The 57,671-nt window shown below is 57.2% G+C and carries 43 protein-coding genes (2 of these 43 only partly in view); 10 read left to right on the forward strand and 33 right to left on the reverse strand.

What is annotated here, in order from left to right; all coding sequences use genetic code 11:
• The 3 genes from uraA to ACOTYH_RS15935 form a co-directional block, all read right to left on the reverse strand.
• On the reverse strand, positions 1-269 hold the 5' portion of the coding sequence (gene uraA, locus ACOTYH_RS15925) for a uracil permease (protein ID WP_017692944.1). The gene continues 1,021 nt to the left of window position 1, outside the view; only the first 269 of its 1,290 coding nucleotides appear in the window; the start codon lies at positions 267-269; the stop codon falls past the left edge of the window.
• An 82-nt stretch (positions 270-351) separates the two neighbouring features.
• The gene (gene upp / locus ACOTYH_RS15930; RefSeq protein ID WP_003860560.1) at positions 352-978 is read right to left on the reverse strand and encodes a uracil phosphoribosyltransferase; all 627 of its coding nucleotides are present in this window, start codon (positions 976-978) and stop codon (positions 352-354) included.
• Positions 979-1,204: 226 nt separating this feature from the next.
• A complete protein-coding gene (locus ACOTYH_RS15935) occupies positions 1,205-2,635 on the reverse strand; it encodes a 6-phospho-beta-glucosidase (RefSeq protein WP_421637815.1) in 1,431 nt (476 codons plus the stop codon).
• A 266-nt stretch (positions 2,636-2,901) separates the two neighbouring features.
• Between ACOTYH_RS15935 and purM the strand changes: the two genes are divergently transcribed.
• The 4 genes from purM to ppx all read left to right on the forward strand — a co-directional run bounded on the left by purM (position 2,902) and on the right by ppx (position 8,408).
• Entirely contained in the window at positions 2,902-3,939 is a 1,038-nt protein-coding gene (purM, locus tag ACOTYH_RS15940; RefSeq protein WP_017383509.1) for a phosphoribosylformylglycinamidine cyclo-ligase, read from the forward strand.
• A complete protein-coding gene (purN, locus tag ACOTYH_RS15945) occupies positions 3,936-4,577 on the forward strand; it encodes a phosphoribosylglycinamide formyltransferase (protein WP_032654434.1) in 642 nt (213 codons plus the stop codon). The genes purM and purN overlap by 4 nt, the downstream gene beginning before the upstream one ends.
• Positions 4,578-4,805: 228 nt before the next feature.
• Positions 4,806-6,866 carry a polyphosphate kinase 1 gene (ppk1, locus tag ACOTYH_RS15950; protein WP_015572188.1) on the forward strand — a complete coding sequence of 687 codons (2,061 nt, stop codon included), beginning with the start codon at positions 4,806-4,808 and terminating at the stop codon, positions 6,864-6,866.
• A gap of 3 nt (positions 6,867-6,869) precedes the next feature.
• On the forward strand, positions 6,870-8,408 hold the full coding sequence (ppx, locus tag ACOTYH_RS15955) for an exopolyphosphatase (protein WP_032671813.1): 1,539 nt from the start codon (positions 6,870-6,872) through the stop codon (positions 8,406-8,408).
• Between the two features lie 4 nt (positions 8,409-8,412).
• Here ppx and ACOTYH_RS15960 read toward each other — a convergent pair whose 3' ends face one another.
• Positions 8,413-10,653: an EAL domain-containing protein gene (locus tag ACOTYH_RS15960; RefSeq protein ID WP_058689136.1), complete on the reverse strand. Its 2,241-nt coding sequence runs from the start codon at positions 10,651-10,653 to the stop codon at positions 8,413-8,415.
• A 349-nt stretch (positions 10,654-11,002) separates the two neighbouring features.
• Between ACOTYH_RS15960 and ACOTYH_RS15965 the strand changes: the two genes are divergently transcribed.
• Entirely contained in the window at positions 11,003-11,191 is a 189-nt protein-coding gene (locus tag ACOTYH_RS15965) for a YfgG family protein (RefSeq protein ID WP_032654440.1), read from the forward strand.
• Between the two features lie 340 nt (positions 11,192-11,531).
• Here ACOTYH_RS15965 and iolB read toward each other — a convergent pair whose 3' ends face one another.
• The 10 genes from iolB to ACOTYH_RS16015 all read right to left on the reverse strand — a co-directional run bounded on the left by iolB (position 11,532) and on the right by ACOTYH_RS16015 (position 24,652).
• Positions 11,532-12,356, reverse strand: a complete 825-nt coding sequence (iolB, locus tag ACOTYH_RS15970; protein WP_032654443.1) for a 5-deoxy-glucuronate isomerase — start codon at positions 12,354-12,356, stop codon at positions 11,532-11,534.
• A 9-nt stretch (positions 12,357-12,365) separates the two neighbouring features.
• Positions 12,366-13,256, reverse strand: coding sequence for a myo-inosose-2 dehydratase (gene iolE / locus ACOTYH_RS15975; protein WP_032654446.1), 891 nt, complete (start codon positions 13,254-13,256; stop codon positions 12,366-12,368).
• Between the two features lie 11 nt (positions 13,257-13,267).
• Positions 13,268-15,172, reverse strand: a complete 1,905-nt coding sequence (locus ACOTYH_RS15980) for a bifunctional 5-dehydro-2-deoxygluconokinase/5-dehydro-2-deoxyphosphogluconate aldolase (protein ID WP_058689137.1) — start codon at positions 15,170-15,172, stop codon at positions 13,268-13,270.
• 12 nt (positions 15,173-15,184) lie between these two features.
• A complete protein-coding gene (locus ACOTYH_RS15985; RefSeq protein ID WP_032671818.1) occupies positions 15,185-16,318 on the reverse strand; it encodes a Gfo/Idh/MocA family protein in 1,134 nt (377 codons plus the stop codon).
• Positions 16,319-16,326: 8 nt separating this feature from the next.
• On the reverse strand, positions 16,327-17,355 hold the full coding sequence (locus ACOTYH_RS15990) for an ABC transporter permease (protein WP_032669397.1): 1,029 nt from the start codon (positions 17,353-17,355) through the stop codon (positions 16,327-16,329).
• Positions 17,356-17,366: 11 nt separating this feature from the next.
• Positions 17,367-18,914 (reverse strand): sugar ABC transporter ATP-binding protein, encoded by a 1,548-nt coding sequence (locus tag ACOTYH_RS15995; RefSeq protein ID WP_163371475.1) that lies wholly within the window; start codon positions 18,912-18,914, stop codon positions 17,367-17,369.
• A 48-nt stretch (positions 18,915-18,962) separates the two neighbouring features.
• Positions 18,963-19,892: a substrate-binding domain-containing protein gene (locus ACOTYH_RS16000; protein ID WP_032654457.1), complete on the reverse strand. Its 930-nt coding sequence runs from the start codon at positions 19,890-19,892 to the stop codon at positions 18,963-18,965.
• A 31-nt stretch (positions 19,893-19,923) separates the two neighbouring features.
• Complete coding sequence (iolG, locus tag ACOTYH_RS16005; RefSeq protein ID WP_032669395.1) at positions 19,924-20,910, reverse strand: inositol 2-dehydrogenase; 987 nt, start codon at positions 20,908-20,910, stop codon at positions 19,924-19,926.
• A 299-nt stretch (positions 20,911-21,209) separates the two neighbouring features.
• On the reverse strand, positions 21,210-23,135 hold the full coding sequence (gene iolD, locus ACOTYH_RS16010; RefSeq protein ID WP_126495544.1) for a 3D-(3,5/4)-trihydroxycyclohexane-1,2-dione acylhydrolase (decyclizing): 1,926 nt from the start codon (positions 23,133-23,135) through the stop codon (positions 21,210-21,212).
• 11 nt (positions 23,136-23,146) lie between these two features.
• A complete protein-coding gene (locus tag ACOTYH_RS16015; RefSeq protein ID WP_058686518.1) occupies positions 23,147-24,652 on the reverse strand; it encodes a CoA-acylating methylmalonate-semialdehyde dehydrogenase in 1,506 nt (501 codons plus the stop codon).
• Between the two features lie 291 nt (positions 24,653-24,943).
• Here ACOTYH_RS16015 and ACOTYH_RS16020 point away from each other — a divergent pair, with 291 nt between their 5' ends.
• Positions 24,944-25,774, forward strand: a complete 831-nt coding sequence (locus tag ACOTYH_RS16020; protein ID WP_032654464.1) for a MurR/RpiR family transcriptional regulator — start codon at positions 24,944-24,946, stop codon at positions 25,772-25,774.
• A 55-nt stretch (positions 25,775-25,829) separates the two neighbouring features.
• Here the strand turns inward: ACOTYH_RS16020 and guaA are convergent, their stop codons facing one another.
• Both guaA and guaB read right to left on the reverse strand, forming a co-directional pair.
• Positions 25,830-27,407: a glutamine-hydrolyzing GMP synthase gene (gene guaA, locus ACOTYH_RS16025; protein ID WP_006811514.1), complete on the reverse strand. Its 1,578-nt coding sequence runs from the start codon at positions 27,405-27,407 to the stop codon at positions 25,830-25,832.
• Between the two features lie 67 nt (positions 27,408-27,474).
• A complete protein-coding gene (gene guaB / locus ACOTYH_RS16030; RefSeq protein WP_003860601.1) occupies positions 27,475-28,941 on the reverse strand; it encodes an IMP dehydrogenase in 1,467 nt (488 codons plus the stop codon).
• A 159-nt stretch (positions 28,942-29,100) separates the two neighbouring features.
• On the opposite strand from guaB, the gene xseA reads away from it, so the two are divergent.
• The 3 genes from xseA to ACOTYH_RS16045 are packed head-to-tail and all read left to right on the forward strand — an operon-like array spanning position 29,101 to position 31,903.
• Positions 29,101-30,474: an exodeoxyribonuclease VII large subunit gene (gene xseA / locus ACOTYH_RS16035; protein ID WP_032654466.1), complete on the forward strand. Its 1,374-nt coding sequence runs from the start codon at positions 29,101-29,103 to the stop codon at positions 30,472-30,474.
• Between the two features lie 58 nt (positions 30,475-30,532).
• On the forward strand, positions 30,533-31,552 hold the full coding sequence (locus ACOTYH_RS16040) for a M4 family metallopeptidase (RefSeq protein WP_033487446.1): 1,020 nt from the start codon (positions 30,533-30,535) through the stop codon (positions 31,550-31,552).
• Entirely contained in the window at positions 31,553-31,903 is a 351-nt protein-coding gene (locus ACOTYH_RS16045; RefSeq protein WP_006811517.1) for a protealysin inhibitor emfourin, read from the forward strand.
• Here ACOTYH_RS16045 and ACOTYH_RS16050 read toward each other — a convergent pair.
• The 17 genes from ACOTYH_RS16050 to ACOTYH_RS16130 all read right to left on the reverse strand — a co-directional run bounded on the left by ACOTYH_RS16050 (position 31,900) and on the right by ACOTYH_RS16130 (position 56,211).
• Complete coding sequence (locus tag ACOTYH_RS16050) at positions 31,900-32,121, reverse strand: zinc ribbon domain-containing protein (RefSeq protein ID WP_017692930.1); 222 nt, start codon at positions 32,119-32,121, stop codon at positions 31,900-31,902. The two genes, ACOTYH_RS16045 and ACOTYH_RS16050, sit on opposite strands and share 4 nt — an antisense overlap.
• A gap of 50 nt (positions 32,122-32,171) precedes the next feature.
• Positions 32,172-33,206: a Gfo/Idh/MocA family oxidoreductase gene (locus ACOTYH_RS16055; RefSeq protein WP_421637816.1), complete on the reverse strand. Its 1,035-nt coding sequence runs from the start codon at positions 33,204-33,206 to the stop codon at positions 32,172-32,174.
• A 61-nt stretch (positions 33,207-33,267) separates the two neighbouring features.
• Positions 33,268-34,809 (reverse strand): peptide MFS transporter, encoded by a 1,542-nt coding sequence (locus ACOTYH_RS16060; protein ID WP_048973732.1) that lies wholly within the window; start codon positions 34,807-34,809, stop codon positions 33,268-33,270.
• Positions 34,810-35,108: 299 nt separating this feature from the next.
• Entirely contained in the window at positions 35,109-36,581 is a 1,473-nt protein-coding gene (der, locus tag ACOTYH_RS16065) for a ribosome biogenesis GTPase Der (RefSeq protein WP_421637817.1), read from the reverse strand.
• A gap of 112 nt (positions 36,582-36,693) precedes the next feature.
• The gene (gene bamB, locus ACOTYH_RS16070; RefSeq protein ID WP_017383525.1) at positions 36,694-37,872 is read right to left on the reverse strand and encodes an outer membrane protein assembly factor BamB; all 1,179 of its coding nucleotides are present in this window, start codon (positions 37,870-37,872) and stop codon (positions 36,694-36,696) included.
• Between the two features lie 10 nt (positions 37,873-37,882).
• Complete coding sequence (locus ACOTYH_RS16075; RefSeq protein ID WP_017383526.1) at positions 37,883-38,503, reverse strand: YfgM family protein; 621 nt, start codon at positions 38,501-38,503, stop codon at positions 37,883-37,885.
• 13 nt (positions 38,504-38,516) lie between these two features.
• A complete protein-coding gene (gene hisS, locus ACOTYH_RS16080; RefSeq protein WP_022649001.1) occupies positions 38,517-39,791 on the reverse strand; it encodes a histidine--tRNA ligase in 1,275 nt (424 codons plus the stop codon).
• Positions 39,792-39,872: 81 nt separating this feature from the next.
• Positions 39,873-40,991, reverse strand: coding sequence for a flavodoxin-dependent (E)-4-hydroxy-3-methylbut-2-enyl-diphosphate synthase (ispG, locus tag ACOTYH_RS16085; RefSeq protein ID WP_421637818.1), 1,119 nt, complete (start codon positions 40,989-40,991; stop codon positions 39,873-39,875).
• Between the two features lie 26 nt (positions 40,992-41,017).
• Positions 41,018-42,028, reverse strand: coding sequence for a cytoskeleton protein RodZ (gene rodZ, locus ACOTYH_RS16090; RefSeq protein WP_421637819.1), 1,011 nt, complete (start codon positions 42,026-42,028; stop codon positions 41,018-41,020).
• A 291-nt stretch (positions 42,029-42,319) separates the two neighbouring features.
• Positions 42,320-43,486, reverse strand: coding sequence for a bifunctional tRNA (adenosine(37)-C2)-methyltransferase TrmG/ribosomal RNA large subunit methyltransferase RlmN (locus ACOTYH_RS16095; RefSeq protein WP_421637820.1), 1,167 nt, complete (start codon positions 43,484-43,486; stop codon positions 42,320-42,322).
• A 147-nt stretch (positions 43,487-43,633) separates the two neighbouring features.
• The gene (gene ndk, locus ACOTYH_RS16100; RefSeq protein WP_063134571.1) at positions 43,634-44,065 is read right to left on the reverse strand and encodes a nucleoside-diphosphate kinase; all 432 of its coding nucleotides are present in this window, start codon (positions 44,063-44,065) and stop codon (positions 43,634-43,636) included.
• A 124-nt stretch (positions 44,066-44,189) separates the two neighbouring features.
• Positions 44,190-45,065 carry a 4Fe-4S binding protein gene (locus tag ACOTYH_RS16105; RefSeq protein ID WP_047732768.1) on the reverse strand — a complete coding sequence of 292 codons (876 nt, stop codon included), beginning with the start codon at positions 45,063-45,065 and terminating at the stop codon, positions 44,190-44,192.
• Positions 45,065-45,844, reverse strand: a complete 780-nt coding sequence (locus ACOTYH_RS16110) for a dimethyl sulfoxide reductase anchor subunit family protein (protein WP_193360989.1) — start codon at positions 45,842-45,844, stop codon at positions 45,065-45,067. Before ACOTYH_RS16110 ends, ACOTYH_RS16105 begins: the two co-directional genes overlap by 1 nt.
• Positions 45,837-46,466, reverse strand: a complete 630-nt coding sequence (locus ACOTYH_RS16115; RefSeq protein WP_163278596.1) for a DMSO/selenate family reductase complex B subunit — start codon at positions 46,464-46,466, stop codon at positions 45,837-45,839. The genes ACOTYH_RS16110 and ACOTYH_RS16115 overlap by 8 nt, the downstream gene beginning before the upstream one ends.
• Complete coding sequence (locus ACOTYH_RS16120; RefSeq protein ID WP_421637821.1) at positions 46,463-48,841, reverse strand: DMSO/selenate family reductase complex A subunit; 2,379 nt, start codon at positions 48,839-48,841, stop codon at positions 46,463-46,465. Before ACOTYH_RS16120 ends, ACOTYH_RS16115 begins: the two co-directional genes overlap by 4 nt.
• A gap of 88 nt (positions 48,842-48,929) precedes the next feature.
• Complete coding sequence (gene pbpC / locus ACOTYH_RS16125; RefSeq protein WP_421637822.1) at positions 48,930-51,257, reverse strand: peptidoglycan glycosyltransferase PbpC; 2,328 nt, start codon at positions 51,255-51,257, stop codon at positions 48,930-48,932.
• Position 51,258: 1 nt separating this feature from the next.
• Positions 51,259-56,211, reverse strand: coding sequence for an alpha-2-macroglobulin family protein (locus tag ACOTYH_RS16130; RefSeq protein ID WP_421637823.1), 4,953 nt, complete (start codon positions 56,209-56,211; stop codon positions 51,259-51,261).
• Positions 56,212-56,497: 286 nt separating this feature from the next.
• Here ACOTYH_RS16130 and ACOTYH_RS16135 point away from each other — a divergent pair, with 286 nt between their 5' ends.
• Positions 56,498-57,671: the 5' portion of a PTS transporter subunit EIIC gene (locus ACOTYH_RS16135; RefSeq protein WP_017692920.1), read on the forward strand. 371 nt of this gene lie beyond the right edge of the window; only the first 1,174 of its 1,545 coding nucleotides appear in the window; it begins with the start codon at positions 56,498-56,500; the stop codon falls past the right edge of the window.

Raw genomic sequence — 57,671 nt, forward strand, 5'->3', positions numbered from 1 at the left:
GCGACCTCATAACCCAGCGGCAGCAACAGCAGAACCGGGGAGATAAACGCGAAGCTCGACCCGAGATAGGCCGGGATTTTGCCTTTACAGATGAAGAGGTAAAGTAGCGTACCGATGCCGTTAAACAGCAGCACGGTAGCCGGGTTAATGTGAAACAGGATTGGCACCAGCACGGTTGCGCCAAACATGGCGAACAGGTGCTGCAAACTAAGCGGGATTGTCTGTAAAAGCGGCGGTCTTTCACTCACCCCGATAGCACGGCGCGTCATAGTGTTTTCCTCTGAGTGTCATTGTTGGTTTTTATTCAAAAAAAAGCCGACTATCAAAGTCGGCTTCTTTATCGTTATTCGATTATTTAGTACCAAAAATCTTATCGCCGGCATCGCCGAGCCCCGGGATGATGTACCCGTGCTCGTTCAGTCCCTGGTCGACAGACGCGGTATAGAGTTCAACGTCCGGGTGCGCTTTTTCCAGCGCCGCGATACCTTCCGGCGCCGCAACCAGCACCAGCACTTTGATGCTGCTGCATCCCGCTTTTTTCAGCAGGTCGATGGTAGCGATCATCGAACCGCCGGTCGCCAGCATCGGGTCAACCACCAGCGCCATACGCTCGTCGATGTTAGAGACCAGCTTCTGGAAGTACGGGACCGGCTCAAGCGTCTCTTCGTTACGGTAGATACCCACCACGCTGATACGCGCGCTTGGGACGTGCTCCAGCACGCCTTCCATCATGCCCAGACCCGCACGCAGGATTGGCACCACGGTAATTTTTTTACCTTTGATCTGCTCAACCTGTACCGGACCGTTCCAGCCTTCGATGGTCACTTTTTCCGTTTCCAGATCAGAGGTCGCTTCGTAGGTCAGCAGGCTACCCACTTCAGAAGCCAGTTCGCGAAAACGCTTCGTGCTGATGTCATGCTCACGCATCAGGCCCAACTTGTGTTTAACGAGTGGGTGTTTCACTTCCACAATCTTCATTCTCTTTCTCCTCTGAGGCGGCATCCGCAAAAAAATCGCGGGATTATACCGCTTTTTTCGGATTGCGCCATACCCATCTTGCTTGACGTATATCAATCAAAGTGATTTAGAGACAAAAAAACCGGAGGCGAAGCTCCGGCTTGGGTGCGGGTTCTGCCCGGTGGCGCTGCGCTTACGCGGGCCTACGTGTAGTGTAGGTCGGGTAAGCGTTAGCGCCACCCGACAATTACAGGTTATCGCCGTTGCTGGCAATCACCTGCTTATACCAGTCGAACGATTTCTTCTTGCTGCGGTTCAGCGTGCCGTTACCTTCGTTATCTTTATCGACAAAGATAAAGCCGTAGCGTTTTTTCATCTCGCCGGTGCCGGCAGAGACCAGGTCGATACAGCCCCACGGCGTGTAGCCCATCAGATCTACGCCGTCTTCCACCACCGCTTTTTTCATCTCGCGGATGTGCGCGGAAAGGTAGTCGATGCGGTACTGGTCGTTCACCGTGCCGTCGCTCTCCTGCACGTCGATCGCGCCAAAGCCGTTCTCAACGATAAACAATGGCAGCTGATAGTGATCCCAGAACCAGTTCAGAGAGTAGCGCAGCCCGACAGGATCGATCTGCCAGCCCCAGTCCGATTTCTGCACGTACGGGTTAGAGACCAGGCTCTTGCTCTCGTCGTAGTCCAGCAGCGGGTTGTCCGCGGTCGCTTTGGTGGCAAAAGACATGTAGTAGCTGAACCCGATGTAATCCACGCAGCCCTGCGTCAGCGCCACTTTATCTTCTTCGGTGATATCCAGCGCGAAGCCGCGACGTTCAAAGTAGTTGAGCAGATGCTGCGGATACTTGCCGCGCACGTGAACGTCGGTGAACCAGTAGCGACGATGCATGGCGTTCATCGCCATCATCATATCGTCCGGGGCACAGGTCAGCGGATAGATGGGGCACATGGCAATCATGCAGCCGATTTGCAGCGACGGGTTGATCTCGCGCCCCGCCTTCACCGCCAGGGCACTGGCCACCAGCTCATAGTGCGCCGCCTGGAACATCACCGGCTCGCGATCTTCTCCCGGCGCATATTTCAGCCCGGAGTTGGTAAACGGCGCAAAGTCTTCGTGGAAGTTGGCCTGGTTGTTGATCTCGTTAAAGGTCATCCAGTACTTCACTTTATGCTGGTAGCGCTCAAAAACGACCTTCGCGAAGCGAACAAAGAAGTCGATCAGCTTACGGTTGCGCCAGCCGCCGTATTCCGTCACCAGGTGGAAAGGCATCTCGAAGTGGGAAAGCGTGATCACCGGCTCGATGCCGTGCTTCAGGCACTCGTCAAAAAGATCGTCATAGAATTTGAGTCCCGCTTCGTTCGGCTCCAGCTCGTCGCCTTTCGGGAAGATACGCGTCCAGGCGATGGAGGTGCGGAAGCATTTGAACCCCATCTCGGCAAAGAGTTTGATGTCTTCTTTATAGCGGTGATAGAAGTCGATGGCTTCGTGGTTTGGGTAATTTTTCCCCTCCAGCACGCCGTTGGTGATTTCACGCGGTACCCCGTGGGCGCCTGCCGTCATGACATCGGCAACGCTCACGCCCTTGCCGTCCTCTTTCCAGCCGCCTTCGAGCTGGTGCGCCGCAACGGCCCCACCCCACAGAAAACCTGCTTTAAATCCTGACATTCGCTATCCCTCATTCTGCGTTATTTTCTGCAAAAACAGTTACAGAAACCGGTTTCAGTTTGATGATGTGCAAAGGGGATAGCCGTTGCAAGCAGATCGCCGAAACCGGTTTCATTTTCGTGAACAGAGTCAAGTTTGTTGCCCTGGACAGCCCGCACAGAAAAAAAGATCCCCGCGCCGAGAATAGGCTCGCAAACGTTTGCCTGGACTGTTAGAATTGCGCCGATTTTTCTTACTAGCTATGCAATCGCGTGGGGATTTAAGCCGTGACCAACAAAACTTCTCTCAGCTACAAAGATGCCGGTGTTGATATTGACGCAGGTAATGCGCTGGTTGACCGAATCAAAGGTGTGGTGAAAAAAACCCGCCGCCCGGAAGTGATGGGTGGCTTGGGTGGATTCGGCGCACTGTGCGCGCTGCCGCAAAAATATCGTGAACCTGTGCTGGTCTCGGGTACGGATGGTGTCGGTACAAAACTGCGCCTGGCGATGGATCTTAAGCGTCACGATACGATTGGTATCGATCTGGTGGCGATGTGCGTCAACGACCTGGTGGTACAGGGCGCCGAGCCGCTGTTCTTCCTCGATTACTACGCGACCGGCAAGCTGGACGTGGATACCGCAGCCAGCGTCATTAACGGTATCGCCGAAGGCTGCCTGCAATCCGGCTGTGCGCTGGTCGGCGGTGAAACCGCGGAAATGCCTGGCATGTATCACGGTGAAGATTATGACGTCGCAGGCTTCTGCGTCGGCGTGGTAGAAAAATCAGAAATTATCGACGGCAGCAAAGTGGCTGACGGCGATGTGCTGGTTGCGCTGGCTTCCAGCGGTCCGCACTCCAACGGCTACTCTCTGGTGCGTAAAATCCTCGAAGTGAGCGGTTGCGACCCGCTGACCACCGAGCTGGACGGCAAACCGCTGGCCGATCACCTGCTGGCCCCGACCCGCATCTACGTGAAAAACGTGCTGGAGCTGATTGAGAACGTTGACGTGCACGCCATCGCTCACCTCACCGGCGGCGGCTTCTGGGAAAACATTCCGCGCGTGCTGCCGGACAATACCCAGGCGGTGATCGACGCATCCTCATGGCAGTGGCCGTCCGTCTTCAACTGGCTGCAAACCGCAGGCAACGTGAGCTCTCACGAAATGTACCGCACCTTTAACTGCGGCGTGGGCATGGTTATCGCCCTGCCCGCCAGCGAAGCGGATAAAGCGGTTAAGCTGCTGACAGAAAAAGGTGAAAACGCGTGGAAAATCGGTACGATTAAAGCTTCCGATTCCGAACAGCGTGTGGTCATTGAATGAAAAACATCGTGGTGCTCATTTCCGGCAACGGAAGCAATTTGCAGGCAATCATAGACGCCTGCAAACAGAAGAAAATCAATGGCACCATTCGGGCAGTATTCAGCAACAAGGCCGATGCATTCGGCCTTGAGCGCGCGCGGGTAGCGAACATTCCTGCGCACGCGCTGGAAGCCAGCCAGTTCGCCGGGCGTGAAGCCTTTGACCGTGAGCTGGTGCAGGAGATTGACGCCTACGCACCTGACGTGGTGGTGCTGGCAGGCTACATGCGCATACTGAGCCCGGCTTTTGTTGCACACTACGCCGGAAGACTGCTCAATATCCACCCTTCCCTGCTGCCAAAATACCCCGGTCTGCACACCCATCGTCAGGTGCTGGAGAACGGCGATGAGGAGCATGGTACCTCCGTGCATTTCGTCACCGACGAGCTGGACGGCGGTCCGGTCATTTTGCAGGCAAAAGTACCGGTCTTTGACGGCGACAACGAAGACGACGTGACCGAACGTGTGCAGACGCAGGAACACGCCATTTATCCGCTGGTGGTAAGCTGGTTTGTCGATGGACGTCTGGAGATGCGCAACGGCGCAGCCTGGCTGGACGGCGTGAAGTTGCCCCCGCAGGGTTATGCGGCTGAAGAGTAGTCTGTTTGAATTGCCCGGCGGCGCTTCGCTTGCACGGGCCTACGGTCCCGTAGGTCGTGGTAAGCGCAGCGCCACCCGACACCCCCTCCCCCAACCCTCTAAATTCCCCAACAAAAAAATAACTGTCATACTTTTCTGGCACTGTTGGACATATCGTGGAAATGCTCGCCATAATAAGGACGAGACGGATTTACCACGTCCTGTGATTGAACTGGAGTGTGAGCTGTAATGGGTCAGGAAAAGTTATACATCGAGAAAGAGCTAAGCTGGTTAGCATTCAACGAACGTGTACTTCAGGAAGCGGCCGATAAAAGCAACCCGCTGATTGAACGTATGCGTTTTTTAGGCATCTATTCCAACAATCTGGATGAGTTCTACAAGGTTCGCTTCGCCGAACTGAAACGCCGAATCATCATCAGCGAAGAACAGGGCTTAAACTCCCACTCGCGGCATCTGCTTGGAAAAATCCAGTCTCGCGTCATGAAAGCCGATCAGGAATTTGATGGCCTCTATAACGAGCTGCTGCTGGAAATGGCACGCAACCAAATCTTCCTGATCAACGAACGCCAGCTCTCCGCGAATCAGCAAAACTGGCTGCGCCACTATTTCAAACATTATCTGCGCCAGCACATTACCCCGATTCTGATCAACCGTGAAACCGATCTGGTGCAGTTCCTGAAAGATGATTACACCTATCTGGCGGTAGAAATCATTCGGGGTGAGACCATTAACTACGCGCTGCTGGAAATACCGTCTGATAAAGTCCCACGCTTTGTAAACCTGCCGCCGGAAACCCCGCGCCGACGTAAGCCGATGATCTTGCTGGATAACATCCTGCGCTACTGCCTGGACGATATCTTCAAAGGCTTCTTCGATTACGACGCGCTCAACGCCTACTCGATGAAGATGACCCGTGACGCCGAGTACGATCTGGTGCATGAGATGGAAGCCAGCATGATGGAGCTGATGTCTTCCAGCCTCAAGCAGCGCCTGACGGCGGAGCCGGTGCGGTTTGTCTATCAACGCGATATGCCGGACGCGATGGTGGAGATGCTGCGCGATAAGCTGACCATCTCCCGCTACGACTCCATTATCCCCGGTGGGCGTTACCACAACTTTAAAGATTTCATTGGCTTCCCGAACGTCGGCAAGGCCAATCTGGTGAACAAACCGCTGCCGCGCCTGCGCCATATCTGGTTCGATAAGTTCCGCAACGGGTTCGACGCCATCCGCGAACGGGATGTGCTGCTCTACTATCCGTATCACACCTTTGAACACGTGCTGGAATTGCTGCGTCAGGCCTCGTTCGATCCGAACGTGCTGGCGATCAAAATCAACATTTATCGCGTGGCGAAAGATTCCCGTATCATCGATGCGATGATCCACGCGGCGCACAACGGCAAGAAAGTGACCGTGGTGGTTGAGCTCCAGGCTCGCTTCGACGAGGAGGCCAACATCCACTGGGCGCGCCGACTGACGGAAGCGGGCGTACACGTCATCTTCTCCGCGCCAGGGCTGAAAATTCACGCCAAGCTGTTCCTGATCTCCCGTAAAGAGGGCGACGACGTGGTGCGCTACGCCCATATCGGTACCGGGAACTTTAACGAGAAAACCGCGAGAATCTACACCGACTATTCGCTGCTGACTGCCGATGCCCGCATCACCAACGAAGTGCGTCGGGTGTTCAACTTCATTGAGAACCCGTACCGCCCGGTGAGCTTCGATTATCTGCTGGTGTCACCGCAGAACTCACGGCGCCTGCTGTACGATATGATCGATAAAGAGATTGCTAATGCGCAGAACGGCTTGTCGTCCGGCATCACGCTGAAGCTCAACAATCTGGTGGACAAAGGGCTGGTGGACCGCCTGTACGCGGCCTCCAGTTCCGGCGTTCCGGTAAATCTGCTCATTCGCGGCATGTGCTCGCTCATTCCGGAACTGGAAGGCATCAGCGACAATATCCGCGTGATCAGCATTGTGGATCGCTATCTTGAACACGATCGCGTCTATATTTTCGATAACGCCGGTGATAAGCGCGTATACCTCTCGTCCGCCGACTGGATGACGCGTAACATTGATTACCGTATTGAAGTGGCGGCACCGCTGCTGGATCCTCGCCTTAAGCAGCGTATCCTGGACATTATCGAGATCCTGTTCAGCGATACGGTGAAAGCACGTTATATCGACAAAGAACTCAGTAATCGCTATGTACCGCGCGGCAATCGCCGTAAAGTGCGCTCGCAGCTGGCGATTTACGATTACATTAAATCACTTGAGCAATCCGATTAACCTATGCCAATAAACGATAATACCCCACGCCCGCAGGAGTTCGCCGCGGTCGATCTTGGCTCAAACAGTTTCCATATGGTCATCGCCCGCGAGGTGGATGGCGCGATGCAGATCATCGGTCGTCTGAAGCAGCGTGTGCATCTGGCCGATGGACTCGACGCGCGTAACATGCTGAGCGAAGAGGCCATGGAGCGCGGGCTGAACTGTCTGTCGCTGTTCGCAGAACGTCTGCAAGGCTTTTCGCCTTCCAGCGTCTGCATCGTCGGGACGCATACGCTACGCCAGGCGCTGAACGCGCCGGAGTTTCTTAAGCGCGCGGAAAAGGTTATCCCCTACCCGATTGAGATCATCTCCGGTAACGAAGAAGCGCGCCTGATTTTTATGGGCGTGGAGCATACGCAGCCGGAAAAAGGCCGCAAGCTGGTGATTGATATCGGCGGTGGTTCCACGGAACTGGTGATTGGCGAAGACTTCGAGCCGCGTCTGGTGGAAAGCCGCCGTATGGGCTGCGTCAGCTTCGCGCAGATGTATTTCCCTGGCGGCGTCATCACCCGCGAAAACTTCCAGCGCGCGCGCATGGCCGCCGTACAAAAACTGGAAAATCTGGCCTGGCAATACCGTATTCAGGGCTGGAACGTGGCGCTGGGCGCATCGGGTTCGATTAAAGCGGCCCATGAAGTGCTGCTGGCAATGGGTGAAAAAGACGGGTTTATTACGCCTGAGCGCCTGGTGAAACTCACCGAAGAGGTGCTTAAGCATAAGAGCTTCGACGCCCTGAGTCTGCCGGGTCTGTCCGACGAACGTAAAGCCGTGTTCGTACCGGGGCTGGCGATCCTCTGCGGCGTGTTTGACGCGCTGGCGATCAAAGAGCTGCGCCTCTCTGACGGCGCCCTGCGTGAAGGCGTGCTGTATGAGATGGAAGGCCGTTTCCGTCATCAGGATATTCGCAGCCGCACCGCGCAGAGCCTGGCCAACCAGTACAACATCGACCGCGAACAGGCGAAACGGGTGCTCGAAACCACGGTTCAGATGTACGAGCAGTGGGAGGAGCAGAATCCGAAGCTGGCGCATCCGCAGCTGGCCGCGCTGTTGAAATGGGCCGCCATGTTGCACGAGGTGGGGCTGAACATTAACCACAGCGGAATGCATCGCCATTCAGCCTATATTCTGCAAAACAGCGATCTGCCTGGTTTCAACCAGGAGCAGCAAACCATGATGGCGACGCTGGTGCGCTATCACCGCAAAGCCATCAAGCTCGACGATCTGCCGCGCTTTACGTTATTTAAGAAAAAGCAGTTCCTGCCGCTCATTCAGCTGTTGCGCCTGGGCGTGTTGCTCAATAATCAGCGACAGGCAACCACCACGCCGCCGACGCTGAAGCTAAAAACGGATGACTATCACTGGACGCTGAGCTTCCCGAACGACTGGTTTAGCCAGAACGCGCTGGTGCTGCTGGATCTGGAAAAAGAGCAGCAGTACTGGGAAGCGGTCACCGGCTGGCTGTTGAAGATTGAAGAAGAGAGTTCTGAGGCGGCAGCGTAACGGCTCAGGCGGTCTCCTGAGAAGGCTGCGTGTTGAGCAACGTATCAAGCTCAGCCGGCAACCCAATCAAATAGCCCTGCACATAATCGATACCTAGCGCGTGCACCGCGCTACGTATCTCTTCCGTTTCCACATATTCCGCCACCACCAGCATTTTCTTCATCCGGGCCAGATGGCAAATGGAAGCCACAATCTGGTAATCCAGGCTGTTGCTGACAATATTGCGAATAAAGCCGCCGTCGATTTTGAGAATGTCTGCGTCCACGCTTTTTAACCGCGCATAGCTGGCGTAGCCCGTGCCAAAATCATCAATGGCGATCCGGATGCCCATTTTTTGTAATTTCCTGAGGGTCGACGCCGCCAGATCCGCATGACCAAAGGCGCTGCTTTCGGTCACTTCAAAGATCAGCTGCCACGCTTCAACGGCGTATTTGGCTAACAGGCGGCTCACTTCAAGCGGGAACTGCGCCCGGTAGGCGGTAGAAGGTGCGAGGTTGATCGCAAAGCGCTGGCCCGGCAAACGCTGGCGGTGCTGTGCCAGAAAACTCAACGTATGCTCCAGTACCCATAAATCAACACGCGACGATAAACCAAACTCCTGTGCAATGGGCAGGAACTGCTCGGGAAAGATCAGCGCCCCGTTATCATCACGCATTCGCAGCAGCACCTCGTGATAACAATCACCGCGCAGCCCGCGAACAGGCTGAACCAGCAGGGTAAAAGCGTCCTGCTCCAGCGCGGCCTGCAAACGACTCATCATCGCGACCTTATCTTTCAGGCTACGCTGCAAATGAACAGCCCCGCGCTGCTGAAGATTTTCCGGGTGGTTGGTAGAAAGGGAGAGATCGGCCACGATACCCAGTTCCCCCAGCACCAGATAGAGATGATTGACGGGTGAGCGTACATAGCAATAGCTCACGCCGACCTGAGGCTGTACCGGCATACCATCCCAGATAAAAACAAACTGCTTGATATGCTCGTCCAGCGTTTCAATGCGCTGTTGATGCGACTCCGCCTCCAGACGCACCGCCATGTCATACCCGGTGAGGTGATAGACTCGCTCATTGGGCTGAAGGGTACCGTTTATCCATTGCGCCAGCTGCTGTTTATACTGGATCCGCAGCATCACGCCGTAATTGCGTCCCAGCACCTCCAGCTCGGGCACGCGCAGTAAACAGAGCGCTGACCACGGATGACTGGCCAGCTCGCGCGACAGCGCCCGCAGGTTGGGCATATGCACCACCGGATCGAGAAAAGCCTGACTGCGGGAGCGAATATTGATGGCCCGCTGGCGTGTCGCCAGCATCGACATGTACGTCACAACGAAGGAAAAGACCAGATAGCTGGATGAGGTGATCGCCAGCTGAATGCCATAACCCTCTTGCACCGGAATGTAGTGATAAAAAAAGTGAATCGACACCAGCAGGACCGGCGTCCAGATGAGTGACATCAGCTTGTAGCCAAAGCGCATCGCCCCCCAGAGCATCACGGGCATCAGCAGGGACAAGGTGTAGTTGGTACTGAAAATGGAACTGTTTGCATTCATGGGCAGCAGCAGCATGACCAGCAACCCGCCCAGGGCTAAAAACCACACCACAAACTCAAAGGCCGTCACCTTTTTGTCTATTTGCGCGCGGAGCTGGGACACCAGTCCCTTGATATAGCGCGGATGACGTATCAGACGGATCAGCAGGTAGCTTAGCGGCACGCCCGTCAGCCCGCTCACCAGCAGCCCCTGATAGTTAATAAGGGTCCGAATATTGAGGGGATTCAGTCCTGCGAGGCTCTGGCGGCTCTCATAGACGCCGAGATAGACCGCAAACTGAAACAGCAGCAGAAATAGCGTTGCCGGGCAAAACACCTGCCAGAAAATACGCTGCCCCATCAGGCGTATGTCACCGTAAGCGGTCATATTGCGCCGGGGCGCAAATACGCGATAACCGCCCCAGCTGAGCACCAGAGGAACGATAAAATGCAGAATGCCGGCCATGGCTTCAAATAACCCAACGGAGGGGTAATAACGTAAAAACAGCGACACCACCACCCCGGGGAGGGCTTCCAGGCCAAAGAATAACATCAGCGTCAGCAAAAAGGAGAGCGGGAGATAATAGAGCGCAACGATACCGTCGCCCAACTGCGTTAAGGTATTAGCCACACTAAGCACCGGGAGTAACACGACGGGTAAAATAAGAGGAAGTGCCCACCAGCGGTCTTTATTTTGCTTCAGGATGTGGTGAATATTCATAGATGCTCGTTTACAACCCTTGCGCTCCAGAGGGTAAATGAAGACAGGCATCCAACCTGACGTACACGTTGCCTGGAAATTCCTGGCAAGCACAGTGGAGGAGGGATTTTAAATAGCAACGACGGGATGCGGTTGACCTAAATCAAATTAATTTATCTGAATAAACCCTTTTCACGTTTTTTTTGAATATTTTTCCTGTAATTATCAATGCGATAAATAAAAGCGTTGTTTTTAATAACATAAATTAATGTAAGCATTGACGCTATTTTACATTTCGCCGAATTGACCCTGACTTGCGGCTGTGCCTTAATAGCCGTATCGCCCAAAAGGGTATACTCAGGAAAAGAAAGTGAGTCAGGCTACGCGTATGCGAAAACGACATCGATTTAACACCCGGATGACCCGCATCATACTGCTTATCAGTTTCCTGTTTTTCTTTGGCCGCTTTGTTTATTCCTCCATTGGCGCCTGGTATCACCATCAGGACAAAATTCAGTCGCAGCAAACCAGTCTTAGCGTTGAAACGCCCGAGCGCTAACGTACCGGGTGTTTTTGCACTATTCGAATAATGCCTGCAATCCTTTTGTACGAGCGATTTCATCCGACCGGGTATGGTCATCACCGCAGATTTACCTCGGGTTGACGCGGGTCTTTTCCGGACTGGCGATAGCCGCCAAATATCTCCGATACCTAAAAATGATTATCTGTCAGATGGCGGGTCGGGTCGGGAAAAAGTGACTTACGTGGCGTGGGATAACAAACCAGGATGGCTCGTGGTTAGTAAGAGTGAGCGGATGAATGATCCTGAACCTGAGCGCGCGATGGCAAAGTTTCGCAGGTCGGGTAGGCTCAGCGCCACCCGACAAGAAAAGCCGATTTCAGCGCCTGTTATCTACAGGATAACTCCTGTTAATCCATGCGTGGTCCTTCTCCCACGTAAACATCCATTTGCGCACCGGGCCGGCCATCACGTTGAGGTAATAACTGTCATACCCGGCCATCGTTGCCACAGGATGGTACCCCCTGGGCACCATCACCACGTCACGGTTATAGACCGCCATACACTCATCCAGCGTTCTGTCGTCGGTGTAGACGCGCTGCATGCAGAAACCCTGCGCAGGGTTAAGACGATGGTAGTAGGTTTCTTCCAGGTACGTCTCCTGCGACGGGTTATCGGTGTCGTGCTTATGACTGGGATACGAGCTGGTGCAGCCCTCACTGGTCCACACTTCCACCACCAGCAGGCTGTCGGCAGGTTTGTCTTCTGGCAGGATGTTGTGCACGTAGCGCTGGTTGTGGCCCATACCGCGCGCTTCGCCGTCGATATCCTGTGGGGCAATCAGCCGCGTCGGATACGCTCCTGTGCCCGGCGCAGCGCAGACGGCCAGCTCCAGCTTAGTCAGCGCTTTCACTTCTACAGTCTCCTGTGGGGTCACGTAAACCGCCCAGGGCTTAATGCGCTCGAACGGACTCATCCGCTCGCCGATGTCGTTAAACCGGGCGGAAGGGGTGCTGATGGAAGCGCGACCGGCAACCAGCACCAGACAGCGCTCTTCGCTGACAGCAGGCAGCGTCAGCTGCTGCCCCTCCTGCAACTCATAAGCTTCAAAGCCGACATACCCCCAGTCAGCGCTTTCTGGCGTAACGGACTGCGTGCGCCCCTCCGCGTTCGGCTGTTGCCAGCGTGATAACAGACGTGACATGTCACCTCCTCAAATAAGTCCGGCATTGCGCGCCAGGCGGTGCAGGTTGTTATACCCCAGTCGGGCATAGGTAAGCGGATGGGCGATTGCCGGGTCCTGCTCGGCCTCCACCACCAGCCAGCCGTGATAATTCTGCGCTTTCAGCAGCCGCATGATGGGCGAGTAATTCACACAGCCGTCGCCCGGCACGGTAAACACGCCGCTCAGCACCGCATCAAGGAAGCTGGTTTTGCGGTTTTTGACCTCCGCCAGCACGTCGGCGCGCACGTCTTTGCAGTGAACGTGGTTGATGCGCGACGCCCAGCGCTGCGCCACCGCCAGCGGATCGGCCCCGGCAAAGGTCAGATGTCCGGTATCCAGCAGCAAACCGACCGCCTCCCCGGTGTGGATCATCAGGTTGTCCACGTCCTCAGCGGACTCAATTACCGTGCCCATATGGTGATGGTAGGCAATCTGCACGCCCTGCTGCTGGGTGTAGCGGGCAAATTCGGTGAGCTTCTCGCCATACTCTTTCCAGCGTTCCTGCGGGAAGCGCGGGCGCAGATGCACCGGGGTCTGCTGCTCGCCATGAATGCAGCCGCTCACCTCCGCAAAGACCAGCACCTTCGCCCCCAGCTCGCGCAGCAGCGTCAGGTGCGGCTGCACGGCGGCGATCTCCTCCTCCACGCTGCGCTCCAGCAGGCGGCCGGAGTACCAGCCGGAGACCAGTTGCAGGTCGTGGCGCTGTAGAACAGGGCCGAGCAGGTGCGCTTCGCGCGGGAATTTGTTCCCCAGCTCGAAACCGGCAAAGCCTGCCGCTTTGCCTTCGCTCAGACAGGTCTCCAGCGAGGTTTCCGCCCCGAGAGAAGGCAGATCGTCGTTCGTCCACGTCAGCGGGTTAATGCCTAATTGCACACTCATTGTCGTCTCCATTATGCGTGTCCGCGCTCGCGCCACCAGGCGATAAGCTGTAGGTAGTTGTCCCGGATGCGCGCCACCAGCTGCGCATCGTCAATATCATGTTTCAGCCACGCGCGGGAAGCATCGCCAAACAGCGTGCGTCCCACGGCGAAACCTTTCACCAGCGGCTGCCCCGCCGCGGCTCTGAAGTCGGCCCGGAGCTGTTCTGCCGGAGCATCCAGCCCGAGGATCACCACCCCACGGCAGTACGGGTCCCGGCGTTCGATAATCTCGCTCAACGCCGTCCAGCCCTCTGCGGAGAGCGGTGGCAGTTTCCACCAGTCGGGGTAAATCCCCAGGTTGTAGAAGCGAGAAATGGCCCGCAGGTAAAGTTCGTCGCTGCGCGGCATGCTGGCGGGCAAAATCACTTCCAGCAGCAGCTCGTGCCCGGACTGGCAGCAGGCGTGGTAGACCTCGGCGATTTTCTGCTCCTGCTCCAGGCGCAGGCCGTGGGCATCTTCCGGGTGGAAGAAGACCAGGCACTTCACCACGTGCTCCTGCGGCCAGCTGATAAGCTGGGTGCCGATGTTGCCGTGCTCCATCTCCAGAGGCCGGGAGCCAGGCAGCTCGATGGGGCGGCCAATCCACCACCCTTCCCCGGTGATGGCGTTCAGCGCGTCCTGACCAAAGGTGCCGTCGCACAGCAGACCAGCTTTACCTTCCAGCCCGGCGCGGCTCGCCGCCTCGCGGCTGGCCTGCAGGATCAGTTGCTTCAGCGCCGGAATGCGCTTAAGCGACGCGCCGCACTGCATCGCCATATCCTCAAGCTGGCTGCGGTGATCGAACGCCATCACGCACAGCTCCGGCCACTCGCGGCGACGGGTGGTCACCCGGTGGAGATGGTTAAGACGCGGGTCGAGATCCGGGCGCGGCACATCCGCAGCGCGGGAGAGATAGTCATCCAGCTCGATTTTGCTCGGCATCGCCGGGGCGCAGCCGTGGCGCGACACCACCAGCGCGCCGCAGGCGTTGGCATAGCGGCACGCCTGCTCCCAGCCCTCGTCGTTCAGGTAGCCGCGCAGCAGGCCGGACATAAATGCGTCCCCCGCGCCGAGGACGTTTAGCACCTCCACGCGCACGCCGGTCACCGTCAGGCCGTCGTCCAGACGAGGCGGAATAGCGTCTGTATAGACCGAGCAGCCCAGCGCGCCGCGCTTGCAGACCAGCGTCGCCTGACTCACGCCACGCACCTGAGCCAGCGCCTGTAGCGTATCCGTACTGCCACCCGCAATGTGAAACTCCTCTTCGGTGCCGACAATGACGTCGAAGAGGTGCAGCACCTCCTGTAGCTCACGGGTGACCTTGTCGGCGGCGATAAATCGCGTTTCACCGTCGCCTAAGGAGGTCAGCCCCCACAGCACCGGACGGAAGTCGATGTCCAGCACCGTGCGCACGCCGTGACGGCGGGCATAGCCCAGCGCCGTCAGCACCGCCTCGCGGGTCTTCGGATGAGAAAGATGCGTCCCGGTGATGGCAAGACAACGGGCGGAGGCAATGTAGCTTTCGTCCACATCGCTGGCCGTAATAGCCATATCCGCGCAGTTATCGCGATAAAAAATCAGAGGAAAAGTGTCCCGGTCTTTAATGCCGAGTAGCACCAGCGCCGTGAGGCGTTCTTTATCAATAATCAGATGGCGGGTATCGCAGCCAACCTGGTTGAGCTCTTCGCGCAGGAAGCGGCCCATATGTTCATCGCCAACGCGCGCCAGCATCGACGAGCGTAAACCCTGGCGCGCGGTGCCGTACGCCACGTTGCCGGAAGACCCGCCGAGATATTTGGCGAAGCTCGACGCGTCCTCCAGACGGGCACCAACCTGCTGGCTGTAGAGGTCTACCGCCACGCGGCCCATGCATATCACATCAAACTGCTTTTCCACGTTGATACCTCATCAGACAATATCGTTCACGTTCAGCCAGCGGCCTTCCAGGTGTGAGAGCGCGATCGCGTCCAGCACGCGCGACACCTTCCAGCCCTCTTCGAAGTCCGGCCACATTGGCGCGTCGGCGGCAATCCCGTCCACCAGGTCGCGCACCTCCACCGTTTTTTGATCGTTAAAGCCAATACCATGGCCCGCGCCCATGCAGAACGCGGCGTAGTCCGGGTGCGCCGGGCCAACGAGCAGCGTGCGGAACCCCTGACGGTTCACCGGATCGTCATGCAGATAGAGCTTCAGCTCCGCCATGCGCTCCTGGGTGAAGCTGATGGCGCCTTTCGTCCCGGTGATGACGTACGACAGCCCCATCTTGCGGCCGCAGGCGACGCGGGAGGTTTCAATGACGCCCTGCGCCCCGCTCGCGAAGCGCACCATCGCGTGGGCCTGATCCTCGTTTTCGACGGCAATCATCTCCGACGATCCGGCCTTCGCCGGGCGCTCCGGGACCACGATCTTCAGGTCGCCGCAGACCTGCTCGATATCCCCCACCAGGTACTGGGCCATATTGACGATGTGAGCCGCAAGGTCGCCCAGCGCGCCCAGCCCGGCGGTCTCTTTAAAGCAGTGCCAGTGAATGGGCGACAGCGGGTCGGCCATGTAGTCTTCGTTGTGGGTGCCGTAGAAGTGGATCACCTCGCCAATCTCGCCGCGGGCGATAATATCCTTCGCCAGCTGCGCGGTCGGGTTCTTCATGTAGTTGAACCCCACCAGCGTTTTCACCCCGGCCCGCTTCGCGGCATCGACCATCGCGCGCGCGTCGTGGGCGTTAAGCGCCAGCGGCTTCTCCGAGTAGACGTGCTTGCCGTGGCGGATCGCCTCCAGCGCCATCTCTTTATGCAGATGGTTGGGTGAGCAAATATCCACTACATCAATGGCCGGGTCGGCCACCAGCGCCCGCCAGTCGCCAGTGGAGCGGTTGAAGCCAAACGCCTGCGCACGTGCTGCCGCCAGCTCCGGCGTCACTTCCGCCACCATCTCGCGCACCAGCCTACCGCGCAGGTTGAACACCGTCGGGGCCTGGGCATAGGCGATGGCGTGCGCCTTGCCGATATACCCGGTGCCAATCAATCCAATACGAATCTCTTTCATCACGATCCTCACAGTGCGCCGCGACGGCTCTTGGCATAGGTATCGAATGCCACCGCCAGAACGATAATTAATCCGGTAATAATTTGCTGGTAGTAGGCCGAGACGTTCATCAGCACCAGGCCGTTAATCAGAATGCCCATGATGATGGAGCCGATAACGGTGCCGCCGATGCGCCCGTAGCCGCCCATCAGCGAGGTGCCGCCAATCACCACCGAGGCGATAACGCGCAGCTCAAAGGAAATTCCGGCCACCGCCTCAGCACTGCCCAGACGCGCGCTCAGGATGAAGCCTGCCAGCCCCGCCAGACAGCCAATCAGCACGTAGACGCTGACCAGCACGCGCTTGACGTTGACGCCCGCCAGGCGCGCCGCCTCCGGGTTGCCGCCGATGGCGTAGACGAAGCGGCCCCAGCGGGTTTTATGCAGCGCCAGATAGCCGCCGACGGCGACGATGGCGAAGATCCAGATCGGAATGGATATGCCGAGCAACTCCCCGCGCCCCCACCAGCGGTAGCCTGGGTCGAAACCGGCGATCGGCGCGCCATCGTTAATCACCAGCGTCAGGCCGCGCCAGATGGTCATCCCGCCGAGGGTGACGATAAACGGCGGCAGGCGCAGGCGGGTGACGCCCAGGCCATGGAGAAATCCAATCGCCGTGCCCATCGCCAGACAAATCCCCAGGCCGATCAGCCAGCTCATGCCGCCCCAGGCGTTCGGGTCAACGGTGGTAAAGTTGTCGCCCTTAATCACGTACGCCGCGGTCATGGCGCACACCGCCAGAATGGAGCCGACGGAGAGGTCGATCCCGGCGGTGAGAATAACGAAGGTCATCCCCACGGCCATGATCCCGTAGATGGAGACTTCGGTCAGAATGTTGAAAATATTGCGTTCAGAGAAAAAGTTGCTGTTCTGCGACTGGAAGAAGATCAGCAGCAGGATCATGAAAATCAGCACCCCAAAGCGCTCGAAGAAGGCGATGGGATCGATGCGTCCGGCGCGTTTGACCGGGGCCTGCGTTTTAGAAATCATCTGCGTCATGAGAAACTCCGTTATGCCGCGTTCAGGGCGTTGTGGTTGATGGCCATCATCGTCATCAGCCGCTCTTCGTTGGCATCATCGCCGTGGATCTCGCCGGTTACCCGGCCTTCGCTCAGGGTGATGATCCGGTCGGACACCGCCATCACTTCAGGCAGATCGGAGGAGATCACAATCACCGCCACGCCCTTTTTCGCCATGTCAAACAGCACCTGGTGCACTTCTGATTTGGTCCCCACGTCGATGCCACGCGTTGGCTCATCGACAATCAGCACCCGTGGGTTGAGCGCCATGCATCGCGCGAGGATGACTTTTTGCTGGTTACCGCCGGAGAGCTTGCGCACCTCCTGCGCACTGTTGACCATTTTGATCTGCAGCGCCTGGCGGTAGGACTCAATCAGATCGTCCTCTTTGCGGGTATTGACGAACCAGCGCCAGTGCAGCAGTGACGAAAGGCAGGAGAGCGACAGGTTGTCGCGAATCGACAGCCCCAGCACCGCCCCCTCTTTTTTGCGATCTTCCGGCACCAGCGCCACGCCCTGATCGAGGGCATACAGCGGGTCGCGCGGCTGGTACGGCACGCCGTCAAGCTCAAAGCTGCCAGAGGTAAACGCGTCTGCGCCAAACAGGCAGCGGGCCACTTCGGTGCGTCCTGCACCCACCAGTCCGGCGATGCCCAGCACCTCCCCGGCGTGGACGTGGAAGCTGATGTCGTGCAGGGCAATACCGTGCGGATCCAGCGGCGGCTTCTCGCGGCTCAGCCCCTTCACTGCCAGGCGGACGGGTTTGTCTTCATGATGCGTTTCGCTGGCAGGACGACGGTTAAAGGCTACGTCGCGCCCGACCATCAGGCGGATCAGCTGCTCTACGTTGGTCTCCACCACCGCGCCGGTGCCGGTGAAGCGGCCGTCCTGGAAAACGGTGAAGCGATCGCAGAGCTGGAAAACTTCGTGCAGGCGGTGAGTTACATAGATAATACTCACGCCACGGTTTTTAAGCTCCCGCACCACGCGGTGCAGGCTTTCTACTTCGCTGTCGCTCAGCGCGGCGGAAGGTTCATCCATGATGATCAGCCGAGCGTTAAGGGTCAGCGCTCTCGCGATCTCCACCATCTGCTGCTGGGCCACGCTCAGGCGGGCAACCGGTGTGGTCGGCGCAATATTCAGTTGCAGGTAATCCAGAATGACCTGCGCCTCCTGGTTTACTGCTTTTTCGTCAACGATCAGGTTGCGCCTGCGCGGTTCGCGCCCGAGAAACATGTTTTCCGCAACGGTCATGTTGGGCAGCAGGTTGAACTCCTGATAGATGGTGATAATGCCCTTGTTCTGGCGTTCCACTGGAGAGTCATCTACCGGCAGCGTTTCGTCGTTAAACCAGATATCCCCGCGGGTTTGCGGCTGCGCGCCCGCGAGCGCTTTCAGCAATGTAGATTTTCCCGCCCCGTTTTCCCCCAGCAGGGCGTGGATTTCTCCGCTACCGACGGTCAGCTGAGCGCTGCTCAGCGCCCAGACGCCGGAAAAGCTTTTTGCCAGGTCGGTCACTTTCAGTAAGGGTTGCGACATCGGTCTGCTCCTCCTCATGTTGAGCCGCCAGAGGCGGCTCGGGACATATCAGTTACCGGCCTCACCGATACGCTCGGCCTGCTGTAGGTTCTCTTTGGTGATCAGCGTCGGCGGGTAGTCGGCTCCGGTGATGGCTTTCTTCTCGCGCACGTTGGCCACCAGCTGGCTCATCGCCGTCTGCACCGCAAAGCCCGGACGCTGATCAGCCGTCACCGCCAGCCAGCCGTCGCGCACGCGAGCCAGCGCTTCCGGTACCGCATCAAAGCCGGTGACCAGAATTTCTCCCGGCTTTACGCCCTGGCCTTGCAGCGCTTCAATAGCCCCCAGCGCCATATCGTCGTTGGCGGAGAGGATCACCTGCGGGCGTTTCGGCAGCGAAGGCAGAACGCTTTCCACAATGCGCATCCCTTCGGAACGCATCCAGTTGCCGGTCTGATCGGCGACGATCTTGTACTTATCCCCGCCCGCCTTCAGACTGTCGCGGATCCCTTTGGTGCGTTCGATATTGGAGGAAGAGCCCGGCTGACCGGTGAGGAGAATGATGTCCGCGCCGTTGGGGAATTTGGTTTTGACGAAATCGCCAATCGCCTGGCCGCCCTTATAGTTGTTGGCACCGAAGTGCGGCACTTTCTTCTGGCTGTCGACGGAGCGGTCGAGCGTGACCACCGGCAGCTTCGCATCCTGAATTTCATCCACCGCGCTGGAGACCGCGTTTACGTCGTTCGGGGAGACGATAAAGCCCTGCGCCCCGCGGGTGATGGCGTTTTCCAGGTCAGCTACCTGTTTCGGTGAACTGCCCTGCCCGTCCAGCACCTGAAGCTTCACGCCCATCTCTTTTGCGGCTTTCACCGCCGTGCGCTGCATGTGAACTTCAAACGGCATGGCCAGGTTTGGCGTACTGAAAACTATTTGCTCGTTTTCGGCGAGGGCGGCCCCGGACGTCATGGCGATGAGGGCGGCTACGATCAGTTTTTTCATTATTATGTCTCTCTGTGTAGGGTTGTGGTGTTTAGAGGACGATCTCGCGCTGGCTACGCAGCGACTCCAGCGCTTTATCCGCAAGGTACAGCGCACGTTCACCATCATCGCCGCTGCAGTCAGGTACCGCTTCGCCACGCAGGACCGCAACAAAGTGTTCCCATTCCGCGGCGTAAGCGGATTTGTAGCGCTGCAGGAAGAAATGTTCCGGCAGCGCGCTGGTGCAGCCCTGTTTACCGTAGTGTTGCACCTGGTTTTCAAGGATGTTGCCCGCGCACAGCAGCCCTTCGGAGCCGTGCAACTCCAGGCGCTGGTCGTAGCCGTAAGATGAACGGCGGCTGTTAACGATGGTCGCCATCGCGCCGGAGGCGTATTTCAGAACGATAAACGCGGTATCGATATCCCCCGCCTCGCCAATCGCCGGATCCACCAGGTTGCTGCCCTGGGCATACACCGACACCGGCTCTTCGCCCATGATGAAGCGTGCCATGTCAAAATCGTGGATAGTCATATCGCGGAACATGCCGCCGGAGACGCGCACGTATTCCACAGGCGGCGGAGATGGATCGCGGGAGATAATCAGCAGCGATTCCGGCTTGCCGATGCACCCGGCCTGCACGTCGGTTTTAACGCGACGGAACTGCGGGTCAAAGCGGCGGTTAAAGCCGATAAACAGCGGCACATCGTACTCTTTGACCACTTTCAGGCAGTCGCGCACGCGGGCGAGGTCGAGGTGTACCGGCTTTTCACAAAAGATGGCTTTGCCGTGGCGGGCGGCCATTTCAATCAGGTCCGCGTGGGTATCAGTCGCGGAGGCGATCAGCACGGCGTGCACGTTAGGGTCGGTCATCGCATCAATCAAGCTCTGCTGGCGGGCCTGATACTGCGCGGCGAGACGGGTTGCAAATTCCTGATTCGGGTCAACCACGGACCAGAGCGTGGTCGCGCCGTGGCTGGCGATGTTAGCTGCATGAACCTGGCCAATTCGGCCAGCGCCCAGTAAAGCAATGTTAAACATAACGGCTCCCGGTGTTGGTGAATGCTGTGAACTAACGACCCTATAAATAAAACATTTATTTCATTTTTATAAATAGTGAAAATTATGTTTTTGAGTGTGAGTTAACACTTTTGAGATGAATGAGATAAATTTTGTTATCAATCTCACAACATGGAAGGACGTGCGGCAACTCCCCTCACCCCGGCCCTCTCCCCAAAGGGGCGAGGGAGAAAAGAGCGCACCAAACTATCCCCTCTCCCTTTGGGGAGAGGGTAGGGTAAGGAGAAAATGAAATGAAAATTTCGTTAAGGCGAAAAAACTTAATACTGCCGGGCTTTTTTCAGCTGCGCCTGCGTTTGCTCCGCGGCTTTGCGCACGGCAGACGACGCCGCCACCTGCGCGTCACCGGTACGCCACCACGACGCATAGTCATGGGTCATGGTCTTCGGCAGCACTTTAATGTCCAGCAGCGTCGGGCCAGGGTGCGCGCGTGACGCCTCAAGCGCCGCCAGCAGGCTTTGCTCATCGTTCACACGCCACGCACGGCAGCCGTAGCTTTCCGCATTTTGCGCAAAGTCGACCTTCACCAGCGGCCCGTCAAGCCGCCCGGTTTCCGGGTTGCGCCTGCGGTTTTCCGTGCCAAAACTGCCCATTCCGTGCCCCATCTGTAGGTTGTTAATGCAGCCAAAGCCGGCGTTATCAAATAACAGAATGGTGACTTTGATCCCCTCCTGTACGGCGGTTTGCAGCTCGGAATGGAGCATCATGTACGAACCATCCCCCACCATGGCATAAACCGGTAGCTGCGGTTTCGCGAGCTTCGCGCCAATAGCTGCCGCGATCTCATAGCCCATGCACGAGTAGCCGTACTCCAGATGATAACTGTCCGGCGTTTTGACCTGCCAGAGACGCTGTAAATCGCCCGGCAGCGAACCGGCCGCGCCCACCATGATGGCGTTATCCTCAATATGCTGGTTGATCAGCCCCAGCACCCGCGTCTGGGTCAGCCGGGTGTTGAGCGTCTCGCCGTATTCCGCCAGCTGCGCATCCAGGTGTCCAGCCACTTCGGGTGCGTCATCAGGACGCCACTGGCGATCCCACAGGCGGCAGCACTCGTCGCGCCAGGCGGACTTCGCCCCGGCAATCGCTTCTCCCCAGGCGCTGCGATACCCGGCGAGCGCGTGGGTCAAGCCTCTCAGCCCGGTTTGGGCATCGGCAATCAGCGCGGTGGCGTCCAGCTTCAGGGCATCAAACTCGGCCACGTTCAGCAGCAGGAACTCAACGTCAGGGTGGGAAAAGAGCGCCTTGGAGCCGGTGGTAAAGTCGGTAAGACGCGTGCCGATGCCAATCACTAAGTCAGCCTGTGGCGCAAGCTGGTTGGCGGCCATACCACCGGTTACCCCCACGCCGCCCAGGTTAAGTGGGTGGTCACTTACCAGCGCCCCCTTTCCGGCCTGGGTTTCGGCAAACGGCAGCCGCAGCGTCTCGACAAATTCGCGAAACGCTTCATGCGCGCCGGAATAGCGCACGCCGCCGCCGCAAACCACCAGCGGACGGAGCTTGCGGGCGATCAGCGCCCGCGCCTGCTCCAGGCGCTCCGGATCTGGCGGGCGGCGCTCGATGTGGTGCACGCGACGCGCGAAGAAGCTCAGCGGGTAGTCCCAGGCTTCTCCCTGCACGTCCTGCGGCAGGCAAATGGTCACCGCGCCGGTATCGGCGGGGTCAGTGAGCGTTCGCATCGCGCTTAGCATCGCGCTCATCAGCTGTTCCGGCCGGTTGATGCGGTCCCAGTAGCGGGAGACCGGACGGAAGCAGTCATTAGTGCTGATGCTAAGATCGTGATACTGCTCGATCTGCTGCAGTACGGGGTCCGGCTGGCGGCTGGCGTAGATATCTCCCGGCAGTAGTAGCAGCGGGATGCGGTTCGCCGTCGCCGTTGCCGCTGCGGTAATCATATTGGCAGCGCCTGGCCCGACGGAGGAAGTGACGGCAAAAATGCGCTGACGGCGATGCTGTTTGGCGAACCCCGTCGCCATGTGGGCAATCCCCTGCTCGTTGCACCCCTGCATGATTTTCAGATGACCGGGATCCTGCTCCAGCGCCTGGCCGATACCGAGCACGTTGCCGTGACCAAAGATGGTGGCGACGCCCTCCACGAAGGGCGTTTCAATGCCATCAATGCTGACGTACTGTTGATTAAGGAACCGGACCAGCGCCTGGGCCATGGTCATACGTTCGGTTTGCATAAAACCTCCTGTCAGCCCAGCGTCGGCATGGAGAACGCAGCGCCTGTCTCCTGCTGCATTTCCGGCCAGCGTGCGGTGACGGTTTTCATTCGGGTGTAGAAACGCACGCCGTCGTTACCATGGACGTTGAGCGCACCGAAGATGGAACGCTTCCAGCCACCGAAACTGTGAAATGCCATCGGCACCGGAATCGGCACGTTGACGCCCACCATGCCCGCCTGCACCTCCTCGCAGAAGCGGCGGGCGCAGCCGCCATCACGGGTGAAAATCGCCGTACCATTACCATATTCGTGGCGATTAATCAGGTCCACCGCGCTGCTGTAATCTGCTACGCGAACCACAGAAAGCACCGGGCCAAAAATTTCTTCTTTATAGATGGTCATCTCCGGGGTGACGGTATCGAACAGCGTCGGCCCGACGAAGTAGCCCTGCTCGTGGCCCTTCACGCTGAAGCCGCGACCGTCCACGCGAAGTTTCGCTCCCTGCGCTTCCCCGCTGTCGATGTAGCCCAGCACCTTGCTGCGGTGCGCGGAGGAGATGAGCGGCCCCATTTCGTTTTCTGGCGTCTGGTCCAGCCCTGGCCCAACGCGCAGCGCGGCAATCTGTTTTTCCAGACGGGCGCAGAGGTCATCGGCGGTTTTATCGCCCACCGCCAGTACCACTGAAAGCGCCATACAGCGTTCCCCCGCCGCGCCGTAGGCCGCGCCCATAATGGCGTTGGTTGCCATCTCCATGTCGGCATCCGGCATTAAAATGCAGTGGTTTTTCGCCCCACCCAGCGCCTGACAGCGTTTGCCGTGGGCGGACGCGGTCTGGTAAATGTATTCCGCAATCGGCGTAGAGCCAACAAAGCTCACCGCCTGCACGCGCGGATCGGTCAGTAGCACGTCAACGGACTCTTTATCACCCTGCACCACGTTGAAGACGCCATCCGGCAGGCCGGCCTCTTTCAGGAGCTGCGCCAGCGCGAGCGCGAGAGAAGGATCTTTTTCCGAGGGTTTCAGCACGAAGGTATTCCCTGTCGCCAGCGCAATCGGGAACATCCACATCGGCACCATCGCCGGGAAGTTAAACGGTGTGATCCCAACGCAGACCCCGAGCGGCTGCATCAGCGAGTGGCTGTCGACGCCGGTGCCGACGTTCGCAGAGTGCTCACCCTTTTGCAAATGCGGAATACCGCAGGCAAATTCCACCACTTCCAGGCCACGGGTCAATTCGCCCACCGCGTCGGAGAAGACCTTGCCGTGCTCTTCGCTGATGATGCGGGCCAGGCGCGTCATGTTCTCCTCCAGCAGCGACTTGAAGCGGAACATCACGCGCGCGCGCTTAAGCGGAGCCTGGCGCGCCCACGCAGGAAACGCCTGCTGCGCGGCGGCAATCGCCTGCCCGGTTTCCTGCGCCGTACTCATTACCACCTGGCGGATCTGCTCGCCCGTGGCTGGGTTGAAGATCGCCTGAACGCGCTGGCCTGAACCGGTGACACATTCGCCGTGAATAAAATTCGCTACCGTCTCCATCCTTAACCTCTCGCTGTTGATACGTGACTGTTGACTGAACACTGTGTACAAACACTATATATGAAACAAACGTTCCATTTTAAGTTGAAATAAAATAAATGATGATTATTGTGATCAAGGATGGATTTTTATGTTTACAGCCAGTAACACTGGCTCAGCGTGCGCTATTAAGAAATTTCGGGCGAGGAAATGACTGAAGTTTCTGTTTCATTTTTGCTGCCAGATGGATGGCCGACATTTAAAAGACGCGGTTTTGCGTTTAGAATCATGAGACTGTATTTGGGGGATAAGATGACGACAGCAACCAGCCTGAACGAACTGCAGCAGCAAATCCGCGAGCGATACGATAACCTGAGTAAGAGGTTGCAGCAGGTCTCCCGCTATGTACTGGATAACACCAACAGCGTGGCCTTTGATACGGTTGCCGTTATTGCCGAGCGCGCCGACGTGCCGCCCTCGACGCTGATCCGCTTCGCCAACGCCTTTGACTTCACCGGCTTTAACGAAATGAAACAGCTGTTTCGCATGAACCTGGTGGAAGAGACCGCCAGCTACAGCGACCGCGCGCGGCTGTTCCGTGAAATGGAGAGCGAGGCCGTGCCGGAGACGCCGCTCGATATTCTGCACGAGTTCGCCCGCTCGAACGCGCAGGCGCTCCAGCAGCTGGCCGCCCGCGCGGAACCGGAAATGCTGGAGCGCGCAGTGCAGCTGCTGGCTGACGCCGACACCATCTACATCGCCGGACTGCGCCGCTCCTTTAGCGTCGCGGCTTACCTGACCTATGCCCTGAGTCATCTGGAGTGCCGCCCTATTCTGCTCGACGGCATGGGCGGAATGCTGCGCGAACAGATCAGCCGCATTAAAGCGCGCGACATTGTGGTGTCGATCAGCTTCTCGCCGTACGCCGAAGAGACAGTGATGGTCAGTGAAACTGCCGCCAGCGTCGGCGCGCGGCAGATCGTGATTACGGACAGCCAGATAAGCCCCCTGGCGACGTTTAGCGATCTTTGCTTTGTGGTGAAAGAGGCGCAGGTGGATGCGTTTCGGTCTCAGTCGGCAACGCTGTGCCTGGTGCAGTCGCTGGTAGTGGCCCTGGCGTATAGGTTGGGTGAAGGGAAGTGAGGAAATAAAAACCCCCTGCACAGGCAGAGGGTTTGGGTGTTAATTCAGAGGGAGATTATTCCCACTCAATCGTAGCCGGTGGCTTACCGCTGATGTCATACACGACGCGGGAAATACCGTTAACTTCGTTGATGATGCGGTTAGACACGCGGCCTAAGAAGTCATACGGCAGGTGCGCCCAGTGCGCGGTCATGAAGTCGATGGTTTCCACCGCACGCAGGGAAACAACCCAGTCGTACTTGCGGCCATCGCCCATGACGCCAACGGAGCGAACCGGCAGGAACACGGTGAACGCCTGGCTCACTTTGTTGTACAGGTCAGCTTTGTGCAGCTCTTCGATGAAGATAGCGTCCGCGCGACGCAGCAGGTCGCAGTACTCTTTCTTCACTTCGCCCAGCACGCGCACGCCCAGACCCGGGCCCGGGAACGGATGACGGTAGAGCATGTCGTACGGCAGACCCAGCTCCAGGCCGATCTTACGCACTTCGTCTTTGAACAGCTCACGCAGCGGTTCAACCAGGCCCATCTTCATCTCTTTCGGCAGGCCGCCCACGTTGTGGTGAGATTTGATGACGTGCGCTTTACCGGTGGCGGAGGCCGCAGACTCGATCACGTCAGGGTAGATGGTGCCCTGCGCCAGCCATTTCACATCTTCCAGCTTCAGCGCTTCTTCGTCGAACACTTCCACGAACACGCGACCGATGATTTTACGTTTCGCTTCCGGATCGTTCTCGCCTTTCAGCGCGTCCAGGAAGCGCTGCTCGCCTTCCACGTGAACGATGTTCAGACCGAAGTGGTCGCCAAACATGTCCATAACCTGCTGGGCTTCGTTCAGACGCAGCAGACCGTTGTCCACGAAGACGCAGGTCAGGTTTTTACCGATGGCGCGGTGCAGCAGCATCGCGGTCACGGAGGAGTCCACGCCGCCGGAGAGGCCGAGGATCACTTTGTCATCGCCAACCTGCTGGCGGATACGCTCCACGGCGTCGTCGATGATTTTTGCCGGGGTCCACAGGGCTTCGCACTGGCAGATGTCACGCACGAAGCGCTCCAGCATGCGCATACCCTGACGGGTGTGGGTCACTTCCGGGTGGAACTGCACGCCGTAGAAACGTTTTTCTTCGTTCGCCATGATGGCGAACGGGCAGCTTTCAGTGCTGGCAACGGTCACGAAGTCAGACGGGATAGCGGTGACTTTGTCGCCGTGGCTCATCCACACGTCCAGCAGCGGTTTGCCGTCTGCGGTCAGGGAGTCTTCGATACCGCGCACCAGCGCGCTGTCGGTGACGACTTCAACCTGTGCGTAGCCGAACTCACGCTCGTTAGAGCCTTCTACGTGGCCGCCCAGCTGCATCGCCATGGTCTGCATGCCGTAGCAAACGCCGAACACCGGTACGCCCGCTTCGAACACGTACTGCGGCGCACGCGGGCTGTTCTCTTCGGTGGTGCTTTCCGGGCCGCCGGACAGGATGATGCCGCTTGGATTGAACTCGCGAATCTGTGCTTCCGTGACATCCCACGCCCACAGCTCACAGTAAACGCCCAGTTCACGCACGCGGCGCGCCACCAGCTGAGTGTACTGAGAACCAAAGTCCAGGATGAGAATGCGATGTTTATGAATGTTTTCCGTCATTGACGCTAATTCCGAGGCAAGTGAAACAAAACAAAGCGCCCGGCATTGAGCCGGGCGCGGAAATTTATCAGGAGCCCAGACGGTAGTTCGGGGACTCTTTGGTGATCGTCACGTCGTGAACGTGGCTCTCCTGGATACCCGCACCGCTGATGCGTACGAATTCCGCTTTGGTACGCAGCAGGTCAATGGTACCACAGCCGGTCAGACCCATACAGGAGCGCAGGCCGCCCATCTGCTGGTGAATGATCTCTTTCAGGCGGCCTTTATACGCCACACGGCCTTCAATACCTTCCGGCACCAGTTTGTCTGCGGCGTTATCGGTCTGGAAGTAACGGTCGGAGGAACCTTTGGACATCGCGCCCAGGGAGCCCATACCGCGGTAGGATTTATAAGAACGCCCCTGGTAGAGTTCGATTTCACCCGGGGATTCTTCGGTACCGGCCAGCATGGAGCCCACCATCACGGCTGCGGCACCTGCGGCGATCGCTTTGGCGATGTCGCCAGAGAAACGGATACCGCCGTCCGCGATGACCGGAATACCGGTACCTTCCAGCGCTTCGACCGCGTCAGAAACCGCCGTGATCTGCGGCACGCCTACGCCGGTGACGATACGGGTGGTACAGATAGAGCCAGGACCGATACCCACTTTCACCGCGCTGCAACCCGCTTCCGCCAGCGCGCGAGCGCCTGCGCCGGTTGCCACGTTACCGCCGATGATCTGGAGATCCGGGTATTTAGCACGGGTTTCACGAATACGTTGCAGAACGCCTTCGGAGTGGCCGTGGGAGGAGTCAATCAGCAGCACGTCAACGCCCGCAGCAACCAGCGCGTCAACGCGCTCTTCGTTACCCGCACCTGCGCCAACCGCAGCGCCGACGCGCAGACGGCCATGCTCGTCTTTACAGGCGTTCGGTTTACGTTCTGCTTTCTGGAAATCTTTAACGGTGATCATGCCGCGCAGGTGGAAGTTCGCGTCCACTACCAGCGCTTTCTCAACGCGTTTTTCGTGCATTTTCGCCAGCACCACGTCGCGGGTTTCGCCTTCACGCACGGTCACCAGACGCTCTTTTGGCGTCATGTAGACGCTGACAGGCTGGTTCAGGTCAGTCACGAAACGCACGTCACGACCGGTAATGATACCCACCAGTTCGTTGTCTTCAGTGACTACCGGATAGCCTGCAAAGCCGTTACGCTCGGTCAGGGCTTTCACTTCGTGCAGCGTGGTGGTTGGCAGAACGGTCTGAGGATCGGACACGATACCGGATTCATGCTTCTTCACGCGGCGAACTTCTTCCGCCTGACGCTCGATAGACATGTTTTTGTGGATAAAGCCAATGCCGCCTTCCTGTGCCAGGGCGATAGCCAGACGCGCTTCAGTCACGGTGTCCATTGCTGCGGAGAGCATAGGAATGTTCAGACGAATGGTTTTCGTCAACTGCGTGCTGAGGTCGGCAGTATTCGGCAGAACGGTGGAGTGAGCGGGAACGAGGAGGACGTCGTCAAACGTCAGTGCTTCTTTAGCGATACGTAGCATGGGCAATATCTCTGACCTGGGTGGTTAAATATTGCCGTGGCATTATACAGAGCGTAACCGATTGCATCCACACTTTTTTGAAAAAAATGCTTGCGCTCACCTCTCAGCAGGTTACTATCGACTGAATAACTTGCTGATTTAGAATTTGATCCCGCTCACATGTTATCCTCTCAATCCCCCTCAATTTATACTGTCAGCCGCCTTAATCAGACGGTACGTTTGCTGCTTGAGCAGGAAATGGGACAGGTCTGGATCAGCGGTGAAATCTCTAACTTCACGCAGCCTGCTTCCGGTCACTGGTACTTTACGCTGAAAGACGACACCGCTCAGGTGCGCTGCGCGATGTTCCGCAACAGCAACCGTCGCGTGACGTTCCGTCCTCAGCATGGCCAGCAGGTTCTGGTTCGCGCCAACATTACCCTGTATGAGCCGCGCGGCGATTATCAGATTATCGTCGAGAGCATGCAGCCCGCCGGTGAAGGCTTGCTGCAACAGAAGTACGAGCAGCTCAAAGCCATGCTTTCGGCTGAGGGATTGTTCGACCAGCAGTTTAAAAAGCCCCTGCCCTCACCCGCTCACTGCGTTGGGGTCATTACCTCGAAAACCGGTGCGGCCCTGCACGATATTTTGCACGTTCTGAAGCGCCGTGACCCTTCCCTGCCCGTCATTATTTACCCAACTGCCGTTCAGGGTGACGATGCGCCGGGGCAGATCGTGCGCGCGATTGAACTGGCAAATGCCCGTCAGGAGTGTGATGTATTAATCGTTGGGCGCGGCGGCGGCTCGCTGGAAGACCTTTGGAGCTTTAACGACGAGCGCGTGGCGCGGGCAATCTTTGCCAGCCTTATCCCGGTGGTAAGCGCCGTCGGTCACGAAACGGATGTGACGATAGCCGATTTTGTCGCGGATTTACGCGCGCCCACGCCGTCCGCGGCGGCAGAGGTAGTCAGCCGTAACCAGCTGGAGCTGCTGCGTCAGATCCAGAACGGGCAGCAGCGCCTGGAGATGGCGATGGATTACTTCCTCGCCAACCGTACCCGCCGCTTTACCCAGCTTCACCATCGTCTGCAACAGCAGCATCCGCAATTGCGTCTGGCGCGTCAGCAAACCGTGCTGGAACGTCTGCGTCAGCGGATGAACTTCGCGCTGGATAACCAGCTTAAGCGGGCGGTATCTCGCCAGCAGCGCGTCACGCAGCGTCTGAACCAGCAAAACCCGCAGCCGAAGATTTATCGCGCACAAACGCGTATCCAGCAGCTTGAGTTCCGCCTCGCGGAAAATATCCGCTCACGCCTGAGCACCACGCGCGAGCGTTTCGGCAATGCGGTCACCCATCTGGAAGCCGTCAGCCCGCTCTCCACGCTGGCTCGCGGCTATAGTGTGACCACCGCGACGGACGGCAAAGTGCTGAAACAAACGAAACAGGTTAAAGCCGGGGATGTGCTCACCACCCGGCTTTCTGACGGCTGGGTCGAGAGTGAGGTGAAAGAGATCAAACCGGTGAAAAAAACGCGCCAGCGTAAAAGCGGATAAATCTTCGCCGGTTACAAACTATACTGCTGCTATTGCCTTTTTTAATAAGGAGAGCAGCATGCCCCATCTTCATAGCGTCATCCCTCCGTATATTCTTCGCCGTATTATCGAAAGCGGTTCTGAGCCGCAGCAGCGCTGCGCCCGTCAGACATTAACCCACGTCCAGACGCTGATGGCCCATATGCCGGGCAAACCCGCCGCCCCGCATGTGAATAAAGCCGGTCAGCTTGAGCGTGACATCTACGATGCGAAACAGACCCAGGAGCTGCCGGGTACCCAGGTGCGCTATGAAGGCCAGCCCTCCAACGGCGATGTGGCGGTGGATGAAGCGTACGATTATCTGGGTATCACCCATGATTTCTTCTGGAAAGAATATCAGCGCGATTCACTCGATAACAAAGGACTGATCCTCACCGGCACCGTGCATTATGGTCGGGAATATCAGAACGCCTTCTGGAACGGCCAGCAGATGGTCTTTGGCGACGGTGACGGAGAAATCTTCAACCGCTTCACCATTGCCATCGACGTGGTGGCGCATGAGCTGAGCCACGGCGTGACCGAGACCGAAGCCGGGCTGATTTATTTTGAACAGTCGGGCGCGCTAAACGAGTCGCTGTCAGACGTGTTTGGCTCGCTGGTGAAGCAATATCATCTGAAGCAAACCGCCGATAAAGCAGACTGGCTGATTGGTGAAGGGCTGCTGGCAGCGGGGATTAACGGCAAAGGGCTACGTTCCATGTCTGAACCCGGTACCGCCTACGACGATCCGCTGCTCGGCAAAGACCCGCAGCCCGCGCACATGAAAGACTTCATCAAAACGCGCGAGGATAACGGCGGCGTGCATCTTAACTCCGGCATCCCCAACCGCGCGTTTTACCTGGCCGCAACGGCGATCGGTGGCTACGCCTGGGAAAAAGCGGGTTATGCCTGGTACGACACGGTTTGCGATCGCAACCTGGCGCAGGATGCGGATTTTGACGCCTTTGCAAAACTGACGATCGCGCACGGCGAGAAACGATCCGGTAGCGACGTTGGGGCGGCCATTAAACAAGCCTGGGAACAGGTAGGGGTGCTGTAAATGCAGGTTCCGGAACTGACGGATGACGCCGTGGTTGAGCTGGCCCGGGAAGGCGGCGTCGCCTTTATCCCTAAGCTGAGCGGCCAGCGCACCATTGCGCTCTCCTCGCTTAATGAGGCCCAGCGCCAGCGCCTGGTGAGCATTCTTGAGCAGGCTTTCCCGCGCGGCCAGCCGCCCGGGCAAGCCTCTTCCCCCGGCAGCGGTGACCAGCGCTATTTCCGCATCCAGATTATCTGGACCGGCCAAAATCAGGCGCACTACGCCGATATCATCGTGCTGGTACCCGAGCAGGAAGCACCTGAGTCGCTGGTGGAACTGTGGCAGAAAGGTGAAGGCTGCGTGTGCGATTAACCTTCAGCCCGAACAAACTCCACGCGTTTTTTAGAGATAAGACCGTGGCCGTTCTGGCAAAAATAGTCCACCGCACCACAGGCTTTTAGTACCTGGAGTGGCTGATGACACTCCGGGCAGCGGGCTTCGAGCGCGATATCTTTATTACAATTTTCGCAGTGCGCTACCCCGTTCAGGGGCTCCAGCGGTGTCTGGCAATCCGGGCAGGTAATCGTCATGGTGACTCCTTCAAAGCGTTCAGGTCTGCGATAATTTTACCACGTCGCGTTCAGTGCGGGCCACGCAACTGTTGCTGTAAGGTCAGCAGCAGCGTCACCTCCTCGACCCTGCGGCGCGTCGTGCGGCTCACCTGGTGCGGATCCCGTTCAAAGAGACTTTTTGCTCCCAGAATATGCTCCGCAAGGCAATGCTCGTAGATCGTACCGGGAATATGCCAGCGCTGAATTTCTTTACCCTTAATCAGCTCCAGCACATCTTCTGCGCCGCGTCGGTCGTGGCTGACGATGCGCCCGTCGCGCAAATAGAAGCGTAATCCCTTTTGCCCGCCCGCAGGCCCCGCGTATTTGTTAAGCCAGATGTCCACCGGCACGCCGCTGATGCTTCCCTGCAAATGCGCCTCGCCTTCCGCCGTGGTCAGATCGCCCATTGCGATTTCGCGGCCCAGGCGGTCTTTTGCTGTCACCACCTGCAACGTCATATCGTCACTGCCGTCCAGGTAACGCACCGTTTCACGCAGCATCGCCAGCACGTGCGTACCGATATCCAGAATCACACCATCTGGATGGCGAAGCGTTCGCGCGTCTGGCTCGCCGGTGGCGAAGTTGAGCGCAATGGGCTCTCCTTCGGCGTTATACCCGCTTGGCTCCTGCAAAAAACCTTCGATTTTGACGATGTCAGAAACATGAGCGACCAGTGATTGCTTTACGCTATCGAGACGCGCCATCCAGTGATCGAGCGCCAGCACGCGATCGGCGGCTCCCGGTTGAGCCAGCAGCGCTTTCAGTTTTTCAATTTGGGGCAGCGTGGCGACAATCGGTTTTTCTACCACAATACGCGACGCGGGTGAGGCCAGCGCCTGCTCAAGCACCTCGAGATGGTACAGGGAGGAAGTGGTGATAAACAGGGTATCCAGCGGGTGGGAAAGAAGTTCACCGAGCGACGCGCAACGTGTGACCCCTACAGGCTGCTTCTCGGGATGAATATCAAAACCTAAACAGCGCGGAGTATCAGGAAAAAGATTTCGTATTGCCGGTAAGTAAGCCGTTTCAACCACAGCACCAAGCCCAACAAACCCTAACAGCATGTTCTTACCTCGTTAAGTCAATTGCCGGGGCATAACGCCACCCCGGCAAGGTCGAGGTTTATCAGGCGTTAGCGGCCGGTTTAGTCTGCGCATTTTCCAGCATGCGGCGCACCGGAACAATGAGGACGATCAGCACCGCAGCACAAATCAGCAGCGCAATGGAGCAACGGGCAAAGAGGTCTGGCAGCATATCCAGCTGGTCGGCCTTCACGTGACCACCAATCAGCCCCGCAGCCAGGTTACCCAGCGCACTGGCGCAGAACCACAGGCCCATCATCTGGCCGCGCATTCTCTCCGGCGCCAGCAGGGTCATGGTCGCCAGACCAATCGGACTCAGGCACAGTTCCCCGAGCGTCAGCATCAGGATACTGCCCACCAGCCAGAACGGAGAAACCCCTGCCCCACCGTTGCTCAGCACGTTCTGCGCCGCCAGCATCATCAGGCCAAAGCCCGCCGCCGCGCACAGAATGCCGATCACGAACTTGGTGATGCTGCTCGGACGAATGTTTTTGCTCGCCAGCTTCGGCCATGCCCAGCTAAATACCGGGGCCAGCAGAATGATGAACAGGGCATTGATCGACTGGAACCACACCGCCGGGATCTCAAAATCACCGAACATGCGGTTAGTGTAGTCGTTGGCGAACAGGTTGAAGGAGGTTGGCTTCTGCTCGAACGCGGACCAGAAGAACGCGGCGGAGACCAGCAGAATAAAGCACACCAGCAGCCTTGCGCGCTCTTTGCGATTCAGCCCGGCGAAGATGAACAGATAGATGAAGTAGAGCGCGACGGAGGCGGCAATCACATACACCAGCACGCTGGCGACCGCGACCGGATTAATCACAATCACGCCCTGGGCAATCAACGTTACGATGATTGCAACACCCACAGCCAGCGCCAGCAGCCAGGCACCCACGCCGTTACGTTTCACTACCGGACTGTTCCAGGTGGAGTCCAGACCGACTTCACTGTCGTAGCGCTTCATGGCCGGAACGGCAAACACGCGGAAGATAATCAGGGCGACCAGCATCCCGATACCACCGATACCAAAGCCCCAGTGCCAGCCGTGGGTTTTAATCAGCCAGCCGGAAATCAGAGGGGCAATGAACGAGCCCATGTTGATGCCCATATAGAACAGCGAGAAACCGCCGTCACGACGCGCATCGCCTTTTTTATACAGGGTGCCGACCATGACCGAGATACAGGTCTTGAACAGGCCGGAGCCGAGCACGATAAACATCAGGCCGATGAAGAACAGGTTGTCGCCCATGATGGCCGACAGGGCGATCGACAGGTGCCCGAGCGCAATCAAAATCGAACCGTACCAGACGGCCCGCTGCTGGCCGAGCCAGTTATCCGCCAGCCAGCCGCCCGGCAGCGCAGCGAGGTACATGGTGCCGGCAAAGATGCCGACAATCGCCGAGGCGTTTTCACGCGCCAGGCCCATCCCGCCGTCATAGACGGTGGCGGCCATAAACAGAATCAGTAGCGGGCGAATACCGTAAAACGAAAAACGCTCCCACATCTCGGTGAAGAACAGCGAACCGAGCGGATAAGGATGGCCGAAGAAGGTTCGGCTCTCTTTTTGATTAACAGAGGATTGCATAATTCTCCCGAAAAGGTATGTGTCGTGCTTGTAAACACCAGCATGTACGCCGAACGGTTACGTATCCGATCGATTTTTTACATGCGGCGAAATGTTGGTTAACCATTTGATAACCAGGCGCTAGTTTTGTCTAGTACCGAACCCTGGACTTTAAGACGAAAATTCGATGATTGTCTACTTTCTTAGATATAAACATGGTTAAAAGCGAATAGTGATTGACATCACACAGGGAAGGCAGGCCTTTTGAATGGGCGAAAAAAACCCGCGACAGGCGCGGGTTTTAGTGAGTTCGGTAAGAATTATTTGCTATTCTTAATGTGCTTAATCAAACGCTTACGCTTACGCATCTGGTTCGGCGTCAGGGTGTTGCGTTTATTCGCAAACGGGTTCTCCCCTTCCTTGAACTGAATACGGATAGGCGTACCCATCACGTCCAGCGACTTGCGGAAGTAGTTCATCAGGTAGCGTTTGTAGGAGTCCGGCAGATCCTTCACCTGGTTACCGTGGATCACCACGATAGGCGGGTTATACCCCCCGGCGTGAGCATATTTCAGCTTCACGCGACGACCGCGCACCAGCGGCGGCTGGTGGTCTTCAGCAGCCATGTTCATGATACGGGTCAGCATCGCCGTGCTCTGACGGCGGGTAGAGCTGTCATAGGCTTCACGAACGGATTCGAACAGGTTGCCAACACCACTCCCGTGCAGGGCAGAGATGAAGTGAACGCGGGCAAAGTCGATAAAGCCCAGACGGAAGTCCAGCGTCTCTTTCACCTGCTCGCGCACTTCATTGCTCAGGCCGTCCCACTTGTTGACGACGATAACCAGTGAGCGCCCACTATTGAGGATAAAGCCAAGCAGAGAGAGATCCTGATCGGAGATACCTTCACGTGCGTCAATGACCAGCAGCACCACGTTGGCGTCTTCAATCGCCTGAAGGGTTTTGATCACCGAGAATTTTTCTACCACATCGGTGATTTTCCCACGCTTACGCACCCCTGCGGTGTCGATAAGTACGTACTCACGTTCATCGCGCTGCATTGGAATGTAAATGCTGTCACGCGTTGTGCCTGGCATGTCGTAAACCACCACGCGCTCTTCACCGAGAATACGGTTAGTAAGCGTAGACTTACCTACGTTTGGGCGACCAACGATAGCCAGCTTGATAGGCAGATCCTGCGGGTTGAAGTCGTCTTCCGGCTCTTCCTCGCCTTCCTCTCCGGCTTCAAACTGCGCCCAGTATTCAGCGTCCTCGTCCACCTCTTCCGGCGGGTTCACTTCATCTACCCACGGCAGCAAAACGGTTTCCAGCAGGCTGGTGACGCCACGACCATGCGAGGCCGCGATAGGATAAATATCGCCCAGGCCTAAAGACCAGAAATCCGCAACAGCCTGATCGGCATCGATGCCGTCAGTTTTGTTCGCCACCAGGAAGGTAGGCTTTTCGCGTGAACGCAGATGTTTAGCAATAGCAGAATCCGCGGGCATCAGGCCAGCGCGAGCATCCACCATAAACAGAACCACATCCGCTTCTTCGATAGCCAGCAGAGATTGCTCTGCCATGCGGGTTTCTACGCCGTCTTCCGTACCGTCAATACCCCCGGTATCGATACAGATGAACTCGCGTCCTTCCACCTCTGCACGACCGTACTTACGGTCACGCGTCAGCCCCGGGAAATCCGCAACCAGCGCATCACGGGTGCGTGTTAAACGGTTAAAAAGAGTGGATTTTCCAACGTTAGGGCGCCCGACAAGCGCGACCACAGGTACCATGTTTGAAGCCTCATAAAATTCAAAATAACGTCGCTTTCGCAGCGTTTTTAAAAATGTCAAAACGGCTCCTGAGTGAACAGGAGCCGTTTAGTATACTACAACCGCCGTGTAATTAACGCGTGATCGCGTACAGCGTGCCGTCTTTTGCCTGAATCAGCAGTTTGCCGTCAGCCACAACGGGCTCCGTCAGGAAGCCTGAGCTATCCACTTTCTGCTGTGCCACGAAGCGACCATTCTCTGGATCGATCCAGTGCATATAGCCTTCGCTGTCGCCCACCACCAGGCTGCCGTTATACAGTGCCGGTGCGGTCAGCAGACGGTGCAGCAGATCGCTCTGCGTCCACAGCGTCACGCCACCTTCGGTGCTCAGCGCCAGCAGACGGTCGTTCTGATCCACCATATAAATACGGTTGCCGTCGACGATGAAATCGTTCACGGAACCCAGCTCACGTTTCCACATGATCTGGCCGCTACGCAGGTCCAGCGCCGTCAGGTTGCCGTTGTATGCCAGCGCGTAAACCACACCGTCGACGATAACTGGCGTGGTGTCCACGTCACTCAGACGGTCAATTTCAGTTGAACCGGTCGCCTGGGAAATACGCTGCTGCCAGATCATCTGGCCCTGCTGCATCAGTACTGCGCTGACACGGCCGTTGTCACCGCCCACAATGGCGGCGCCAAAGGCGGTCGCCGGAGCAGATTCGCCACGCAGAGACAGCGCTGGCATATCCAGGTTAACCGTCCATTTTACCAGACCATCGGCTTCGTTCAGCGCCTGCAACTGGCCGTTGCTGGTATGGATCAGCACCAGGCCGTCGCTGACAACCGGACGCGACAAGGATTCACCGGCAACGGTGGTCTGCCATGCAACCGAACCGTCGCTGGCATTCAGCGCGTAAACCTGCGCTTTTTCGCTGCCCACATACACGTGACCGCCAGCAACGGTCAGGCCGCCAGAAAGCAGTGCAGGTTTACGGGAGAACCAGCCGTCTTTTTCCGCCAGGTTAATGGACCACACTTCTTTTCCGTCATCAGCGTTCAGCGCTTTAACGGTGCCTTTGCGATCGGCCGCATAGACAACGCCGTCAGCAAATGCCGGGTGCAGGTTGGAATAAAAATCGCCAATACCATCACCCACGGAGGTGTCCCAGGCGGTGGATGGGGTGAACTGGTTTTCAACCGTCGGCAGCGGGGACATTTTAACAACGTCTTCTTCGCCACTGAACAGTGAACAACCACTCAATAACGTAACAGAAAGCAGTCCTGGCAGAAGTAATTTACGCAATTGCATTGGGTCCCTCTCAGACGGACAAATTATTTATTTTCATCTGCATCATTTCGCTCAGCGCAGGTGAAGCTTTACTATCCACGCCAGCTTGCCACGCTTTACGCGCGCCCGCTTTATCACCTTTACTCAGCAGTGCTTCACCGCGAAGATCGGCAACAATAGCGGCAAAGCCTTCGCCTTTGATGGTATCAAGCGTTTTCAGCGCGTCGTCGGCTTTTTTCTGCTGAACCTGAATACGCGCCAGACGCAGATTGATCACCGCTTTCAGATTTTCGTCACTGGCAGCAGCAAGCCCCTGAGACAGTTGCGCAGCGGCTTTGTCCAGTTCGTTTTTATCAACATACTGCTGAGCCACTTCCAGCGCAGCCAGCGCGCCGTAGGTGTTTTTGTTGTCAGCGGCAAATTTCTCCGCAGCCGTCAGCGTTTGCGGCTGATCGGCACGGATTGCGCTAACGGTATTTTCGTAGTTCAGGGACGAACCGCGAGCAGAGTCAGCCTGATGATTGTTCCAGTAACGCCAGCCTACCAGCGCACCAACACCTAAAATAACCCCTACAACCAGTGCCTTGCCGTTTTCAGCAAAGAAGCGCTTAACCGCATCAACCTGGTCGTGTTCGTTCTCGTAAATTTCCACGCAGTCCTTCTCCTTAGCCCAATAGAGTGCGCAAGTGCGCCGCAACGCCATCCTGCGTTACCGTAGTTTGCTCACCAGAGCGCAGGTCTTTGACTACCACTTCGCCGTTGGCCACTTCGGACTCACCCAGCACCAGTGCGATACTTGCGCCCCACTTATCGGCACGAGCAAACTGTTTTTTAAAGTTGCCGCCGCCGTGGTTGGTCATCAGCTTAACGTCCGGCAGCGCATCGCGCACGCGTTCGGCAAGCTGCATCGCCGCAGACTGCGTATCCGCACCTGAGGCCACCAGGTATATATCGACAACAGGATCGGCTTTAAATTCCGGATTAACTGCCTGAACCAGCAAAACAAGTCGCTCAAGGCCCATCGCGAAGCCTACAGCCGGTGCTGCGCGACCACCCAGTTGTTCGACCAGACCGTCATAACGACCGCCGGCACAGACGGTGCCCTGCGAACCGAGGCTGGTGGTGACCCACTCAAATACGGTGCGGTTGTAGTAGTCCAGACCGCGCACCAGACGCTGGTTAACGGTATAAGCAATGCCCGCCGCTTCAAGCAGCTTGCACAGGCCGGCAAAGTGTTCGCGGGAATCCTCATCCAGGTAGTCACCCAGCGCTGGCGCATCGTTCAGCAGCGCCTGTACGTCAGGATTTTTGGAATCGAGTACGCGCAGCGGGTTGCTGTACATACGACGCTTACAGTCTTCGTCGAGCTTCTCTTTGTGCTGTTCCAGGAACGCCACCAGCGCATCGCGATAGTTCGCACGCGCTTCCAGAGAACCGATAGAGTTCAGCTCCAGGGAAACGTGCTCAGAAATACCGAGCGCACGCCACCAGCGGGCAGTAAGCATAATCAGCTCAGCATCGATATCTGGTCCTTGCAGACCAAACACTTCCACGCCAAGCTGGTTGAACTGACGGTAGCGGCCTTTTTGCGGACGTTCGTGGCGGAACATCGGGCCGATATACCACAGGCGCTGCTCCTGATTGTACAGGAGACCATGTTCGATGCCGGCGCGTACGCAACCCGCCGTCCCCTCAGGACGCAGGGTCAGGCTGTCGCCGTTGCGATCCTCAAAGGTGTACATCTCTTTTTCAACCACGTCGGTTACTTCGCCGATCGCGCGTTTGAATAACGGGGTCTGCTCTACAATCGGCAAACGAATTTCGCTGTAACCGTAGCTGCCGAGCACCTGCTTCAGTGTGCCTTCAATGCGCTGCCAGATGGCGGTTTCGCCAGGCAGATAATCGTTCATGCCGCGGATGGCTTGAATGTTTTTTGCCACGTTTATTCTCTTTCTATATACAAAAAAGAACCCAAAGAATGGGTTCAATCATACATGGGAAGCAGCCTGCTTCCCATCACGTTATTTTTCAACCTGCTGAACGCTGATGCGCTTCGCTTCGTCCATCATCGTCGCTTTCGCGCGAATCCGGGCTTCGAGCTGGTCGATCATATCACTATTATCCAGACGATCTTTACGAACGCCATCTTCATAGAGACCACTTTTCTTGTTACCGCCGGTCACGCCCAGCGTGGACACCAGCGCTTCACCCGGACCGTTCACCACGCAGCCGATGATGGAAACGTCCATCGGGGTAATGATGTCTTCCAGGCGCTGCTCCAGAGCATTCACGGTGCCGATCACGTCAAACTCCTGACGTGAACAGGTTGGGCAGGCAATGAAGTTGATCCCACGCGCGCGGATACGCAGTGATTTCAGGATGTCGAAACCGACTTTGATCTCTTCCACCGGAGCGGCGGCCAGGGAGACGCGTAACGTGTCGCCGATGCCTTCAGAGAGCAGCAGGCCGAGACCAATCGCCGATTTTACCGAACCGCTGCGCAGACCGCCCGCCTCGGTGATCCCAAGGTGGAGCGGCTGATCGATCTGTTTTGCCAGCAGACGATACGATTCAACGGCCAGGAAGACGTCAGACGCTTTCACGCTCACTTTAAACTGATCGAAGTTAAGGCGATCCAGATGATCGACGTGACGCATTGCGGATTCGAGCAGCGCCTGCGGCGTCGGCTCACCGTACTTTTCCTGGAGATCTTTTTCCAGAGAGCCAGCGTTCACGCCGATACGGATTGGAATGTTTTTGTCGCGGGCGCAGTCAACCACCATGCGAATGCGCTCTTCGTTGCCGATGTTGCCTGGGTTAATACGCAGGCAATCGACACCATATTCAGCGACTTTCAGCGCGATACGGTAATCGAAGTGAATATCGGCAACCAGCGGAACGCTCACCTGCTGCTTGATCAGTTTGAACGCCTCGGCGGCATCCATGGTCGGTACAGAGACGCGAACAATGTCCGCGCCTACGCGTTCTAATGCTTTGATTTGATTGACCGTCGCTTCTACATCCGTAGTACGCGTATTGGTCATCGACTGGACGGCGATAGGCGCCCCATCGCCGACTGGCACGTTCCCAACGTAAATCCGTTTCGATTTTCTACGTTGAATAGGAGCCTGGTTATGCATGTAAAATCTCCCGCATTGCCCGTCTGTTACTGTGCTGCTGATTGTTCGGCATTAACGGTAAGACGCGCAACCTGGTTAGTTCTGATAAAGCGGCTCAGATCGACAGGTTTTCCTTGATACTGGATCTGTACCGCTGCCGGTGCGCCGATTTTAAGCTTGTAAGGTGCCTGGCCCGTTAGATTTAACGTGCCATCTTTACGTTGCAGGCCGCTGAACAGCTTTTTACCTGTCGCATCAGTCACTTCCAGCCAGCAATCCGCCGTGAAATTCATCACCAGCGCATTCGGGTCAACGGCAGGTGCCGCCGTACCCGCCGGGTCAGTTGGCAGTGACGCCGCGGTGTTATCTGCCGGTGCCGTTGCCGCAGGGGCGGTATCAACATTGGCCTGTGAAGGTGATACGACCGCGTTTTGATCCTGGGCCTGGGTGGCTGGTGCGTTATTCGCCGTCGCTTCTGGCGTCGTCGCTGGCTCGGTTGCAGGCGTGCTGCTTGCTGCCGGCTGAGGTTCGCTGGAGGTCGCAGCTCCTTCGGTGCTCAGCGGCACGCTTTGCGCGCCGTTATTACCAGACTGATTGAGCTCAGCGGAGGACTGATCGGCCATCGTCGTGATCTCTTCCTGCTGCGCTTTGTGGTTTTGCCACCACCATGCGCCCGTCAGGCCGACAACCACGAACAGGACCAGCCAGGTAAAGCTCATCAGCCAGCCATCGCGTTTTTTACGACGTTTACCCAGAGAGAAGCTCTGCATCGGCGCAACTTTTGCCGCACGCACAGGCGCCTGCTTCTCCATCATCGGCAGTAATTCGTCTTCAGGGATATGAACCAGTTTGGCGTAAGAACGGATATAACCGCGCAGAAATGTTGAAGCCAGATCGGCGGGTGCCTTATCTTCTTCAATATCGCGAACGGTGGAAACCTTCAGGCACAGGCGTTCTGCAACGGCTTGCTGGCTGAGTCCGAGTTGTTCACGGGCGTTGCGAAGACGAACGCCAGTGGAGAGTGCTGCATTTTGATCGTGAGTGGCTTCAGTATTCATTCGCTACAACTACTGGTACGTGAAAATAAGGGTTCAGGTGCCGGTGAGTCACAATGCCACCCGCACCGCGAAACTTTAGGTCAGTTAACCTGGAACAAACAGTATAAGACTGTCGGGCCGCAGATGACAGCGCTGGCAGGCCTTCACGCTAAACTGTTGTTACGTCGTTACATACTGCCCGAAAGTCGTATGAAACGCACCGTAATTATTAATCAGTCATAATGATTGTGACTGAATATTCAGTAAATTAATGCTTCACGGCGCAAAAAATGCGCCGTGTCTGCATAATAATCAAACGGTTTTAACCGCGATTGACTCACCCTGCATACGCTTACGCAGCGTACGTTTGGTACGGTCAATAACGTCACCCGCCAGCTGACCACAGGCTGCGTCGATATCGTCACCACGCGTTTTACGGACGATGGTGGTGAAACCATACTCCATCAGCACTTTTGAGAAGCGATCGATACGGCTGTTCGAGCTACGGCCATACGGCGCGCCCGGGAACGGGTTCCATGGGATCAGGTTGATCTTACATGGCGTATCTTTCAGCAGTTCAGCCAGCTCATGTGCATGTTCGGTACTGTCGTTAACATGATCCAGCATCACGTATTCAATGGTCACGCGGCCCTGGTTCGCGTTAGATTTCTCCAGGTAACGGCGCACGCCAGCCAGGAAGGTTTCGATATTGTACTTTTTGTTGATCGGCACAATTTCGTCACGGATGGCGTCGTTTGGCGCGTGAAGGGAGATGGCCAGCGCAACGTCAATCATGTCGCCCAGTTTGTCCAGCGCAGGCACAACGCCGGAAGTAGAGAGCGTAACGCGGCGCTTGGACAGACCAAAACCGAAATCGTCTAGCATGATTTCCATCGCCGGAACGACGTTGGTCAGGTTGAGCAGCGGTTCACCCATCCCCATCATCACCACGTTGGTGATTGGACGTGTACCGGTGACTTTCGCCGCGCCCACGATTTTCGCGGCACGCCAGACCTGGCCGATGATTTCCGACACGCGCAGGTTACGGTTAAAGCCCTGCTGCGCCGTAGAGCAGAATTTGCACTCCAGCGCACAGCCCACCTGAGAAGAGACGCACAGCGTGGCGCGATCGTCTTCCGGGATATACACGGTTTCAACGCGCTGATCGCCAACGGCAATGGCCCACTTGATGGTTCCATCTGAAGAGCGCTGCTCTTCCACCACTTCCGGTGCGCGGATTTCCGCCACTTCTTTAAGCTTATTGCGCAGCACTTTGTTGATGTCCGTCATGTCATCAAAGTTGTCGCTGCAATAGTGGTACATCCATTTCATGACCTGATCGGCACGAAATGGCTTCTCGCCCATCTCTTTAAAGAACTCGCGCATCTGCTGACGGTTCAGGTCCAGCAGGTTAATTTTTCCATTTTTATTGGGAACCGCAGGAATGGCGACTTCGGAGGTATTCACTAATTCAGACATAATTTTTTCCGGCCTCGTTGTTACACGTTGTGGCCCTTGGTGGGTTGAAAAGAAACGCCCCGGTAAGCAGTCTGCTCGTCCGGGGCGTTGCATTGTACAAAGTCTGGCGCAGGGATGCCACGTTTGCACGCGGCATTTACGAAATTATTAGCGAGTGCGCGGGCACACTTCGCCTTCAGCGAAGAAGAACGCGATTTCGCGCGCAGCAGATTCAACAGAGTCGGAACCGTGGGTGCCGTTCTCGGTGAAGCTGTCTGCATAGTCGGCGCGCAGAGTACCTGCCAGCGCGTTGTCCGGGTTGGTTGCACCCAGCAGATCGCGGTGACGCTGTACCGCGTTTTCGCCTTCCAGTACGGATACCACGATTGGGCCAGAGGTCATGAACTCGACCAGACCATCAAAGAATGGGCGACCTTCGTGCTCAGCGTAGAAACCGCGAGCCTGCTCAACGGTCAGGTGCAGCATTTTGGTGCCAACGATCTTAAACCCTGCTGATTCAAAGCGAGCGAAGATGTTGCCAATAACGTTTTTTGCCACCGCGTTTGGTTTGATGATGGAAAAAGTACGTTCAATAGCCATTGATAACCTCTGTAAAATGTTCTGTTGTTTTTGCATACCTGAGTATGGTGTGGCGCGGATTATAAAGAGCAATAGCGCCATTGCCTATGGTTATGCATAACATTTTTTTAAAATGAGACGAAGATTAGCAACAGCTCGTATTTCGCATACCGTGTTGATGATGAAAACAGAGCGGACACTGCTTTTCATCAGACGTAAATGACCAGAAATGACGGTGGCACGTCAGGCAAACGGCTTCATATGCCGGTATGGTCACGCTTTTCCCTACCCCGTCTGTTTGCGTCACGTTTATCGCCGCATGCTGGCATACCGCTTCGCAGCCGCCGCACCCCGTACAGCGTCCGGTTTCCACGACCAGTTCAGCGTTCTCAAACCGAATCGCGTTTTCCGTACAACTCCGCCAGCACGCGCCGCACAGTACGCAGGATTCGGTATCGAGAGTTATCTCTGCCTCGCTAAACGCAGAAAACGCCCTGCGCAGTTCACGCTGACCGGGCACGACGCTACAGGCCTGGACATCCTCTCGGGGAACGTGCATCAGCACACGCCGGGCGGTATTAACCTCGTTGACGGGTATATATTTAAACGCCCACGCCGCTTCACCGCGTCGGCGAAGCGCCAGATTCAGCCGGGCAATCGCCAGCAACCAGTCAGGATTCTGCTCCGCATCGATACTGATAAAACGAACGTGGTACTGCGCGTGCCACAGCAGAAGCTCATTCACCCCTGGCGCACGGTCAGTAAACGGCCCAACAAGCGTATCGCCACACAGAAAGCGTTTTCGCGGCGTGATGCCGGTGATGGCCTCAGCGGGGCAGACGAACAGGCAGTCACCGCATTCAATACAGCGGCTGTCATCAACCGAGACGCTTGAGTCGGTAAAAGTAAAAGCCTGCACAGGACAGACGTCCGCGCAGGCGAGGCAGGAAGCGTGGCGAAAACGGCGACGGACGCACGCATGCGTCACGTCCATCGCCGGGGCAAAGGTCAATCCGCCCATCAGCCAATACTGAAGAAAACGAAGCGCAGCATCAGCTCACCGACAATCAGCAACGCGCTTCCCAGCAGCATGGGAGATCGCGCCGCTTTCAGACCGCCCGCAGCAAAGCACAGCATACCCGCAACGGATACGCACCAGCTCAGCAGATGCACGGTTCGCAGTTGCCCCAGCATCTGTAGCGGTGCGTGAGGGAACGTCACCACGGTGTTGTCCATAGCCGTAATATCTGCCAGCCAGACGGGCTGCATCACCAGACGCACAAGCACCAGCAGCGTGATAATGACAACCGCCGCACGCACGTTGATGCGGGCATGCGGCGCACAGGCCATGCAGGCTGAGCCGATTATTCCTACCGAGCCGATAAACAGCACCAGCGTGTTAACGTGCTGCCATGTCACCACGGATGCGTGCATGTAGATCTGCGCCATGCAGAACACGTCGACTAAACCAACCAGACCTGCCACAAACAACAGTGGCTTCCAGCCTGGCTTTTTGACAAACATCAGCAGCGTTGCGAAGCCAAGCGCCGCAAGATAAAGACTGGCAAAGATAATCTCACGACTCAGCCAGGAGCTGGACACGTGGCGCAGCGCGTTAAGAGCATTAAGCGGATAGCCCATGTGCAGCGCGGAGGTGAGCAGCCCCAGACTCGCCAGCACAAACGCTCCGGCTGCCGGCAGCAGCGCGCTGCGTTGCGTGCTTCCGAACGCCAGCCACAGCGTAACGCCAACCGATCCTTGCAGGAACAGCGTAAAAATCAGCAATGGTAACTCATGCATGACGTTTCCCCTCTTTCTCTGCGCCCTGATGCGCTTTGATCACCAGGTTTGGTTTGGTGATGGAGGAATCAGGCAAGCCTTTCACATCACAGACCGCACCATACTTCGCCCGCAGTTCATCAATCGGCCCGAATTTAATCGCTTCGAGTGGACAGGTTGCCACACAGACGGGCTGCTCTCCCTTCGCCTGGAGATCCACGCAGAAATCACATTTGGACATCTGCCCGGTCTGCTCGTTGAGCTGTGGCGCGCCGTAAGGGCAAGACCATGCGCAGTAGCCGCAGCCGACACACTTATCAGTATCAACGCGCACAATGCCGTCCCCCGGACGCTTATGCATCGCGGTGGTTGGACAGTTTTTGGTGCAGACAGGGTCTGCGCAGTGGTTACAGGAAATAGAGAGCGTGTAGGCAAAAACGTTGTTGCTGACGCCGCCCTGCCCGGTCGGGATAAAACTCCCGCCGTTGACTTCATAAACGCGACGGAAACGACGTCCGACCTCAAGGTTGTTTTTATCTTTGCACGCCACCTGGCATGCCTTGCAGCCCGAGCACCGAGAAGAGTCGATATAAAAACCCAGATGTTTGTCGCTCACCGGTGCGTAATGTTTAAACTGACTCATGCTTTAGCTACCTCCACCAGCATGGTTTGATGGGAATTCCCTTTCGCAAGCGCGGTAATACGCGCGGAACTAAGCACGTTCGCGCAGCCGCCTTTATCGATACCCTGCGCGTCCGGCTGCCACCAGGCGCCTGCCTGCATGGCCACCACGCCTGGAATGATGCGCGGCGTGACCTCCGCCGGGATCTCACAAATGCCGCGCGCGTTATGAATACGCACGGTATCCCCCTGCGCAATGCCGCGCTTTTGCGCATCCTGCGGGTTGATCCACAGCTTTTGCTGCTGCGCCTCAATTAACCACGGGTTGGCGTACTGGGTGGAGTTAGCGCGGTTTTTCCCTTTCCAGGTGATCAGCTGGAGCGGGAAGGTTTTCGCCAGCTCGTCTTCCGGCCCTTCATGGGCTGGCACGTAGTGCGACAGCGCCGGAATTTCCGGGTGATGCATGTCATACAGACGCTTCGAGAAGATCTCAATTTTTCCGGACGGCGTCGGGAACGGATGATTCTGCGGATCGCAAATGTTGTCTTCAAAGGCAACGTACGGCGCGCTTTTGAAAAGATGCTGACGCGTCTTCTGTAGCGTCGCGAAGTCCGGCAGGTTTTCATCCGGCATGGACAGCCGCGTCTGCTCCCAGATGTGCTCAATCCACGCTTTTTCGTCACGGCCCTCGCTGAACGCTGGCTCGACGCCAAGCTTAGCAGCGACTTCCCGCAGCCAGTCGTAGTCTGAACGGCGTTCAAATTCAGGTTCAATCAGCTTTTCTGACAGGATCAGATAGCTTGCCGTACCCCAGGTTTCGCCGATATTCCAGCGTTCCATGAAGCTGGTTTCCGGCAAAAGCAGGTCGGCGTATCTGGCGCTCGGCGTCATAAACAGATCGCTTGCGACGATAAACTCGATTTTCGACTCGTCTTCCAGGACACGGGTTGCCTGATGAAGATCCGGGTTCTGGTTAGCCAGATAATTGCTCGCCAGCGAGAACAGGATGCGGATATTGCTGTCCAGCTTCTCAGCATCCTTCAGGCCATCTTCCGCGGTTACCTTAGAAGCATCATCCGCGGCCTGCACCCAGTTCATGACCGAAATTTTGGCGTTGACCGGGTTGTCCGGCATCTCTGGCCCGGCCGCAAATTTGCGGTTTGCGCAGCCGCCATAGCCTGCTGCCCAGCCGCCTTTCACCCCGACGTTACCCGTTAGCGTGGCCAGTATCGTCGAGCCGCGCGCGGTGCGCTCGCCGCAGTTGTGACGCTGCGGTCCCCAGCCCTGGATCAGCGCGGCGGGTTTGGTGGTTGCGTAGTCACGCGCCAGCTGACGAATAGTTTGTGCAGGCACGTGGGTGATTTTCTCTGCCCACTCAGGCGTTTTCGCCACGCCATCCTTTGCACCGCTCAGGTAAGCCATCAGGGATTCATTGGCCGGAACGCCCTCTGGCATGGCGTCTTCGTCAAAGCCCAGGGTGTAGCGTTGAATAAAGTCGCGATCGTGCAGATTCTCCGTGACGATCACATACATCATCGCGTCCATCAGGGCGTTGTCCGTGGCAGGAAGCAATGGGATCCACTGATCGGCAAGGGAGGAAACCGTATCGGAATAGCGTGGGTCGACAACAATGAAGCGCGTGCCGTTTTGCTTCATCTTCTGGTAGAAGTGGTTTCTGTGCCCGAAGATGGTTTCCGTCGGGTTATGCCCCCAGAGAATGACCAGTTTGGTATCCAGCAGCGTGTCCAGAGAGCTGCCGCTGGCGGCGGTGCCATAGGTATACGGCGTTGCCGCCGCCGTGTTACCCATACTGACCGAGTGATAGCTTTCGAGATAGCCGCCGGTTAAGTTGAGCAGACGACGAACCATTTTATCGCCGGAAAAGGTCCCGCCGGACACCGCGGTGCCCACATGAACATAGCGTGACGCAGCACCGTATTTTTGCGTAATAGTTTTTAATTGATTCGCAATGAGGGTGGTGGCTTCATCCCAGGTAATACGCTCGAATTTTCCTTCGCCACGTTTACCTACACGTTTCATTGGATATTTCAGTCGATCGGGGTGATAAACAAATTTCCGATAAGCCCGACCACGAACGCAGGCGCGCATTACTGGCATCTGCGGACCCAGCGCGTTATCCGGACGCGTTGAAATTCGGGTCACAACGCCATCACTGACGTGAGCACGAATATCACATTTGCCGCCGCAGTCAAACGTACTACAGGTTTGCACCACTTTTTCTTCAGGCGTAGCGTCTGAAACCGCCGCGCCCTGTGCCTGTACTTTGCCGGTTTTGACGACAAACGGCAGGGCGGCGAGCGCCGACCCTGCCTGAATAAACTGACGCCGGGATATGGCGGGAATAAGCCTTTCTCCCTGATGTTTATTTTTTTTCATTGCTCGTTCCTTCAAATAAAAACGCATTCTCGTTTTTTTTCAGGAACGAATATTGATAATTATCAAGCTAACTCTTGAGGGGTAATACTTAGCGATCTAATTCAAAATTCACTGTCGCCGTTTGTCCTGTTTCATCTAATACAATTAATTGATATTTACCCGGCAAATATAATTGCAGTGAATAATTCTTCTGATGCCCGTCCAGCGGTTCGCCATTCAAAAACCACCATCGTTGTCCCTCCCCGCCGCTGGTTGAAACGTTGAGGGTCATATTTTTCTCACCCGGAAGACGTTTAATTACCGCCCCTTCTCTGACGCCTGACAACATCATCGGCGCCGCACTATGATTATCCAGCGGAGGGCAAATAGCTGAACGGGCGGGAAGACGAGCAGCCCGTTTTTCAGCAGCAGGCAGCCAGGGCTCCAGCGGTAGCGGCCAGACATCCAGCACTTTCTCTGTCGCATCAGGACAATCCGCCGCAACGCGTTTGCCTTCTTTATCCAGCCAGACCGGGAAACGGATCCCGCGAATACCTTCCTGTTCCGGCAGCAACAGCGTAGGCGGTTCACTGCCTTCCAGCAGCCAGGTTGACAGCCGACGCCGACAGTTTTCGCTCCCTTCAGGCAGGGACTGGCCCCCCGGCCAGCAAATCACGCCCCGTCCTACGCTTGCAGGACGCGGATCGCGCGGCAGGCGCGCTTCATCCACCATCGAGCGGGACTGAAGCATGTTATTGACCTGATTCAGGAGCGGTACCGCGCTGGCGAAACCAAACTGCCCGGCAACGGGCGTGCCGTCCGGGCGTCCGGTCCAGATTCCAATGACATACCGGGCGTTCAGGCCGATGGCCCAGGCATCCCGGTAGCCATAGCTGGTGCCCGTTTTCCACGCCAGCGGCGCAACCTGGGGCAACGCACTGTCCGGCAGGGGCTGTGCTTCATTAGCGAGAATGCGACGAATGATCCACGCCGCCCCCTGCGACAGCAGCGGACGTTCGATCAGCGGATCGCCCGGCTGTAAACGCAGCCGGCCCGCCTTACCCTGACGCGCAAAGGCGCTATAGGCGGCAGCGATATCAGCCAGGCGTGCGCCTGCGCCCCCCAGGATCAGAGAGAGGTTGGGCTGTGCCCCCGCAGGCAGAATGAGCGGTAATCCCGCGTTGCTCAGCATTCCGGCAAAACGTTTTGGGCCGTACGCTTCCAGAACCTGCACCGCAGGCAGGTTGAGGGAACGCACCAGGGCTTCGCTCATACTGACCGGCCCATGGAAGCCGCTGTCAAAGTTGCCGGGACGATAATCCCCCGTTTTTCTTGGCACATCCTGTAATAACGAAGCGGGATGGATCAGACCATCGTCCAGCGCCATGCCATAGATGAATGGCTTGAGGACCGATCCCGGCGATCGGATCGCATTGACCATATCCACGTGGCTGAAACGGCTGTCATCATTGATATCTACCGAGCCTACCCAGCCACGCACTTTCATGGATGTATGATCCACGACGATCATCGCCAGCGAACTGCGGGCGGGCAGGCGTGATTTCCAGTTCATTGCCAGCTCTTCAAGCTGTCGTTGCAAAGCTGCATCCAGCGTGGTGACTATTTTTGTGTCACGACTTTTACTCAGCATCATGCGGGAAAAGAGCGGCGCCAGCTGCGGCATCTGCCGGGGAGCCAGCCAGACCGGCTCTTCACGGGACTCTTTCACCTGCTTCTCAGACCAGACGCCCTGAGTCAGCATGCGGTCGAGCACTTTGTTCCGCGCCGCTTCGGCACGTTCCGGCCAGCGGTCCGGGCGCAGACGGCTGGGTGCCTGCGGCAGAACTGCCAGCAGCGCCGCGTCGGAATAGCTCAGCTGAGACGGCGGTTTGCCAAGGTAAGTCCAGCTTGCCGCGCCCACGCCCTGCAACGTGCCGCCAAACGGGGCACGGTTAAGATACAGCGTCAGGATTTCACGCTTGGAGAGATGCCACTCCAGCTGCATCGCCCGCCACAGCTGACGAATTTTACCGCCAAAGGTACGCGGATGCGGATCCAGCAGGCGCGCCACCTGCATGGTAAGCGTGCTCCCGCCGGAAACCACTCTCCCGGAGGTGAGATCCTGCCAGGCGGCACGCAGTACAGAAAGCGGATTGACGCCCGGGTGATCCCAGAACCAGCGATCTTCATACTGGATCAGCGCCTCAAGATAGCGTGGGGAAACCTCTTCAATGGTAACCGGATAGCGCCAGATGCCTTCGCTGTCGGCAAAACGCCACAGCGGAACACCCTGCTCATCCACCACCACTCGCGCTGGGTTGACCTCTTTCAGGGGCAACGGCCACACGCGGTCAGCGACGACAATCAGCCCCCCTGAAACGAGAAGCGCTCCCGCCAGCCACAGCCAGCGGGAGCGAATCAGGCGTGCTATCCGCATCTTACGGAACAACGATCAGCGGGCCACTGGCCGCCCCCGTTGCCCGCCACTGCGGAACGTACATGGACTCGACCATCGGAACAGGCACCTGGTAGGTTCCCGGCGTAACGGCACGGGCCAGGTAAACCAGCGTGACCGGCTGACCTTCATTGACCGGCACCGCGGCCACAAAGCGATCGTCGCGGAATTCCATGTGCTGAATATCAGACTGTTGCATCTGATTCAGCAGGTTTTGCACTTCACTGCCACTGTCCTGCAAGCTGGCGCTGCTGCTCGCCAGATTCTGGTTTTCCAGCTCCAGACCTGCCGGGAGCAGATCCACCACCAGCGCATCCGGTACGTTCTGGCTGGCCTTCACCTCCAGCCATACCAGAACCAGTTCACCGCTCTTCAGAGAAGAGAGCGACTTGCTGCTGCCGTCTGTCGCCAGAATATGACGTTCAATCTGCAAGACATTAGAGGATGGCTGAGGCGCATACTCCGGATAGCCAGTCGTGTCCAGTCGTACCCACAGCGGCGTAGTGCCGGTATTCGCCACCTGCAAGGCATCAAGCTGGTCGCCGTTCAGGTTTTCTACCTGCGCTTTATCACTGCTCTGGGTCTGTTCAGAGAGGCTGGTCGTTGCCTGCCACGCGCCTGACAAGGTTTGCAGTGAACGTCCAGCCAGGAACAGCGCATTGCTCTCCTGGGTAGACAGCCAGCGCTGGCTGAACGCGTCTTCAGATAACGCGTTCAGCAGCCTGTTTTGCGCATCCGGCAGCAGCTTGTACTCTTCCAGCAGGGAGAGCATCAGGGCATTATCACGCAGCTGGCTGCCGTAATCCGCCATCCAGTTTCGGCTGTCGTTACGGGGAGTTTTGAGAGCCAGATCCAGCGCCTGCTGGCTGCGCGGTGCATCCCCCATCAGTTTGAGTGCCATGCCCAGCTGCATCAACGGAAGCCCGGAAGCAGCCTGAGCGTGGCGCTCCCAGATTTCACGCAGCGCACCAAGCGGCGCTTTTTGCTGACGAGCCAGCACCAGCGAAGCGTACGCCTGAACAGCAAATTTGCTGGCCTGGGTGTCGTCGCTGTAGCGGATGGACATCATCCCCGGATCCTGTAAATAGCGCAACAGTCGGCTGTTGGCGTTATTCACTGCCTCGGCAGGCACGCTGTAACCCTGCTCCCCTGCCCGCACCAGGAAGTCCGTGACATAGGCGGTCAGCCAGTACTCTTCCGGGCCGTTTTTATCCCACAAGGCAAAACCGCCATCGTCACGCTGCATTTGCAGCAGACGGGAGATCCCGATATCAATGGCCGCACGGCGTTTATCGTCGGTATCGCCTTTAATACCCAGTGCCTTAAGTTGTGCCGCGTTGGTGTAAAGCGACGGGAACAGGCCGCTGGTGGTCTGCTCAAGACATCCGTATGGATAGGCCTGAAGTTCACGAATGTAGCGCGCCAGATTTAAAGGTGGTTTACCGCTGAGCAACAGCTGCCCCTGTAGCGTGGCAGGCGAGAAACCGTTGATATGCTGTGCTGGTGCACTCCAGGATTCGCCAGGGTTCAGCATCGTGCCCGTATTCACCGTTTGCGCCGGGAATGCGGGACGCACGCCAATTTTCCAGCTTTTCTGCTGCGGCGCAAACGTCTCACCTGGGAGCTGAAGCCCCGTCACCTGAGCAGTCACTTCACCATCACCATAGCCTTCCAGGGCGCGCACCGGAATAAACAGGGTGCTACGTGCGCCAGGCGGCAGCTTAACCGGCTCTGGCTGAGCACCTTCGAGCGACAACTTACCGGTTGCGGTTAACGCAATGTTCAGCGTTTGCGGCTGGTCCGTCAGGTTAGTCAGGTCCAGCGTCAGGCGGGAGGTATCGCCACTGGCGAGGAATCGCGGCGTATTAAGCTCGGTGATAATCGGAGCCGCCACAATGATTTTGCTTTCGCTGCTGCCGAAATCGTCTTCCGTCCAGGCCTGCGCCATCAGACGCAGTTCGCCGTTGAAATCGCCAATCGGCAGCGTGATGGTGCCTTCGCCGTTGGCATCAAGCGTAACCGGCTGTGCCTGCTGGGCAATAATGGTGACATGGTTCACCGGTGGCTTACCGCCGCGTTTCAGTTCATCGCCGTCTCCGCCAAAGCGCAGTGCGGCCAGACGTCCCTGACCTTCAATCACCTGGCCGTAAACATCATAGATGTCCGCGCCATAGCGCTTCTGACCAAAGAAAGCTTCCCACGGATCCGGCGTGACGTAGTCGGTAATGTTCAGCACGCCGCTATCGACAGCCGAGACCAGTACGTTCACCTTCTGTGGCACAGTCCCCTCTTTTACGCTGGCTTTCACTTTCACAGAAAGCGTCTGGTTCGGACGCATTTTTTGCGGGTTATCCAGTGCGATGTTCAGGCGACGATTTTCGTCCCCCATTGGCAGATGCAGCAGGCCAACCGCCCGTTTTGGCGTGGCGGATTTGGATTTATCGCCAGGACGAACCACCAGCGTGCTGAGGTAGAGATCGTGACGTTTCCAGTCCTTATCCACCGGAATGGCGAGATCCAGACCGTTTGCTGGCACGTCGATCTCTTTCCACCACAGCGGTCCTTCGCTGGATTCGATCATTGCATAGCCCTTGCCTGCGGCCGGCGCTGCAATATGCAGGTTGATGGTATCGCCTGGCTGATAGGATGGCTTGTCCAGTTTCAGCGTCACACGATCCGGGCGAGCAGCGCCCGTGCCATCGCTGTTATCCTGCCAGCTGTACCCCGCCCAGAAGCGCACGCTGCTGACCATGTCATCAGGGGCTTTCACTTCCAGACGGTATGAGCCCCACTCCACCGGGAAGGTGACTTTACCGGTTTCATCGGCCTTGAGGTTTAGCTCCTGCTCGCCCTCAACCAGATCTTTTTGATCAAACTGAGACTGCCAGCCCTCACTCTCGGACCAGTTCCAGAAGTAGTCGCGACGCTCACGGATCAGACGCACCTGCAAACCAGATACCGCTTTTTTCGCCCCGCTGGCATCGGCATAGACGATGTCAAAGCTGGCGTTGCCGTTTTCATCGACAATCGGCTGATTGACGGTGGTATCGGTACGGTAGTCGTAAACGGCCTTGCTGGCGAACTGTGGGCGGATCCCCGGAAGTTCAGCCGCAGGCCAGATAGCCTGCTCGGCGCGTCGCGTTACCGGACGCCCACCTGATTCCAGCAGGCTGGCCTGCAAAATCAGTTGCAGCGGCGAGTGCACCTCTTTCCACTGGCTTTCGGTGGTAACCTGCCCACGCCCCTGTTCGTCCAGCGTAAGCTGCACTTCATCCAGACTGCGGCTCAGGTTCTCCTCGGCAATATCACCAAACTGGAAGCCAGGCAGCGCAGGCACCGCGTCACGTAGCGGACGCAGGAAAAGCTGGCCTTGCAGAGAATTGCCGTTAGCCGGCGCGCCATACAGGTAATAGCCCACAACGTTAAAGTCGACATTATCCTGCGGGGAAACCGGCGTTTTTTGCCCGGTCAGATTCAGCGCCATACGCTCAGGCATAAAATCTTCGACGTGGAAATCCCACATGCGCTGCTGGTTATCGCCCGTATTCGCGCGAATATGCCACATGCCGGTCTGGGCGCCGCTATCGAGCGGATAGTTGAAGCGATAAAGGCCGTTCTCAGGTTGCACAACGACCGTACGCGCCACCTGTCCGTCCGGGCGCAGCACGTCAAGTTTTACCGGCTGATCGGGAAGCGGTTTGCCATCGCTGTCGCGAAGCAGGCCGTTCAGGATCACCGTTTCACCCGGACGATAGAGATCGCGCGGGCCAAACATAAAGAACTGTTTGCTGTAACCCGGGTTACCGGCGATATCAAACTCCGCCAGATCCAGCGCCGGAAGTTTGAGGTCGAGAAGCGTGGTCTGGCCATCTTTACTGGCCAGGATCAGCGCGGCTTCTTTATCGGTTTCCAATTTCGCATGACCATCGGCGTCGCTGTTCGCCTCGGCCAGGGTCTGCCCTTTATCGTTCAGAAGGGTAATGGCCACACCTGACTGCGCCGCACCGTTTTCAAGACTCTGGGTGAAGATGTCCAGGCGGTTATGATAACGGTGAGCGGACAGCCCAATATCACTTAAGGTAAAGAGCGTCGCGGCGTTACTGTAGTTATAGTGACCAGCCTGGTTCATCACGGCGATATAGACGCCAGACTGCTGGAGCGGCTTAATATCTTTGAGCGGCAGGAGCAGTTTTTCACTCGTATTGCGCGCCGGGTTGAGGTCGAAACGGCCGGTGTAGACCAGTTCCGCCATCTTCAGCAGGTTGTCAGATTCCCAGTTGGTCAGCGAGTTACGGTACTCCCACTGGCTGACAAACGAGGCCAGCGACTCCGGCTTCACGCGATAGAAGTTCACATCCACATTGTTGACGTTGAGCGCCATCACCGGCAATCCTTCCACCACCTTACCCGGCAGCAGCGATCCGCGGCTGGCGAATCCGACCGTCGGTTCAACATCCCGGGTGGTGATCGCTTTTTCATAGTCGATGCCGAATGTCGCTTTGTTCAGCGCCAGCAAATTACGTTCGACGGTGACGACCAGATTACGATTCGGCTCCAGATGGCGCAGGCGCAGCTCTTTCAGATTGGGGGCCAGTTCCCAGGCGCCGTCCACTTTGCCGCTTTTTTTATCCACCACATGCACCGTTTTCGCAAAATCCTGGCTGGGCTCCAGCGGTACAGAGAAGGTCAGAACCAGCGTCGCAGCGCCGTCGAGTTGCACTTCAGAGGCATCCAGCAGCGTCAACGCCTTGCCCTGACTCTGCGCGGCCAGCTTAGCCAGCTTTTCAGGATCCGGTTTTGCTGGGGTTTTCTGTTCTGATGCAGTAGACGCTGCGGGGGCAGCGGCCTGAGGTTTGTCGTCGCTGTTATCACAGCCGACAAGCGTAAAGGTGGTGAGCAGCGCGAGAGAGATCGCAGCTAAGCGAAACGGTTTCATCCTGTGTCCCTGGCCTGAGGGGCCTGTTGGTCATCGTCCGGATAAGTATTATCCGCAAGTTTCGTTAATACAAAAAGTCCAATTTTATAATCTGGAAAGCACCTCGCAGAATGGCATCACGCAGCCAAACCGTGATGGAACGGCGATCACAGCGCATAACGTAACATGTTACCTTTCGCGTCATTTGTTTTTAAAACAAGAAGATAGCTGGATAAGCTCGCATCAGGCCTGCTAGTTTTATGACCATGACGCACCCCGAGTGCGCGGTTCAATAAGAGAGAAAGCCATGAAACGAGCCGTGAACGCCCTACAAAATTTCGGAAAATCATTGTACGGACCTGTACTTATCTTACCCATCGTCGGCCTGTTTATCGCCTTCGGGAATGTACTGGGTAACGGCAATCTGGCCGAGTACCTGCCGTTTCTCGGCCACCCGCTGATCCAGAGTGTCGGCCAGCTGATCGCCAAATCTGCCGTGTCGGTGCTGGTCAACCTGGCGCTGGTGTTTGCCGTCGGGATCCCCATTGGACTGGCAACACGAGACAAAGGCTACGCGGCGCTGATTGGGCTGGTGACCTTTATCGTATTCATTAACGCGATGAACGTGACGTTACAGCTTCAGGGAGAACTGGCCCCTGCGGAACAGATGAAAGCCGCCGGACAAAGCATGGTGCTGGGCGTCCAGGTGCTGGAGATGGGCGTTTTCGCCGGGATCCTGACCGGGGCGCTCTCCGGTTATCTGTACAACAAATATTCCGGTGTCCAGTTTAACGGCGCGATGGCGATTTACTCCGGCCACTGCTTTGTCGCGATTGTGATGCTGCCTGTCTCTATGCTGCTCGGCGTGGTCATGAGCGAACTCTGGCCGTACGCACAGCATGGAATAAGCGCTCTGGCGCTGGCGATCAAAGGGTCCGGTCCGTTTGGCGTGGCGATCTACGGTTTCCTTGAACGCATTCTGGTGCCGACGGGCCTGCATCATCTGGTCTATACGCCGTTCCTGTATACCGAACTGGGCGGTACGCAGGAGGTGTGTGGCGCAACCTATCAGGGCGCGCGCAATATCTACTTCGCCGAGATGGCCTGCCCGGACGTGAAGCAGCTCAGCAGTACCGTGGTGTGGGATGCGCGCGGCATCAGCAAGATGTTCGGCCTTCCTGCCGCCGCGCTGGCGATGTACATGACCGCGAAGCCAGAGCGTAAAGCGATTGCGAAAGCGATTCTGATCCCGGCGGCGCTGACCTCGCTGCTGGTCGGCGTAACCGAGCCGATTGAATTCTCCTTCCTGTTCGTCGCCCCGCTGCTGTTCGTGGTGCATGCGGTGCTGACCGGCATCGGCATGATGCTGTTCTCGCTATTTGGCGTTCACGCCATCGGCGCCAACGGGATTATCGATTTCATCCTCTACAACCTGCCGCTCGGCACGGAGAAGTCCAACTGGCCCATGTACATCGTGGTCG

This window comes from Enterobacter cloacae complex sp. SHL001 (assembly GCF_049236825.1).
In the GTDB taxonomy this organism is placed as follows: domain Bacteria; phylum Pseudomonadota; class Gammaproteobacteria; order Enterobacterales; family Enterobacteriaceae; genus Enterobacter; species Enterobacter hormaechei_C.

Bases quoted from the DNA above. Each gene is read 5' to 3' on its own strand.
- upp (WP_003860560.1), bottom strand. From the start codon at position 978: ATGAAGATTGTGGAAGTGAAACACCCACTCGTTAAACACAAGTTGGGC.
- ACOTYH_RS15935 (WP_421637815.1), bottom strand. From the start codon at position 2,635: ATGTCAGGATTTAAAGCAGGTTTTCTGTGGGGTGGGGCCGTTGCGGCG.
- purN (WP_032654434.1), top strand. From the start codon at position 3,936: ATGAAAAACATCGTGGTGCTCATTTCCGGCAACGGAAGCAATTTGCAG.
- ppk1 (WP_015572188.1), top strand. From the start codon at position 4,806: ATGGGTCAGGAAAAGTTATACATCGAGAAAGAGCTAAGCTGGTTAGCA.
- ppx (WP_032671813.1), top strand. From the start codon at position 6,870: ATGCCAATAAACGATAATACCCCACGCCCGCAGGAGTTCGCCGCGGTC.
- ACOTYH_RS15960 (WP_058689136.1), bottom strand. From the start codon at position 10,653: ATGAATATTCACCACATCCTGAAGCAAAATAAAGACCGCTGGTGGGCA.
- iolB (WP_032654443.1), bottom strand. From the start codon at position 12,356: ATGTCACGTCTGTTATCACGCTGGCAACAGCCGAACGCGGAGGGGCGC.
- iolE (WP_032654446.1), bottom strand. From the start codon at position 13,256: ATGAGTGTGCAATTAGGCATTAACCCGCTGACGTGGACGAACGACGAT.
- ACOTYH_RS15985 (WP_032671818.1), bottom strand. From the start codon at position 16,318: ATGAAAGAGATTCGTATTGGATTGATTGGCACCGGGTATATCGGCAAG.
- ACOTYH_RS15990 (WP_032669397.1), bottom strand. From the start codon at position 17,355: ATGACGCAGATGATTTCTAAAACGCAGGCCCCGGTCAAACGCGCCGGA.
- ACOTYH_RS15995 (WP_163371475.1), bottom strand. From the start codon at position 18,914: ATGTCGCAACCCTTACTGAAAGTGACCGACCTGGCAAAAAGCTTTTCC.
- ACOTYH_RS16000 (WP_032654457.1), bottom strand. From the start codon at position 19,892: ATGAAAAAACTGATCGTAGCCGCCCTCATCGCCATGACGTCCGGGGCC.
- iolG (WP_032669395.1), bottom strand. From the start codon at position 20,910: ATGTTTAACATTGCTTTACTGGGCGCTGGCCGAATTGGCCAGGTTCAT.
- iolD (WP_126495544.1), bottom strand. From the start codon at position 23,135: ATGCAAACCGAACGTATGACCATGGCCCAGGCGCTGGTCCGGTTCCTT.
- ACOTYH_RS16015 (WP_058686518.1), bottom strand. From the start codon at position 24,652: ATGGAGACGGTAGCGAATTTTATTCACGGCGAATGTGTCACCGGTTCA.
- ACOTYH_RS16020 (WP_032654464.1), top strand. From the start codon at position 24,944: ATGACGACAGCAACCAGCCTGAACGAACTGCAGCAGCAAATCCGCGAG.
- guaA (WP_006811514.1), bottom strand. From the start codon at position 27,407: ATGACGGAAAACATTCATAAACATCGCATTCTCATCCTGGACTTTGGT.
- guaB (WP_003860601.1), bottom strand. From the start codon at position 28,941: ATGCTACGTATCGCTAAAGAAGCACTGACGTTTGACGACGTCCTCCTC.
- xseA (WP_032654466.1), top strand. From the start codon at position 29,101: ATGTTATCCTCTCAATCCCCCTCAATTTATACTGTCAGCCGCCTTAAT.
- ACOTYH_RS16040 (WP_033487446.1), top strand. From the start codon at position 30,533: ATGCCCCATCTTCATAGCGTCATCCCTCCGTATATTCTTCGCCGTATT.
- ACOTYH_RS16045 (WP_006811517.1), top strand. From the start codon at position 31,553: ATGCAGGTTCCGGAACTGACGGATGACGCCGTGGTTGAGCTGGCCCGG.
- ACOTYH_RS16050 (WP_017692930.1), bottom strand. From the start codon at position 32,121: ATGACGATTACCTGCCCGGATTGCCAGACACCGCTGGAGCCCCTGAAC.
- ACOTYH_RS16055 (WP_421637816.1), bottom strand. From the start codon at position 33,206: ATGCTGTTAGGGTTTGTTGGGCTTGGTGCTGTGGTTGAAACGGCTTAC.
- ACOTYH_RS16060 (WP_048973732.1), bottom strand. From the start codon at position 34,809: ATGCAATCCTCTGTTAATCAAAAAGAGAGCCGAACCTTCTTCGGCCAT.
- der (WP_421637817.1), bottom strand. From the start codon at position 36,581: ATGGTACCTGTGGTCGCGCTTGTCGGGCGCCCTAACGTTGGAAAATCC.
- bamB (WP_017383525.1), bottom strand. From the start codon at position 37,872: ATGCAATTGCGTAAATTACTTCTGCCAGGACTGCTTTCTGTTACGTTA.
- ispG (WP_421637818.1), bottom strand. From the start codon at position 40,991: ATGCATAACCAGGCTCCTATTCAACGTAGAAAATCGAAACGGATTTAC.
- rodZ (WP_421637819.1), bottom strand. From the start codon at position 42,028: ATGAATACTGAAGCCACTCACGATCAAAATGCAGCACTCTCCACTGGC.
- ACOTYH_RS16095 (WP_421637820.1), bottom strand. From the start codon at position 43,486: ATGTCTGAATTAGTGAATACCTCCGAAGTCGCCATTCCTGCGGTTCCC.
- ndk (WP_063134571.1), bottom strand. From the start codon at position 44,065: ATGGCTATTGAACGTACTTTTTCCATCATCAAACCAAACGCGGTGGCA.
- ACOTYH_RS16105 (WP_047732768.1), bottom strand. From the start codon at position 45,065: ATGGGCGGATTGACCTTTGCCCCGGCGATGGACGTGACGCATGCGTGC.
- ACOTYH_RS16110 (WP_193360989.1), bottom strand. From the start codon at position 45,844: ATGCATGAGTTACCATTGCTGATTTTTACGCTGTTCCTGCAAGGATCG.
- ACOTYH_RS16115 (WP_163278596.1), bottom strand. From the start codon at position 46,466: ATGAGTCAGTTTAAACATTACGCACCGGTGAGCGACAAACATCTGGGT.
- ACOTYH_RS16120 (WP_421637821.1), bottom strand. From the start codon at position 48,841: ATGAAAAAAAATAAACATCAGGGAGAAAGGCTTATTCCCGCCATATCC.
- pbpC (WP_421637822.1), bottom strand. From the start codon at position 51,257: ATGCGGATAGCACGCCTGATTCGCTCCCGCTGGCTGTGGCTGGCGGGA.
- ACOTYH_RS16130 (WP_421637823.1), bottom strand. From the start codon at position 56,211: ATGAAACCGTTTCGCTTAGCTGCGATCTCTCTCGCGCTGCTCACCACC.